Below are 47970 nucleotides of genomic sequence, written 5' to 3' on the forward strand. Positions count from 1 at the left end.
GTGCCACACCGAAAGTCGCTTATTTCACGGACCTGAAACGGGGTACCGCAGAGCAAGTCTTGAACCCGCTGGAAATCCGGATACGTCCAGAAGACAAGATTTCCATACAGGTCAACAGCAAAGACCCCTTATTAATGAACCTTTTCAACCTTCCGATCATATCCCGACAGATTGGTACGACATCAGGTACATCCAATAGTCAGGGAATATCAGGATATACAATAAATAAGGATGGGGATATTGATTTTCCTGTGCTGGGACATATCCATGTGGCAGGAATGACACGCGCGGAGATCGCCTCGTATATAAAAGAGGAATTGGTTTCAAAGAATCTCGTGAAAGACCCCGTTGTTACAGTGGAGTTTATGAACCTGACCGTTTCAGTGTTGGGCGAGGTTGCCACCCCCGGACGTTTCAATATCGAAAAGGACAAGCTGACACTTTTGGAGGCCTTAAGCATGGCCGGGGACCTTACCGTCTATGGGAAACGGGAAAACGTGCTGGTACAACGGGAGGAAAACGGGAAAAAAACCCTGTATCAGGTCAACCTGAATTCGGGATATGACCTTTATGCCTCTCCTGTGTATTATTTGCAGCAGAACGATATCGTTTATGTGGAACCCAACTCAATGAAAGCACGGCAGGCGACCGTCAACGGCAATAACGTCCGCTCAGCCTCTTTCTGGATGTCATTGGCCTCGTTGCTGACGACCATTACCGTGTTGATTGTAAAATAATATAGAATCAGATATGATGACCGTAAATCAAAAGAATATAAAACCGGGGCAGCAGGATGATTTCCTGCGAATACAGGACCTGTTATACCTGTGCCTCGCAAGATGGAAGTGGTTCGTCTTGTCTTTAGCGGTAACGATCGGTGCCGCTACTGCCTATCTGTTACGCACTCCTGCCGTATATACACGTACCGCTTCGGTATTGATCAAAGAGGATTCCAAAGGCAAGTCGGTCTCCTCGGATTTGGAATCCTTCTCGGAGTTCGGGCTGTTTCAATCCGGTACAAATGTGAATAACGAACTCATCACCTTTCGATCACCGTCTTTAATGACCGAAGTGGTTAAACGGTTGCGTCTGGATATGAATTACTTCGTTCGGGGAAAATTCCACCGTCAGGTAGCCTATGGACTGACATTACCGGTGGATGTAACGATAAATGACTTGCCTGAGAATGAATCAGCCGGTTTTACGTTGGAAATACAGCCGGACGGTACGTTATACCTATCCGACTTTATACGTAACGGGACAGATCTTGAAGAAAAGGACGTAAAGGGAAGCTTGCTCGACTCCATCACTACGCCATTGGGAAAAATCATTATCCATACAACACCCAATTACGTGAAAGGCGAGGCATATACATTATATGTAGGCAAATCCAGTCTGTATAACGCCGTCAACTCCTGCTCGTCCAATCTGTCCGTTTCATTGAACAGCGAGAAAGCGTCAGTCATAGACTTGTCATTCAAGGATAACTCCACACAGCGGGCAGAAGATGTATTGAGCATGTTGATTTCCGTTTATAACGAGAATTGGGTGAAGGACAAAAACCAGATCGCTGTCAGCACCTCAATGTTCATCAACGAGCGTCTGGGCGTAATCGAACGGGAACTGGGAAATGTGGACGAGGATATCTCCTCTTACAAGTCAGAACATCTGTTGCCCGACGTGCAGGCGGCATCGAGTATGTATATGGCTCAAAGCAGTGCGGCCAACGCGCAGATCCTGTCCCTGAACAACCAGCTTTATATGACCCGTTACATCCGGAACTATTTAGCCAACGATGCCAACCGTACCCAACTGCTTCCGGCCAACTCCGGCATTGAAAGCGCCAATATTGAATCGCAGATTGCCGAATACAACAAGCAACTGTTGCAGCGCAACAGTCTGGTTGCGAACAGCAGCACGGAAAATCCGCTGGTCGTGGATATGGATCAGGCTCTGGCATCCATGCGTGGGGCGATAATCAGATCTATCGACAATCAGATAGTGACCTTGAATTCGCAGATAAAAAGTTTGCGGCAGACGGAGCAACAGACGACATCACGTATAGCGGCCAACCCAACACAGGCCAAGTACCTGCTTTCGGTGGAGCGCCAACAGAAGGTAAAGGAAGCTCTTTACCTATTCCTGTTGCAAAAGCGTGAAGAGAACGAACTCTCACAGGCGTTCACGGCTTATAATACCCGCATTGTTACCCCGCCACACGGCAGCATGTTGCCGACATCCCCTGTGCATAAAAATATCTTTATGGTCGCATTCGCTCTGGGGCTGCTCATTCCGATAGTCATTATCTTCATGCGCGAGAATATGAATACCCGTGTACGGGGAAGGAAAGACCTGGAAAACCTGACTATACCGTTCATCGGTGAAATTCCGCTGTTCACAAGAAAGAAAAAAGGGATATTAGGAAAGAAACCGCAGGAAGTCAAGGCCGTTATCGTCAAGGAGGGCAACCGTGACATCATCAACGAGGCATTCCGCGTATTGCGTACCAACCTGGAATTTATGACCGGCAAGGACAAGACTTCGAATGTCATCATCATGACCTCATTCAATCCGGGCAGCGGCAAATCGTTTCTGACCATGAACATCGCCGTGAGCCTTGCCATCAAAGGAAAAAAAGTGCTGGTAATCGACGGAGACCTGCGCCACGCCTCTGCATCATCCTATATCGACTCTCCTGACAAGGGATTGAGCGACTATCTGGGAGGTCGTATCGATAATCTGGATGAGATCATCGTACCCGATCCGAAACATAAATCTATGGATATACTACCCGTGGGAACGATTCCTCCTAACCCAACGGAATTATTGTTCGACGAGCGGTTAAAGCAGACAATCGATACTGTAAGGGAGCAATATGACTATGTGCTGATCGACTGTCCGCCCGTTGAACTGGTGGCCGACACGCAAATTATTGAGAAACTGGCCGACCGTACCGTTTTCGTAGTTCGTGCAGGATTACTTGAACGGAGTATGCTTGCTGAATTGGAGAAAATCTACGAGGAGAAAAAATACAAGAACATGTCCCTGATCTTGAACGGGACCGAGGGAAGTGGCGGTCGCTATGGATACCGTTATGGCTATCGATATGGTTATCACTACGGTTACGGCTCAGGATACCACTAAGGTTCCGACGGAAAACAGGGTGGGGATAAATGGATGATTATTAATTAAAAAAAATAAAATGTTTTATATAAAAATACTCGTATCATTGTGTGGCCATTCAGGAAACGTATATCGCTGAAAGATAGCGGTATATTCAAGAATTTTACCGACTGTCACTCGCACATTCTGCCGGGTGTGGACGACGGTGTGCAGACGATGGAAGAAGCATTGGAAATACTGCGCCTGTATGAAGAGTTGGGCATAAAATCCGTATGGCTTACACCGCATATCATGGAAGATATGCCCAACACCACACTGCACCTCCGGGAGCGTTACGCTGAACTTCAAGCCACCTATAGCGGTCCGATAAAACTGCATCTGGCCTCAGAGAACATGCTTGACAACCTCTTCGAGGAACGGTTGGAAAAGAACGATCTGCTGCCCTTGGGTGAAAGCGGTGACCATCTACTGGTGGAAACCTCCTACTTTAACCCTCCGATGGGATTGAACAACATTCTGCTCCGCATCAAGGCTAAAGGCTATTATCCCATTCTTGCCCATCCGGAACGGTATGTTTATATGGGTGAGTCGGATTATCAACAATTAAAAGACATGGGAGTGAAGTTTCAGTTCAATCTTCCGTCAATAGCGGGTATGTATGGCAACCGGATTAAGAAAAAAGCCATGCTGCTATTAAAAGAAAAGGCTATTACTCATATAGGAACGGACATTCACAATTACAATATATTTCAAAAGTTCATTTGTACGAGTATTACAAAAAATATACAAAACTGTTTAATTGATAGTCAGACTGTTATAGTTTAAATAGATTATAATTATCGGTTATTAAGACCTGTAGATTCTGTTTAACTTTTTCTCTCTAGGTGGATTTGCATAAAATACATACAAAAAAATCCAACAGGCTGGAATTCAATGGAAATTGTAACAATCGACTTGGAGCAGATACACACAATCTCTCTTTTATCCAAACCAGTCTTAAAATAAATCATTACACCCCTATCAAGCAATAGGCTTGCAACTTCAACATAAAACAACAATCCATATGTCATTAACAAAAGTTTTAGTTACTGGTGGAGCGGGATTCATCGGCTCCAATTTATGTGAGTATTTATTGGCTCACGACTATGATGTAATCTGTTTGGATAATTTTTCCACAGGTAAACCTGAAAACATTTTTCCATTTCTACAACGATATCCGAATAAGTTTAAACTTATCGTAGGAGATATACGGAATCTGAACGATTGTAAGAAAGCTGTAGAAAATGTAGATTACGTTATGCATGAAGGAGCATTAGGCTCAGTTCCACGTTCTATCAAAGATCCTATAACTACAAATGAAACTAATATATCGGGATTCTTAAATATGCTGACAGCCGCTCGCGATGCCAATGTAAAGCGTTTTATATATGCAGCAAGTTCTTCTACATATGGAGACAGTCAGTCTCTTCCCAAAGTAGAAGATGTGATTGGTAAACCGCTTTCGCCTTATGCCATAACAAAGTATGTAAACGAGCTTTACGCCGATGTGTTTGCCAAAACCTATGGAATGGAATGTATCGGCTTACGATATTTCAATGTTTTCGGTCGTCGTCAAGATCCATTCGGGGCATATGCTGCGGTGATTCCTTTGTTCGTTAAGAAATTCATGGCTCATGAGAGTCCTGTCATTAACGGAGATGGTGAATATAGCCGCGATTTTACTTATATAGACAATGTGATTCAAATGAACATGCTGGCTATGACCACGACAAATCCGAATGCAACCAACCAAGTATACAATACTGCTTTCGGAGAACGCACCACATTAAACCAGTTGGTCGGTTACTTGAAAGAATTTTTGAGTGAATTTGACCCCGAAATTGCCAACGTGAAAATAATTCATGGTCCCAACCGCTTGGGGGATATTCCCCATTCCTTGGCATGTATTGATAAAGCAAAATCCCTTTTAGGTTACAATCCTCAATACAGTATGCGTGACGGTTTGAAAGAGGCTGTCAAATGGTATTGGAAGAATATTTAAAGTAATAATAACAGATGAAATTATGAATGAAACTAAAATTTGCGTAATTGGTCTTGGTTACGTAGGGCTCCCTTTGGCTCGTCTTTTCTCGACAAAGTATAAAACGATAGGTTTTGACATGAACCAAGCTCGTGTGACTGCTTTGATGGCAGGTCATGATGCGACACTCGAAGTGTCAGATGAACTACTCCAATCTGCCCTTGCCAATGGTTTTAAGTGTACTGCCAATATAGAGGAAATCCGTGATTACAATTTTTATGTAGTTGCCGTTCCCACTCCGGTAGACAAAAACAACAATCCGGATTTGACTCCGCTTTACGGTGCCAGCACAACTGTTGGTAAGGTAATCTCCAAAGGGGATATTGTGGTGTATGAATCTACTGTTTATCCAGGTGTTACAGAAGACGAATGTATCCCGGTTGTGGAAAAAGTGTCCGGATTGAAATTTAATGAAGATTTCTTTGCTGGCTATAGCCCTGAACGTATAAATCCGGGAGATAAACTTCATACAGTAGAAAAAATCAAAAAGGTTACTTCCGGTTCTACGCCTGAAATAGGTAAGAAAGTAAATGAGGTATATGCTTCTGTAATTACCGCCGGTACACATCTCGCTCCTACGATGAAAGTAGCGGAAGCAGCCAAAGTAATAGAAAACTCACAGCGTGATATCAATATCGCATTTGTGAATGAGCTATCCAAGATATTTACTAAAATGGGCATTGATACACAGGATGTACTGGAAGCAGCTTCTACCAAATGGAATTTCCTGCCATTTAAGCCTGGGCTGGTTGGAGGCCATTGCATTGGAGTTGATCCGTATTATTTGGCTCAATGTGCACAACGTCACGGTTATAATCCTGAGATAATCTTAGCCGGTCGCCGAATGAACGACGGTATGGGGGAATATGTGGCCAACCAAGTTGCGAAATTGATGCTGAAGAAAGGAATACAGGTGCTCAACTCTCATATCCTCATATTAGGGTTTACTTTTAAAGAAAACTGTCCTGATGTGCGGAACACAAAGGTTATAGATATTTACAATGCTTTGCGAGAGTATAACGTACATATCACCGTATATGATCCTTGGGCCAATCCTGATATAGTTATGCGAGAATATGGAATCTCGGTAACGAACCAACATCCTTTGGATAAGAAATTCGATGCGGCAATTATAGCTGTAGCACACGAACAGTTTATAGGCTTTGATGTAAAAACGTTACTAAATGCTCAACACGTCATATTCGATGTTAAAGCTATCTTTGAAAAAAACGTTGTAGATGGTAGACTCTAATCGGATTGTCTCCTTTGACATATTGAAAGGGGGAGGAATTTTATTGGTCATCCTTGGTCATATACAAATCCCTTACATGTTGAAAACCGTTATTTACAGTTTTCACATGCCCCTTTTCTTTTTTGTGTCAGGCTGTTTCTTTCGTCCAATCAGTTTGAGAGAGTTTTTTGCAAAAAAGACCAGACAATTACTGATTCCTTGGGCCTTTTTTGCCTTTTTGTTGTTCGCATATTTGTTCGTTTTGAAACTTAACGAAACTCATAATTGGGCAAAAGCGATCTCGCTCCCTGTAACGAGTATGTTTGATGGTTTTCTCGGTGATGAAAACTCTTTTATTTTATTTCATGTAATTTGGTTTTTAATTTGTTTGTTCGAGGTTTCATTCGTTTATTTATTGATACATAAAATCACCCCTACAATAAAGCATTAACAATCAGCGCATTATGTATATTATTATATGGAGTAGGATATTGGTTAAATGCTAATAACATTGATTTGCCATATTTTATTGACACAACAATGTCTACCTTGATTTATTACCATCTTGGTTTTTGCTTCATGCGGAACAAATGGTACGGCATGAAGGTTTCACCGATATACTCATTATTCTTGCTTATTATCGCCATTGTTTTCATCGTTCTATTTCCCTCTTACGTTGACTTAAAATCAAACAATTTTCCATTGCATCTATTGTTGCTTTCAATGGTTTTTATTATGAATTTTTATTGGTTTATCAATTCATATTTTAATTCGAGAAAGCTGAAACTTATTCCATTGGATAAAATATTGATTTGGTGTGGAATTAACAGTTTGGCATTATTGGGGCTACATATATTATTTGTAGATACATTCTGGATCGTGCGCAATAAGTTACATCTTGTAAACTACAGTTGGACCATATTGGAATTTGCACTCATTGTTGCAATATGCTATTTTGCGACAACCTTAATAAAAAGATACATTCCGTCTGTATTAGGAAGATCATAAGCTTGCTATGAATAAGACATCGTCCGTAAATAATAAAAAAATATTCAAGAATACAGTGGCACTTTATGCACGTATGTTGCTGTCCATGATTGTATCACTATATACATCACGGATCGTGTTAAATGCACTTGGTGTAGATGATTATGGCATTTATGGACTTGTCGGCGGTATTGTTGTCCTATTTAGCTTTTTGAATGTAACGATGAGTGGAGCGACTTCACGCTTTCTTACAGTCGAACTTGCCAAAAATGACCCTCGACAACTCCAACAAACATTCAATACAGCCTTTATATTACATATAGGAATTGCAATTATAGTCTTGTTTTTGGCTGAAACGGTCGGACTTTGGCTGTTATTCGAAAAATTGAACATTCCAGATGAGAGAATGAGTGCAGCTGTTTGGGTGTATCAATTTTCAATAATTTCCTCAATGGTCAGCATCACTCAAGTTCCATACAATGCGACTCTTATTTCGCACGAAAAAATGGACGTGTATGCTATTGTGGAAATTGTTGGATCACTGTTGAAGTTGCTGATCGCTACACTTCTACTTATTACAGTATGTGATAAGCTCATTTTATATGGAGGACTTATGCTCTTATCTTCATTCTTGATTGCAATGACATATCGCATTTATTGCATTAGGCATTATGACGAATGCCGGATTAATTGGGAATGGAATAAGGTTATCGGCCGTTCTCTGTTTAGCTTTTCAGGATGGAATCTTTATTCCAATATTTGCTTTACTACTCGTCAACAGGGAACAAATATGTTGCTTAATATATTTGGCAGTACAGCTGTTAATGCCGCAGCCGGATTGGCAACAACTGTGCAACTGATGATTGAACAAGTATCAACCAATTTGGTAATGGCTTCGAGGCCGCAAATTATAAAGCAATACGCATTGACCGATTTCAATGCCATGATACAATTACTAAAGCAAACTACTTGTTTGGCAAATGTGTTATATCTGTTGGTTGCTATTCCTTTTATCTCTGAAATACATTATGTAATGAATTTATGGCTCGTGGAAGTTCCTCCATATACAATTGAATTCTGTATTTTATTGATAGTCTCAAGCTTCATATCATTGAATAATAATATTATATATATTGGAATACAAGCTGTCGGACGTTTGAAATTTTATTCATTTATGGCGGGGACAGTATCATTATCAGTCATTCCGATACTTTGGTTATTGTTTAGTAAAGGTATCGGCTTGACTTGGGCTTTTGGATTGCCTATAGTGAGCACATTATTGATTTATATCGTTTGCTCATATACACTCCATCATTATGTTGAAGATTTCAAACCGATACGTTTTTTCTTCACAACGATGGTAGTGAATCTTTTCATAAGTATTCCTTCTTTTACCGCAATCCTACTCATACAACATATCTTGGTTGAGTCCTTTACAAGAGTGATTATCGTGGCTCTTAGTTCTTCAATAATATTGGTTGTTCTGTCCTATTATGTGCTATTAGACAAAGAAAATAAGAAAAAAGTAAAAGCATTGATTTTAAACAAATTAAAACGATGAATAAAAACATACTTATAATTACTCCTTTTTTTCCGCCACAGACTCATGCTGCGGTATTTAGGGCATTTAAACTTGTAAAATATCTTAAACGTACAGGTTGGAATCCGATAGTACTGACGGTTAATCGTAATTATCTATATTTAGAAGATCCTGATTTGTTGGACGAAGTCCAAGACGTGCCTATTTATCAAGCCAATTATATAGAACCGACATTGCGCGGCCTTAGAATGTTGCTTGGAGGAGAAGATACTTCACTCAAAGCCATTACAGCCAAAGCAAAAACTATTGGTGCACAGTCAAAAAGCACGGATACAGTCACCTCTAACAAGCAATCTTTATTCGGTAAGTTTTATAAATATATACTAGACCGATGGATTCAAGTTCCCGACCGCTTTAGATTCTGGGAAAGAAGTGCCGTGAGGATGGGACGAAAAATAATTAAAGAACATGATATATCTATCATATATACCACTTGCCTGCCTTTTACCTCAAATAGAATCGGTATGCGACTTAAACATCTAACCGGAGTAAAATGGGTTGCTGATTTCAGGGATCCTACCACATACGCTAAGCGAATGTATTCTGATTATTTTCCTGTTTTTGCCAAGCAAAAGAAAATTGAACAAGATACTTTTAAATACGCTGATGCTATTACTGGTCTGTCGGGAGCATACCTGAATATATTTAATGATTTATATGAGGGACGATACTCAAATAAATCATATTTTATTCCAACTGGAGTAGATGATGATTATTTGCCTTCTTTTCAAAATAGAGAAAAAGAGAATTATATAATATTCGTGGGTGAATACCTCCATGAATATAAAGATAATTTCTTGAAAATATTTGCCGAAGCTGTCAATTCTAAGGAATTAAAAGGCAAGGGTTGCACCCTTAAAATTGTGGGTAATAAGAATATCAATCAAAAACAAACGGAAGAATTTGTCAATGATTTGGGAATCTGTAACAACGTGGAATATATCAATCATGTACCGCAGCGTAAATTGTATGAATTGATAGTTAATGCAAAAGCAGCAGTACTTATTCCCGGACACACGGCTTTATGGTGGACTAATTTCGCAAAAATGGTCGATTATATCGCATTACAAGTGCCTGTATTAGCAATGGTGCCCATGACTAGCGAAGCACGAACCGAATTGATAAAAGCAGGCATAGGTATTTTTATAGATACTCCTCAGCAAGGTGTTACTGTCATCAAACAAGTATTTAGCGAAAAATTTCCAATGACGGCAAACAAAGAATATTGCCGCCGTTACTTGGCATCGCAACAAACAAAATCTTTCATTGATATTTTCCAAAAAATACAATAGAGATGCATATAGCGTTTTTAACTACAGAATATCCGATATTGGGTATGAAATGTGGCGGAATCGGAATTTTTATCAAACATTTGTCTCATCTTATCGTTAAGAGTGAGACTGGTGTGAAGGTATCAGTTGTGTATTGGGGCAATAAGTTTACAGAAACTGTGTGGGACGATGGTATATCTGTGATACCTATAAACCAGCCTCATAAGTCTCCATTTTCTTCTTTTATCAATAGAAGGTATCTAAATAAAAAGTTAAATCTATTAGTGGCAAAGATTGGCATCGACCTCGTTGAATCTATCGACTGGGAGGGACCTTTGGCTTTTTGTAGTTTATCTGTACCAGTAGTTACAAGATTACATGGTTCAAATGTGTATTTCGATCATTTGTCTGGAAACAAAACTCCATGGAACGTACGGCTTATGGAATATAATGCTTTGCGTAATTCTGATGCCTATATAGGAGTTAGCCGACAGGCTCTCGACCTGACGGATAAATTATTCAGTCTGTCTTCGAATAAGAGAAAATGTGTAATATATAATCCTGTGGATATAAACATGCCCCCTCTTTCATCTAGTGACATGAACAAAAATACAATAACGATACTTTATTGGGGGACAATTGTTGAGAAAAAGGGGGTACTTGATTTGCCTCTTATTTTCAACAGGATATGCGAGCAAAACGACAATGTCAAACTCATTCTCATCGGACAGGATGCAGTAGTGAATGGTTCTTCGACATGGGAAAAATGCAAATCTCTCTTTTCAAAGCAATCGATCGGTTGTGTATCGTATTTAGGTCGCTTACCTTATGACAAGACTATGTCATACGCTAACAGTGCCGATATTTGCATATTTCCAAGCCATGCAGAAACTTTCGGTTTGGTCTTACTGGAGGCAATGTTACTGCGGAAGGCAATTGTTTGTTCCGATATCGATTGTTTTCAAGAGATTATAGGAGACAGTAACTGTGTTTGCAAATGCAGGGTGAAACGTATCGATGAATTTGCAGAGGCTTTGCAACGGCTAATCTCGAATCCCATTTATAGGTGTGAACAAGCCGACAGGGCTTATCTAAATGCAACTGCTAGATTCAACACCAACGAGATAGTGGCACAAAACATCGAATTTTACAATCGAGTTATAAGAGATAGCTCCAAACATCATGTAGAAGAATCCTAACTCAACTGCTTTATTAGAAAATTTAAACGGACTTTTTATTTATAAAATCACATATTCATACGAAGGGGAGTTAAGGCTTTTTTTGTATTGCCATCTTGAAGAAAGTCAAACATTTCAGTACAACTACGTAAAATATAGAAATGCTTCATTATAGTGAAATTTCTGATAGAGTATAATTCCTAAACGAAGTGATTAATTTCTTAACTCTTGATTCATATTATTCATAAACGCCTTATGCAAAAAGGGATAAGCATTATTTTGCCCACACTTAATCGGGCTGATTATCTGGCAAGTACAGTTGATTGCTTAATAGAGCAAGATTTTGGGGAGCCGTATGAAATAATTATTGTAGACCAATCGGCAGCCATTGACAGTACTATGTATAGTCGTGCAAAAGATAGTGATACATTGATTAAGTACTATCATGTGACTGAATTTAGAGGGCTACCTGAAGCTCGTAATTTCGGTGTGCAACACACACAATACGCCTACATCCTATTTCTAGATGATGATATCGAGTGTGACTGCAACCTGCTCAAAGAGCATTACAAGTTCTTGTCACAACCTGATATCGCAGTAGTGGCAGGGGGAATTACAGAAAAATATAAGAATAATCCCAAATCGAAAAATGTAGGCAAGTTCCATTTCTATACGGCAACTCCAGAACGGGGATTCCACATTAATCATAAAGAATATGTAGATCATGGCGGAGGTGGAAATTATAGCATAAAAAAAGACATATTTTTAGAAGTTGGTGGTGTTGATGAATATTTGAATTATGGAGCTGCTCTATATGAAGAAACCGAAATATGTTTACGAGTAAAGGAACTTGGATACAAAGTTTTTTTTAATTATGATGCTCATGTATGGCACTTGGCTGCTGATACAGGCGGTTGCAGGGTTCTGGATATCAATCGCTATATTGCTTCATTAGTACATAACCGGGCTTTATTGATTAGCCGTCATCTCAAATGGTATCATAGGCCGACTGCTTACATCTATTTGTTGCGTCTTGTTGCATCATACGCTTTTACTTACCGCAATCCCGGACTGTTTAGACTTTTTGCAAAAACTTATAAAGAAGGTTATAAAAAAGGAAAACTAACTCCTAAATATACTCATTATGCAAACATCTAACAAACACATTTTTATTGTAACCTATGATTATCCACCAAGTAATGGTGGTATTGCAAGGCTTTGTTTTGAACTGAAAAAATATTTAGAGAAAAAAGGACTGAATGTTACAGTCATTTGTCCCCAAAGTACTTCTACCGATGCAGAGGAGGATAATAATGTGGTGAGATTGCATGGAAGAAGAGGAATATTGGAGTTGCGTACATTGAAGTATTTACGCAAAAAAACTGTTCCCGGTGATATTGTAATTACCGGGAATTATCATCCAGAGGGAATGCTGTCTCTATTGTCAAACAGAGAAACCTATATATTGGCACATGGAGCCGAATATCTTGCCGGAAAGAGTTTTTTCCGACGCTGTATTTGGCCTACTTATCGACGTTTTATACTAAGAAACGCCTCTTGCGTGATTGCTAACAGTCATTATACAGAGACATTAGTAAAACATTGTTCTCCAAATGCTAAAACAATCGCTATTCCGTTAGCGGTTGATGCAATTCATTTTCGCCCTACTTGTGAAAAATATAAGGATGGCTTGCTACACCTCTGTTCTATTTCTCGATTGGAAAAATTTAAAGGACATGATTTTATTATCCGGACGATAGCTTCTTTACCGGCAAAGTATAAGCAACAAGTGCGATTGCATCTCGGAGGTAAAGGAAAATATAAGAGTGCACTTGAGCGGATGGTTACCGATTTAGGATTGTCAGATATTGTATCATTTGAAGGTTTCATTGATGATAATAAACTTTGCGATTTCTATTCAGCCTCGCATATATTCATTCTCTGTACACGTGAAGAAGCGGATAATAGGAATGTAGAAGGATACGGGCTTGTTTTTGCCGAAGCGCAAGCTTGTGGAACCGCCGTTATAGGTACTCGTACAGGTGGCATTCCCGATGCTGTCGAGGAGAATAATGGCGGTTGGTTGATACATCAGGACGCCCACGAAGAATTGGAGAATTTACTCATTAAGTTAATCGACGATAAATCTCTTGCTATAAATGAAGGTCGTAATGCACGTCGGCGCATAGAAGCTAAAATTACGTGGGAACATTATGTGGACCAAATTTGTGATGTCATTTTATGAGTATTAGTCTATATATAGCCTTATATTACAACTTGTTGCTGCTATTAGTTGTTTACATCGCTATTCAACCGGTCAGGGCAGAAACAGTAAGACAGCCTTATATCAACAACCAGATATTTAGCCTTGCTTTACTCTTGATTGTATATGTTCATGTAACTTTCCGACCGACCGATTATCACTACTTTGGAGATACTTCAGCTTATGCCATGGCTTTCCAAAAGAAAGCCTTCTATGGTACGGTTGCTATAAGAGATAGAGATATTGGTTTTGAGTATCTTACCTATTGGCTTTCACAACTCGTCAATTTAAAAGGGTATTGGTTTGTTCTTTGCTCATTATATATATTGCCTGTTTTCTTTGCTTTAAAGAAACGATTCAAACAACAATATGCTGTAGCACTAGTGTTGTTCGTTTGTTCTTTGAGTTTTTGGGGATACGGAGTAAATGGACTGCGTAACGGAATAGCTACATCGTTAGTTATCTTCTCTTTTCTTGTTCCAAACAACGATATTAAACGAATTCCTGTTTGGATTATAGCATGTCTTTTCCATCAATCCGTCATGTTGCCAATTGGCTGTTTCTTGCTGACCCGACTTTCAAATAATCCCAAACACTACTTATACTTATGGGGAACGTTTTTCCTGCTTATGCTTGTTGCACGTGATTCTTTCTCCACTTTGTTGACAAACATTCCTTGGTTTGAACAGGATAAAAGGATGTCTGAATATTTGAATATGTCTTATAAAGGCATGGAGCAAATGTTCTCTAATATTGGATTTCGCTGGGACTTCATTATTTATAGTTTGATACCCATTATCGCAGGAGTGAAATATATCTATACATATTGCTACGAAGACAAATTGTTTATCCGTTTATTTAATACTTATATAGCAAGTAATGCGTTCTGGCTATTGACCATTCATGTACCGTATAATAACAGATTTGCTTATCTATCTTGGTTTCTTTATCCTATAGTATTGATATATCCCTTGCTAAAAGATAACTTAATAAATAACCAGGGAGAACGAATAAAATGGATTATTCTATGTTATTATATGTTCACTTATGTAATGTGGATAAAATAAAATACAAAACAATAGAAAAAGATTTTTATGAAAGATTTAGTTACTGTATTTACACCGGTATATAATAGGAAGAATTTAATTGGAAATCTATATCAGAGTTTGTTGTCTCAAACCTATAAAAATTTTGAATGGATTATTGTTGACGATGGGAGCACTGATGATATTGATGAAATTATAAAATCTTATCAAAATGAAGATCGTATATTAATTCGTTTCATCAAACAAGAGAATGGTGGAAAACATAGAGCAATCAACAATGGCGTATTACATGCAAAAGGAGAATTATTTTATATTGTAGATAGTGATGACTATTTAACAAAAGACTCTATAGAACGAATAGTTTTTCATTATCAATATATAAAGAATAATGATAAATTTGCTGGAGTTTGTGGTATGAAATGCTTTCCAGATGGTTCTCGTATAGGGAAAGAGGTTACATGGAAAATTTTAAAAGATTCTTGGATTAACTATTGGATTATAAAAAATATAAAAGGGGATGTTGCGTTTGTTTTTAAAACATCAGTCCTGAGAAATTATTTATTTGACGATATACCCGGAGAAAAATTTTGTGCAGAAAGTTTGGTTCTAAACCGTATTGGAAAAAATTACCTTATGTTATTTTTTAATGAAAAAATATACATCGCAGAGTATTTATCAGACGGTTTATCTGTTTCATCAATCAAAAACAGAATGAATTCACCTAATTATGCCATGAGAATTTATTCAGAAATGGCATCACTAGATATTCCATATTTAAAAAAAATAAAAGCTCATATAAATTACTGGCGTTTTGCTCCTTGCTCTAAATTGAAAATGAAAAATAAAATAAAACAAATAGGAATTTCTAGTTATATTATTTTTATGCCTATTGGCTATTTGTTTCATATGAAAGATAAAAAAAACAATTATATAGATATTAGACATGTCGGATCTAAGCGGTAGAACTTTATTTAAACGGATTAAACCATTAATTAAGGTATTCGTTATAGTAGATTCATATCTTCCTAGGAAACTTAATAATTTTTTATTTGTAAGTTTAAGAGGTATTGGAGGAAAAGTTGGTATTGTGATTAGATACATATTGGTGAAAAATCTAGCAAAAAAATGCGGTGATAATGTTGTAATTAAAGAAAATGTATATATATCTAACATAGAGAAACTAGAACTGGGAGATAATATCAGTATTCATCCGATGTGTTATTTTGAATGTAGCGGAGGATTGATGATCGGAAATAATGTGTCTATTGCCCATTCAAGTTCAATACTAACAAGTACTCACACTTATTCTGATTTTAATTTACCTATTAAATATAATGAAATCCTAAAAAAAACGGTAGTTATCCATGATGATGTATGGATTGGTTGTGGAGTGAGGATTTTATGTGGAGTTCACATTGATACAAGATGTATAATAGGCGCAAATAGTTTGGTTAATAAAAGTGTTGACTCATTCTCTATTTATGGGGGAGTTCCTGCAAAAAAAATAAAATCTTTTCAATGAAAAAAAAGAAATTATTCAAAATAACAAATTCAGCTTATTTTCAAGTCCGGCAACTTCAAGGTCAATTGAATTATTTTTCCGCATATTTCGATGTCATTGCCGTTGCCCCTAAAGGAGAAGGTTGGGAGGAATTACAGAAGCAACAGGCACGTTGTATTCCGGTAAAAATGTCAAGAGCCATAAATCCGATTTTCGATTTAATAACTCTTTTCCAATTGGTAAAACTTTTTATCAAAGAGAAGCCGACTATTGTTCACTCGCACACCCCCAAAGCTGGTCTTTTGGGTATGTTAGCAGCATGGATAGCACGTGTGCCGATCCGTATGCACACGGTAACAGGCTTCCCATTGACGACGGCTACGGGCATAAAAAAACAAATTCTTCGTTTTACGGAACGGTTAACTTACGCTTGTGCCACAAATGTATATCCCAATTCACAAAAGATGTGTGATATTATTTGTTCAATGGGGATCGGCAATCCTAAAAAAATGCTTGTTATCGGTAATGGTGGTTCAAATGGAATTGATACGGCATTCTATTCGCGAAATGCTACACAAGATATTAAGATTTCAACTTTCGATTTCACGTTTGGTTTTGTAGGTCGTATATTTTATGAGAAAGGAATCAATGAATTAGTAGCTTCTTTTATTCGATTACAGAAAGATTATCCTAACATAGGATTACGTTTAATCGGCTTTATGGAAGAAAACCTTTATCCGGTTGATGATTGGGTAAAACAAGAGATTAGCACAAATTCTCACATTGAGTTTGTCGGCTTTCAACAAGATGTTCGTCCCTATCTAATGGGGTGTGAGGCTTTTGTTTTTCCCTCCTATCGTGAAGGTTTCCCTAATGTTGTCATGCAAGCTGGGGCCTTGGAATTACCACAAATCGTTACAGATATCAATGGTTGTAATGAAATAATTGTTCAAAACAAAAATGGAATAATTGTTCCACCACAAGACGAACACGCATTGTATAAAGCCATGAAATATTTTTTGGATAATCCTAATGAGGTAAAAAGAATGGCAAAGAATGCAAGGGCAATGATTACATCACGTTACGAACGCAATAAATTTTGGAAATTGATGCTTGAAGAATACTATCGGCAAATTAAAAATCGAATTAAATAACATCTATGCAAATCATACTGTTATCCGGCGGTTCTGGTAAACGCCTATGGCCGCTTTCCAATAATACACGGTCAAAACAATTTATCAAACTGTTGACTGCGCCCGATGGCTCGAAAGAGTCGATGGTGCAGCGGGTGGTACGGCAATTACGAGAAACCGGCATCTGTGATTCGATTACTGTGGCAACAAGCCAGTCACAACGGGATATCATCATCAACCAGCTTGGAGAAGAGATTCCTGTAGTTACGGAACCGGAGCGTCGCGATACATTCCCGGCTATCGCTCTCGCAAGCTCGTATTTGGCCTACAAACGAAAATGTTCCACCGATGAGATTATAATCGTCATGCCTTGCGACCCTTATACCGAAACAGGTTATTTTGAAACGATTCGCAGGATAGCGGATGCAGTGAAAAACAATGTAGCCGAACTAGTATTGATGGGAATTAACCCCACATATCCGTCAGCAAAATACGGATATGTAGTGCCAGTCAATGATGTACAGAACAAAGGAATATTTCAAGTATCACGCTTTACGGAAAAGCCAGATATGATAACTGCCGAGAAACTTATTTCAGAGGGTGCTTTCTGGAACGGAGGCGTATTCGCTTTTCGGTTGGGGTATATGACAGATATTGTAACCCGACACATCAAAACCGACACTTTTTCAGAAATTCGTTCTCGCTATGGGGAATTTCCGAAAATCAGTTTTGACTACGAAGTCGCTGAAAAAGCGCAGTCGGTAGCCGTCGTACCTTTTGCCGGAGAGTGGAAAGACCTTGGTACATGGAATACGTTGACTGATGAACTATCGGAACACACCATGGGCAATGTTGTCATGGATGAAGAATCCGAAAATACCCACGTCATCAACGAACTTGGACTGCCAATCATGTGCATTGGCACACGGAATCTAGTTATCGCAGCATCAAATGATGGAATCCTAATTTCGGACAAAGATAAAAGCGAGAACATCAAAACTTACGCTGACTGCCTACAACATCGGCCAATGTTCGAAGAACGTCGCTGGGGTGAATACAAAGTTGTCGATACCGCCGAGTTTTCCGACGGTTACAAATCACTTACCAAGCAACTGAAAATCAAATCCGGTAAGAGTATCAGCTATCAGGTACACCGCCATCGCGATGAAGTCTGGACGTTTATCGACGGCGAGGGAGAACTGGTACTCGATGATATCAGGTCGGTTATCAGCAGAGGCGATACGATTACAATCAAGAAAGGTGTTAAACATGCAGTCAGGGCTATCTCTGAATTGACGTTCATCGAGGTGCAGTCCGGAAATCTACTTGCAGAAGAAGACATTGAACAATTTGACTATAAATGGTAAAATCCTTCGTTAAAACCTCTGACAAAAGAATGAAGTTGGTTTACAAGAAAGTTATCGAACCTCAATTAGGCAACCTGATATCCATATTGAAAAAGAAATGATAATCTATAGCATTGATTATTATCAACAAGATCAAGATTGTACTCAATGTGGAAAACATTCGGAATGTATTTGCCGGTAAAATGATAAAATATCACTATCCATATGTAAGTAAGTATATATACCGGACACAGGATCTTGCGAAAGTAGCTTCGTTTTCAGATTCTAAACCGCAGAAACAGCATTACGCAAAAATTAATGGGTTGGAAAAACTTATTATAAATACTGGTAATGAACCTTTTCATTGATTTTTCTAATGAAAAAGACCATCCTTCAATACATGACCGATATCTATCAGGAAGATATTCCCAAACATATCCTTCAAGAAAACAAGATACGCCTGAATTCTTTTTTCCTGGAACAGGAATCCGTACAGAAGAAAGGGACTCAGTTTATATTCAGATATGCATTCTACTCCGTTGAGAAACCCCGAAAGATCACGAAGCAGCATCTATTGAAAGAATATGCAGGGGTGCCTTTGGAAAAAAGGAGCGTACAACCGGAACAAATACCCGATATGAAGCAATATAGTGATATAATACTGTATGGAGATGCCAGCTCTCCTGAAGCACAGCAACAGCTGGCGGAATACCTCCAACAACATAATTCATTAAAAGTCCAGTTGTCTTTTTTTGACAAGAGAAATGATTCCACTAGCAAGGATGAACAAGCCATCGCATATGCGGAACTACAGAAGGCGCTATTTTTTTGCCAAAGAAAAAAGATACCTCTCCTGTTCGTTTCCTTAAAAGGGATGATAGACGACATCCGTTTTCTCAATCTGCTGGAGGAGAGCCATGTCGATTTCAGATGTATCGATTTTCCATGGTTCTGCAAGGAGAATCTGCCTCTGATAAAGGCAGTTGTGCTATATGAAAAGTTGGAAATAAGAATAAATGTATAAGATATCAAGCTTACAGATTGGACTTCAATGTTGCAGCATTGAGGTTTATGAGAAACAATTCTAAATATATTTCTGTTTGGCGAAATCTTATTCTAAAAGGAACTCTAAATAAAAGAATCCACCTTCAGATATCTTTCTTCACTTATCCTCAAAGTATATAATCCAAACATAAATATCAGACCTATTTTCCCTATAACTGAGTAATAAAAAGATTATTCCCCAACACCGTAAACAAAGAAATAACAGAAGCACTTTAAAATGGTGTATCTAACTCACTTTTTTAAGGATAATATCCCTGTTACAGTTATCTGTAGCAGGTGATCCTTTCAAATTGGGCATTAGATGCACCCTTTTCCTTATTCCAACAAATGCGCCTCTTGTAACCTCACCAATTCCCAATACATCTTCAAAAACATCTCCAGATACACCTTCAGACTCGGGAAATAGACGAAAGACTTCCAGCAAAAGAAAGGCACATGAATGGCCGTTCATTCGGAACCTCCATTTCTGGATAGCGTTTCTTTGTCCATCCAAAATAATCTCTATCGGGACAGAACAATAAACAAAAGCATAAATATCAGGCAAAATTGTCCCGATAAAAGAATTATAACATGACTATTGAAGATGAAATCCTCCAATACCTGCACTATCATCCTCTATCAAACAGGGTTGAGATAACGCTTGGGATAACCAATCCTCCCAGTGGCAGGATTGTAAAAAGACTACTGGCCGATGCCGTAACCAAAGGAATGATAGAAGTACTCTAACAATAGTAGTGCCACTATTTTATAAGCAGCACTGCAATTGTTCCTTACCCCAGCAAATGCACCTCCTGTAACCTCACCAACCCCAAATACATCTTCAAGAACACCTCCTGATACACCTTCAGATCCGGGAAATAGACGAAAGACTTCCGGGCAAAAGAGAGGCACGTGAATGGCCGTTCATTCGGAACCTCCATTTCCGGATAGCGTTTCTTCGCCTGGTCAACCGCCATCTTGTTCAGTGAAGCCACGAAGTTAGCCTGGCGTATCGGATTCCATTTCGGGGTTTCAAGAATCACCATCCCATCTTTCCGCTCAGGAATAACCAAATATTCATCCTGCACGTTACGGACGTAATAGCACACAAAAGACAAGGCCTCATAGACATTATCCCCTACATGAATACCGATAACCCGTTCTTCAACCGGTGTACCGGCAAAGCATTCCGCAATCTGTTTCATGGCATACCCATGCAACAAGGCAGCATCAGAAGCCAACAGATAAGCCGGTGCGGTACGCTCTCCTCCCTTATCGATGGCAGCAAAGACAGAAGGACTCCAACAGAGATGGATGAGCTTTCCTTTTTCTTTCTCACGAAGGGAAGCGACACATAAACGGTTATCAAAGACCAAACGGGCTTCTTTCGTTTCCGGATGGAACTGGAACACGTTCCGTACCCTGTCCGGCTTATGGATATCCATCATCAGATAGCCCTGCCAACCGGACACGTGCTTTGTCTTCAAGACGGTTTCGCTTTCCTCCACATCGAAAAGATAAGACAAGAGCTTTTCTCGCTTACAACATACGAAGAGAGAAAGCTCGTCCTGTTCTTTCATCTGCTGCATATCCAAGGAAAGAACAAAAGCCAATTGCCAAGGAGTAAGCTCGGAAAAGCCATGTAATTCAATACAAGACAACGCATCCTTCTCCGGTGAGTAAACGACATATCCCCGGCCACCTATCTCATATCTCAACATGAAATCCCCCTGTTCAGTGGGATGATAATTCTGTAAAACGGTCTGATAATTCATAAAGCAAATATATTAAGTTAGTATTCATCATAATGAGAAATCGGGACCACTCTTGCGTTTCCGTTTCTTTTTGGACGGTATGAGATCATCCTCTTGCGACTTCTTCCCGCTGCCGGTAATGTCAAGTTCCGGAATGGCCATAACTCCCCCACCCTGCATATAGAAAGCCTCACGATCCACCCGCTCACGGAACTCCCCTACCCTATCGATATGTGGCGAGAGACCGACAGCCACACCATCGAAATGCTTCTGGATATTCTGATAAGTGAGCTTACGGGAAAGATCCGCACCTTTAAAGACATGAGCATTTTCCACGTTTTCCATATAAAAGGAAATCCCGTATGCGCCTTTGCTGTTTACATGTTCCGTCACACGGATCGATTCTTCCGCCAACCTTTTCTTAAAATCCTCATAGCCTAAAGAAGCGTTCAATGCCTTAAACACATGGTCATAGAGATAATGCTTCTGTTCATCGGCGCTCATGCCCCGGCCATCAAAACGAATATTACCAAAACGATATTTCTGAGGAAGTGAAACGTCCTTCAGGTAAAAGCCTGAATCCTTGATGCCATAGACATAATAGGATTTGTCCTTCTTGGTGACCAGACGCATATACAATCCTTCTTGTTCCAGGTTCCTTCGGAAATCGGATGTACTTTCGGAAAAAGAGTAGATGCGGTCAAGCTGTTGTAACAGTTCATCCTTGAACAAGGGGTTGAAAAAACCTCCTTTTTCCAGCAATGCGAAAAGGTTGTCATAGCTTTCATCCCCCAATAGGACACGCCATTCTTCATTGGCCAATTTTATTTCTTGCAAGGGTTTATTCAAAGACCGGTATGTATCGGATTGTTCCAGGACAGCCGATACCTTATCCTTGTAATTATAACTACGCATGGCTTTCTTCAAGGCCGCATCGAAATAATAGTTACGGTATTGCGCCTCTCCCAACGTGGTTCTCTTGCCTCCTTCCCTTTCCAAAGGCAACAGACCGTACTTCTGCTCCAGTTCCCTTGAGATCTTTTCGGAACGGCTGTAATTATTTCCGGAAGGAATGCTTTTGCCTTCTTCATCAATTGTGGTCAGCAGCACATGCACATGGCTGTGTGCCTTGTCGGTATTTAGGACAACGGCATAACAGGACTTTCCGTACCCCATCCTCTCGATATATTCCCCGGCAAGAGAAAGCCACTGTTCATCGGAAAGGCTTTCTCCCGGATAGAGGCTCAGAATAAATTCCGCATAAGGTAGTTTCACCCGGTCATTCAACTGGGAGATAAGTTTCATGTAGGCTGGCATGGCGGCCAGTTCGTCACCAGTGGAGGTGTAAAGCACTTTTCCGTTTCCTTCCTTGACCTTGGAAAGCTGGTATTCAATTTTCCGGCTCATGGACAGGTGGGATGAGAAAGAAGGTTGTATCTCGGCTATCATAACAATTTCCGGTTAATGGTTTCTACATCCGAAAGGTATTGGTTAATCCGATCCAATGAATACAATATATTTTCATCGGACGGAAGCGTATTGATATGTTTGGCAAGCTGGTTGATATTGGCTCCTATTTTACGAAGTTCATATATCATTTGCACATCGGTTTTCGATATGCTTCTGCCTTTCAAGGCAGACTCTCTGATAAAGGAAGAAAGGGATTTTCCCTCTTCCTTTGAACGTTGAAGAAGCTGTTCTTTCTCGGCTTCCGTCAAGCGGATCTTTATACTTATATCTCGATTCTCTTTCATATATACAGAGTATGTGAGTGTAACGAACATTGGTCGGCAGCTCGGCTGTCGCAAGGTTTTTTGTACCCACAAAAACATACCTTGCATTAGCAAAGATATACAATAATACTCAGCTGTGAAACAAAACCAGACAAAAGTCTTGATTTCTTAATCCAGATTAACCGCTCACTTTGTTACAAAGTAACTACGCACATTGTAACAGGCGAACGGAAAGCCATTAGTTACAAAATACATAATTACTAATTATATTATTACAAAGTATGAATATACATACTTAATTATAAGATTAAGTATGTACATATTTATATTTATATTTATATATGTAATTACTTATACAATTAAGTAAAAAAGTGTATAATAAATTAATTATAAAAGTATGCAATTATTTAATTTATTATTTATATATTTGCGCACATACTTAAAAACGTACATTATGGGACAAATATTACCAGGAGTAGTCGTAGCTTTTGAGAATCCCAAGGGCGGGGTAGGGAAGTCTACGCTGACAGCTTTGTTTGCAGGTTATATTCATTCGCAGTCAAACGAAGAGGGGGGCTTATCCATTGCCGTGGTGGATATCGACGACATGCAGAACACTATCGGAAAATTACGTGAGGACGAAGCCGAGGACGGAATCATGAAAAAGGAAGAAGAATATGAGGTTATCAATATCTCTTCCTCAGAGTTCATCAACCAACTGGATTTCCTTCAGGACAATTACGACATTATACTTGTCGATTTTCCGGGTAACCTGAAACAAAACGGTGTAGTTGAAACGCTGCACTTCGTTGACGTGATCATCATTCCCTTCGAACCGAACCAGACCGATTTAAGACCTACATTGACCTTTTACTATAACATCTATGAAGGGATTATCGAAAGCCGTCGAAAGATTGGTAAAAAGACTACCGTGCGTGGTGTTATGAACCGTGTTCTTCCGAATGTGCTGGAGTTCAAAGAAATTTTGAAAAATAAAAAAACCTTGCCTTTCGAGTTGATGCAAAACTACATCAAGGATTCAAGGGTTGACTATCAACGCAATTTAAGTACGCTGAGTAAAGCGTACCATCATCCCTGTGATGCTTTCTGTGAAGAGGTATTGGAATTAATCTGTAACCATATAGGAGAATAAAGCTATGGCAACCAACAAAGAAAGGACATCATCAGCCGCCATGAGAAAACTCTTGCTGCAAAGCGCCAGTAAGAAAGAGCAGGAAATCCAGCAGATCGGAAGTGTTGCGGAAAGCACTATCCCCCAACCTGCGATTGAGCACCCCATCCATGAAGAGGTGAAAGAATCGGCTCCAGTCAAAGAAACCGTCCAAGAACCTCAGCCGGAACAAATGGAAAAGCCGGAATCCAAACCTTCCGTGCAGTCTTCTCCAAAAACAGAAGAAAGCAAAGTCTGCGGAAAAAAATTCTCGGAATATCTGGAAGAGCGAAAATTAAAGAACACCGAAGTAATCCGGATATCCAGCGAAACCCACAGAAAGCTGAAGCAGATTGCTATGGCCACTGGATTAGGAATGCACAACATCGCAAACAACATTCTTGAAGACATATTGACCAGCCATAACAAGGAGATTCAAGCGATACTGAAGAAGTATATGAGCATCTGATTCTACTTTCGGAAAAATATATACGCCTGTTCGACTGCATCCGTCGGGCAGGCGTTATTTTTGCACACCGTTTTAGTGAAGGCCGGCATTGAACCGGGACACTTTTACACAACTGCGGAAAAATCCCTTTGCCTATTATCCTGGACAATATGTTAAAGAATTCAAACCTCTACTTGTTTCCACCTCAAAATTTTTTCCGAAAGTAAGAATACGGTAACAAAATCATTTCTTCGTTTTATTTAGGTTTTTAGGGATTTAAGTATTTGTGGGACACTTTTACACAACTAATAAGGGAGGTTTTCCGTATAATCAACTATATTATTGCAAGTTAGCACTTACTGGCATCTTCTCGTAACCGGGACACTTCTGCACAACTAACCGACTATTCGGGACACTTCTGCACAACTGAACAGGAAAGTCGGGATACTTTTACACAACTAGAATCTGCATTCGGGACACTTTTACACAACTAAATCAGGAATCCGGGACACTTCTGCACAACTAAACCGGCCATTCGGGACACTTTTACACAACTGGGGGATCGGAAACAGCCGTAGTCGGGACACTTTTACACAACTAAATCAAGAAACAGCACGAAAAAAATGCTTTGGAATCTTCATTTATAGGGAGTTAGATTCACTATCTCCGTAAAAAAACGTATCTTTGCATCAGTAAACAACAAGTGTCCGCCTATGAAGGAAAGTAATACACAAAAAGAGTTGAGCAGAGTCCCCAGGACTCTCAGCGAGTCTTCCAACACGAAAGTATTGGAAGTTCTATTTGATGCAGGCGGCACTGTCATGTCTGACATTATCATTTACGTGGCATCTTCACAAATGAAAGATCTGTTCGGCGACTGCTGGTTCTCCATCAACGATTTTTGTGAGGTCATGGGGTATGAACGAACCAAGTTGCAACGAAAACTGACCGAGAAGCAGCTTGATTTCCTGTTCAGCAACCAACGTCCGGTATATATCACCGAACAGAACGGCCAAAAGATAGAGCATCCGATAGAGAACACCTTTGAAGCGGCGTTATACCGTTTAGGGACATCCAACCTCAGTGTAGCATACGCCATGAACGGCAAGACGCAATATAAGTTCATTCAAATACTGGACCGCTTTGAGATAAAGGATAACTTCGGCACGAAAAAGCGCACCAAGCGGAATTACAACGTGCATCTGAGCAAAGATCTGATGAATACTTTGCTTACCGAATACAATCTGCTGGAACTGAAAGACTACCGTAACCTGCCCAACCGCAAAGGCTACCGCAAGTTTTATCTGAACCTGGCGAAAATGATTTACCTGATCAAGTATAAGATTGACCAAGGACAAGCACCTTATTTCACCGTTACGGTTGACCAACTTGCCAAGGAATTTGATGTAACGGTAAAGGACAACCATGACCGGAAGAAGAAGGTGACCAGCATCTTAAACGGTATCAACAAAAAGCTGGAGAGAACCAAATTCCAATACCAGTACATCAAAGGAAAAGGGGAGAAGTGGCCCTACACCGTACAGTTTTTCTTTGACCAGGAAACATTGGAATATTTCGACGAAAAGATAAAGGCGATACTGACCTCGCAATATCACGATGCGCTTAAATCATGCTTCTTGTTAAACAAGAAAGGCATTCCCGTGAGCAGACATTATCAATATAAGGATTTCTTTAAATTGGGAACCGGCGAATATTATCATGAATTTACCGCATGGCTTTATTCTGAAGAGGACAAGGAGATTAAGGAGAACATCTACCGGGATATCTATATAAAGGTAGTAGGCATTCGTCCAGAAGACCTTGCCGTCAACTTAAATCCCTAAAAGTTGGAACAAAAACCATAAAATAGTATCTTTGCAGCGGATTGTCAGAAAATTGGCAGCCCGCTTTTTACATACGTCCGTCTGTCTAACAAAAGAGTGGCATCTATCGTTAAGGAATTAACAACAACAGGCGCATGCCTGTACCAGTATGAAACTGGTACGGGGCGTGCCTTTGTTGTTGGAACGCCACGTCCATGTTAGAGGGTACGTTTCCGTACCCTTATATAAACATAAAACAAATTCAATGGTTCAAACAATTGCCACCCTGACAGATGAGACGCTCATGGTAATGGGCGCCCATCTTCACGTGCGGATGACAGACGAAGAAAAGGCGTATCTTGATGCTCATTTCGAGCTTATCCATATCAAAAAGGGAGAACACCTCGTCACCAGGGGCGAGGAAGTATGCTACCTCTATTATCTGGAATCCGGCATCGTCCGGTTATGGTTTCCGGACAAAGAGAATAGAGAGATTTCAGCACGGTTTATCCAAGCCAAAGAGTTCATCAATTTTTTCCTTTCACATGAAGAACACCATGCCCACTACAATATCAAGGCATTGGAGCCATGCAAGATCTGGAGATTGCCCAAAAAAGATCTTCATCAGCTATATGAGTTATCCATCAATTTCAACAAGCTGGCCAGAATACATTTGGTAAGATCCATCAACCGCAAAATAATAAGGGAAGAGGAGTTTTACACACTGGATGCCGAAGCGCGTTACAAAGCGCTTTTGGCCAATGAAAAATGGCTGTTACGTTCAATACCCTTAAAAGACATAGCAAGTTATATCGGCATCACGCCACAAGCATTGAGCAACATCCGAAAGCGCATATAAACCAAACCCTATAAGCCGGGCAGGACAGTTTTACACAACTAATCCTATCCGGCTTTTTTCTGTAGAATTATTCCACACCTGCCGGTTTACGGCACATGTATTTTTTAATGCACATTAAATAAACACGAAAGGCCCTTTAAAAGCCCTTCATAAAATTTGTCCTCCCGTATATAATCTATATGTTTGGAGCGAAAACAACGCGATAAGCACCTTGATTCGGTTCTGCCGACAGGAATCCGCGTAAATTGGAAACACCGTATGAGACAAATAGAAAAATATATAACATTAATAACCTAAAGAGTAATTCCCATGGAACACATCAGACTGACTGCTATCAGCCTTAGCCTGCTGTTATGCACCGTAAGCGCTTTTGCGCAACGCCATTATGAGAACATCCCGGCACTTGAATTGAACTACGGCACTAACCTGTTCGGCAATGCAGGCAACTATTACAACCTGTCCTTTTCCAGATACATCAACCGGACAAGCTATTGGAAAGCCGGGTTTAGCTATTTTGAGAAACCTTACGAATATACAGCCAACCTACCGCAAGTCTCTACCTTGAACCCGGAAGAAACGATTCCCGAAACGATACATGACAAGGGTAAGGACTTTTTTGTGGACGGCGGTTATTACAGAACCCTGGCCTGCAACCTGAAATCCGTTTACTGGGGCATCGGCCTGGGAGGATTCATCGGTACAGAATACGTCCGCCACCCCGATAAGGAATACAACTTCATCATCGGCCCGAAACTGGAAACGGAACTGGAAGTATTCATCCTGCCCCGAACGGCATTGCTTGCCCGCATACAACAACATTGGAATCCCCTATCCATTGACAAGTGGAACACTGTCTGGAACGTAGGAATAAAGATACTGCTCTACTAACCGACAAATCATATCACCATGCTTATTATCATATTGTTAGCCGATACAAATGTATCCGGCCTGATCTCCTTATACCGTGAAATAGGCGCCATGCTGATAGGGGTAGGCTTTCTATGTGCCGGACTAGCGGTACTTAAAAAGCTGATAAGCAACCACGAGCGCACCAAAGAGGCCATCATCACCTATATCACGGCATTGGTCACTTGGCTCATTATCTGGCAACTCTTATGAACGTAGTGGATTTGATACTGGTTGCCATACTCGCCTGTGTCACGCTTCACTTTTACTTTCGGAAAAAGAAGAAAGCACTTTCTTCCGGAAAGGAGAAAGAGAAGCCGATAAGGGAGGCGGTGCGCAAGGAAGGGCAGGAGAGAGCCTGTCCGGTCATCTGCGTGGTATTTCAGCCTGAGCTGGAAGAAGAGGAATTGGCTGCCGAGATAGCCGATATGTACCTGCATGGAAGAGCCTACTACTACTCAGGCAAACCACTGCCGGAACAGCCGAAAGAAGAGCCCATATCCATCAAGTATAAGGATGTGCAATGGGAGAGACTGAAAACGATTCATGTTTAATTAAAAAATAGGAACAAAATGAAAGCAATCGAAAATGTAAGAGAAAAAGCGAACCAAGTCATTAACCGCTATGGAAAGGTTATCTTCACCTTTCTCATATTCTTCACGCTGTTGGGAACGGCACAAGTGGCGGAGGCACAAAGCGGCCTGAAGATTAACAGCCTATCCGAAGTGACAGACAAAGCCAAAGAGGGTGCGGACACCATTCTGGACGTAGCCAAATACATTTTGGCGGCGGTACTCGGCATCGCTCTGGTCTTTGTCATCTATTCGCTTGCCACGAACAATCCCCATGCCAAGGAATACCTGCTCGGCTGGATCATCGCCGTGGTAGTCATCATGGTAGCCTTCCTGATTATCTAAAAACGAAGAGCCATGAGAACCATGCGTAAAATCAACAAGCCGATCAAGTTCTTCGGTCTGTCATCGGGACAGTTCGCCATCTTCATGCTGCTGACGGCCATCATCATCATCGTGAGCATATTCAAGCAGCTGCACCCGATACTCATCATCGGAATCATTTCCGCCATTCTGTTTCTATCCGGTCTGCTGTTCCAAACCTTGAAAAAGGAACACAAGGCCGGTAACCCGGACTACCTGACCGGCCTCCGGATCAAGAACGCCACCCCCCGGCAGATAACGGACAAACGGCAGATTTTCAAATTCATCCTAAAACAGCAACCATGATAGGAATCATCATACTCATATCCCTGCTAATCTGTGCGCTGTGCCTGCTGATTGCTCTGCTGTATATCCGGCAGACAGAGATAGAGGTGAAGGACAAATCCGTGGATCTGGAAAGTGTCTTGCCTATCCAGACCATCACGGAGAACGCCGTCATCAACGGGAACGGTGACATCACCGTCGGCTACCGGCTGCTTCTGCCCGAAGTGTTCACCTTGTCGGAAAGCGAGGCGCAATACATCCATGAGCGGTTGGAGGCTCTTTTGAAGCTGCTTCCGGCAGGCACGGTCATCCATCAGCAGAATTTCTACTATACGGGGCGATACCATCATGCAGAATACTCTTCCAATGCCCTGATAGCGGAGAACAACCGTCATTTCAACGGCAAGGAGATACTGAACAGTTACACCAACCTGTATGTGACGTTCACGAACGGCAGCCGAAACGGTAAGATACGCAAAAGCGCATCGGGCACCTCGCTGATGCGAAAGCTGCACTACCCGTTCAAGCAACCTTATAAGGAATATCAGCAACGGCTGACAGAAATGGAAGCCTTTCTGATGAACTTTGAGAACGGTTTGTCGTCCATCCAGCAGTTTGAGATACGCAAGATGGATGATACGGAACTGAACAACGCCATCTACGACTACGTCAACCTCTCTTACGAGACACCGGAAAACGATGCCACGCAGAAGAGCGTCAACCCTATGGCTGTCAGTGAAAGCGGAAGCATGAAAATAGGGCAGCAGCACGTTTCCATCCTTTCGCTGACCAACGAAGGCGAGCATCTTCAGGAACTGGCCGTGCCGCACACCGGCAAGTCGAAGGCATACGGGGGAAACATAGAGATACCGGACAGCATACGGAGCAAATGCTCGATGCTGTACCCCGTAGGACTTGGCCTGCCGTTCAACCACATCGTAAACATCGTGATAGAGATAACCGATCCAGATGCCACCGTAACGGCCATCGGTGCGGAGAAAGACGCGCTGAACTACATCACCAACTTCTACCCTCCGGCGGCAGAGAAGCAACGCGAGCAGGCAGCCTTCTGCGATGAGATTACCCAGTTCGACTACCAGACCGCCTATACCGCCTTCAATGTCGTGCTGAACGATACAGACCGCACCTCGCTCATGCGGAAAACCGCACTGGTACAGCAAGGCTTCAGCTTTATGAACCAAAGTTCGTGCTATGTGGAGAACGCCGAGCTGTGCAACCTGTTCTTCTGCAACATACCCGGCAATGCCAGGGCCAATTACCGGGGCTTCGTCAACACGACCAAGCAGGCCATCTGCTATCTGCAAAAAGAGGGGATGTACCTTTCGGACGAGAAAGGGCATATCTACCATGACCGTTTCGGTACTCCCGCCAAGATAAACCTCTGGGATTATCCGGCGCTGAACAACAAGAACCGCATCGTTATCGGCCCGTCCGGTTCCGGTAAATCTTTCTGGCTGAACAATTACATCCTGCAAAGCTATGAGCTGGGCCGGGATGTGATGATCATTGACATCGGCGGCTCTTACCGCTCGATGATAGCCTTGAACCGGGGCAAATACTTCGACTCTACCGAGCAGAAGAAATTTGCGTTCAACCCCTTCTTGTGTGACCGTGACAAGAACGGCAAATACCTGTACATCGACACCACGGATGCCGAGTCTGCCGATGACCAGATAAAGACCATCGTCGCCATTATCAGCTACATTTGGAAGGTACGTGAACCCATGCTGCCTGCCGAAAACGCCATTCTCAGGAAATCCGTCATCGGATTTTACGACTATGTGAACAATTCTTCAATAGGAGAGAAGCATGAGCGTATCTTCCCGACGCTGATAACTTACCGGGCTTATCTGAAGGAAGTGTTCAGCAAACGGATGACCGAGTTTGAGAAACAGAAATTCGAGATAGAGGAGCTGTTGCTTTTACTGGAACCCTATACGGACGGAGAGCTGTCATTCCTGCTGAACGCTACCGAGAACGTGGATATCGTGCATGACCGGCTGATAGCCTTCGATATGGAAGATGCCTCTAAGAAAGAGTACTTTCCACTCGTTGCCATCATCACCCTGCAAATGATCGTGGATAAAATCAAGAAACGCCAGGGGTTTGCCAAAGAGCTAATCATCGACGAAGCACTCGACTTCCTGCAAGACGAGAAATTCGGAGACTTCATCGCCTACCTGTACCGAACCTTCCGTAAAAAGGAGGGAAGCATCACGCTGGCCGCACAGAACATCCTGTTTTTGAAAAACATGCCGTCCAGTATCAAGGACTCCATCATCATCAACTGCGCGACCAAGATTATCCTCGACCATTCAGAACACCGGCAGAACCTGCCGGAAGTGAAAGCCGTGCTTTCCATCACGGACGAAGAGGCCTATATGATCGAGTCGTTGCAGCGCACGGAACGCTGGAGAGAGTTTTTCATCAAGATGTCGAACGATGCCTTCATCTTCCGCAACGAGGTGTCCGACTTCGCCGCCGTAGCCTTCGATTCGCGCCAGGCGACAGTAGTACGACTGAAGCAGTTGTTCAACGAAAGCGGCTCGACCTATACGGCCATCAACCGCTATCTGGAGGAAAGGAGGAAAAAGTATGGATGACGCCACCCAAGGGCTGACCGCCCTTCTAGGCTGGTCAACCGACTTCAACGGCAGCGCATACAATCTTGCCGGAAGCATTGCCGCCGCACTTTTGGGCGTTGCGCTCATTTTCGTGGTATGGGCACTCGCCACGAAAAAGGAAAATGCCAAGAGCTATCTGACAGCCTGGCTGGTATGTGTCATATTCACCCTATTATTCATCACCAACAAATAACCGTCATGAAAAGAATCATTCTCATACTCGGACTTGCCGCCTCGATAGGGCTGATGGGAACCGGCAGTGTTCATGCCCAGTTCGTCGTGCATGATCCCGGCCACACCCTGCTGAACTCAACGGAATGGATCGCCAATGTCAAGAAATGGGTTACACAAATCAATGAAATGATCGATGCCCAGGAACTGCGGCTCGGCCTGCAAAAGATCGACCAGTTGAAGGAACTCAAATCATTGAAAGAGCTTGCCGACCTGCTGGACGACGTAGCCTGCCTGAGCAGCGACTACAGCTTTTACCTGAACGTAGGATCGAATTACCACTGCCTGAAATTTCTCAACTTTCAGCGTGTGACCGTCAATCTGAGCCTGAGTACCGACCTGCTGTTCAAGGTGGCCACCGTGACCAGTTACTTCTCGATGAACTCGGAAGGGCGCATGTCCTTTATCGAGCAGGTGAAGGAATCGGTGGAAAAAGCCGCCGAAGAGATGCGTGAGTTTAACGAATCCGTGCGTTCCACGGTCATTTACAAATCCATGAAGGGGCATAACCGGAAGACCTATTACCAGGGACGGTTGGCCGCTTTCACACGACACACCAATTAAAGCGTTATGAATCAAGATAATTTTCTCTGGGGACTTCAGATCACGGACGGTCTGACGATGGAACTCGTTTCGCAAATGACAGTCATCGCCTTCGGTGTTGGTGTCATCTGCTTTATCTGCAACCTAGCATACAACTATCTCTATCACGGAGCCAGCCAGCTGTTAAGCCCGAATGAGGACAAATTTCCCGACATGATGGAAATCGCCCGTTGCCTGGTACTGTTCTTCTGCCTAAGCATATACACCCCCATCGCCCAAACCATCGTAGGCACGATGGAAGTAATCAACGAAGCCACCTCGCTGACCTCCGAGCGTGCGCAGGAATTTGCCCAGTTCATGGCACAATCAGCCATCGAACAAGGAGAGATGATTGCCGAATACGACAAACACAGCCTCCAGTCGGAGGTAGCAGCCGGAGAAGACAGCACCGGCGCCATGCAGCACGAACTGGATAAAAAGATGGAAGAGGACGAAATGACCGGTGTACGCTCCAGCGTGGAGAAGATTGTGCAGCTGCTCAACCCCGCCAACCTCGCCACCCTTGTGCTTCATGGCATTTCCGCCCTATTGGTAGGAATCATACAAGTAGTCATCTTGGGTATCGGCGTGGTCATTGTCAAGCTACTGGTCATTCTCGGCCCGTTTGTCTTTGCCGTAAGCATGTTGCCGGTCTTTCAGAAACAGTTGAGTATCTGGTTCGGTACGCTCTGCCCCGCCTGTATGGTATTCACCGTCATCAATATTCTGAACCAAATCATATGGCAGACCTTCAAGGCCATCTATACGGAAAGTGCCGACATGGTGGACGCAGCTACGCAGCAGATACAATATTTAGGAATGGATCTCGCCCTGATTGGTGCTTATTGCAGCTGTTTCTGGCTATCCTCCAAAATCGTAGGACACAGCGATGCCGGGAAAATCATTTCGAAAACCGTGTCAATCGTCACCACGGCGGCCACCATCGCCCTGATGGGAGGCGCAGCGGCAGGCGGCAAGCTGACCAACGTAGGCGGTGCCGCCTCTATCGGGGCAAGTTTCATAAACGACAACAATAAAAAATAGAACTATGAATCTGATGAAATTCAAAGGAGCAGATGATGCGGTCAAGCTGACTATCCGGCTTTCAGCCGGGTACTGCATCATTCTGACTATCGCTTTTGCCAGCAGTATCATCTTCCTTATCAACAAAATAGAAAAAGCATACGGCCAGGCTCTCGTCATCGACAGGCAGGGAGAAGTCTATGAGGCAAGCAGCCTGTCTGCCAGCGATATGCGGCAATACGAATACATGAACCATGTAAAGACCTTCGTAACCCACTGGTATGCCTTTGACGAGAGCAGCTACGAGAAGAACATTTCGCTTGCGCTCAACCTCATAGGCAACAAGGGGAAGGAGCTGTTGAACGAGTACAACGATGTGAATATGCTGAACTCACTCATACAAAAGAATATCCGTTACGGGGTACGCATCAAGGATGTAGAGATTAACACACAAACGATACCCGTTTCCGGAAAGATAATCTTCACGCAGACCGGGTACCGGGCACGGGGAAGCATCTCACGTAATATCGAAGCGGAGTTCACCATCTATGATATGCTGTCCCGCAGCGAGGAAAATGCGCACGGAGCCAAGATAGAAGATTGGATTGTCCGCTATTCCGAACCCGTGGAAAGCAACGGCACCAACACATCGCAGGCAGCTTCTCCGGGCAAGAATGAAAACCAGTCAGAAACCTCTAAACCAACCGACCATGGAACCGAATAAACTTATCAAAGACAAGAACAAGCTGTTGATGGCCATCCCGGTAATCCTGGGCATCCTCTTCCTTTATGTATTCTTCATCCGTGAGGACGGGAACGTGCCGTCAGGGAGTGACAGACAGGCCGCCTCGCAAGCCTTTTTGGAACCACAGTCGGAAATGGCCGACAAGGTGAACGACAAGATGGAAGCCTATAAGCAGGACAAACTGGAAGAGCAGGAGAAGGCACGCATCCTGAAAGAGTCTCAGGTCAAAGGATCTGATTTTTACTTCGAGCTGCAAAACCAGCAGGAGCGGTATGACCGTGCCACACTGGAGCGCATCCGCCGTATGCAGAACGATCCGTACAGCGAAGTCATGGCAGAATACGGAGGTGGCCGGAACGGACGCTTCTCTCATCAGCTGGAAAGCCAACTGGACGGACTGGAGGACGAGCAGGCGCTCAACGAGATTATCCGGGAAGCCAAGAAGAACTCACGCATCCGCAAGGAACTGGAAGAATCCGACAAATACCGCAAGCGCATGTATGAACGGATTGTCAATTATGACCAAGAGGGAAAAACGGAGAAAGCCGCTGCCAACCCTTCCGGCCATCCATCCGCCGACAGCCTGATGCAAAAAGGCCCGATCTACCATGCCGAAAACGGCAAGCGGGTACGCCGCCAACCGACCTCCGCACCGGGAAACAGCAACCTCTTCAGGGCTTGCATCCACGGCGACCAGACCGTAGTCACGGGCAGTACGGTACGGATGCGGTTGCTTCAGGACGTAACCCTATCCGGCATGAAGATACCGGCCAACACGCTGTTTTACGGTATCGCCACTTTGGGAGCCAACCGCCTCGATGTGGTAGTCAGCAACCTGAAGGTAGGAGACAACCTCAATCCCGTATCGGTGGTTGTCTTCGACAATGATGCCATGGAAGGTTTGAACCTGCCCAATAACCTGAAAGCCAGTGCAGCCAAGCGTATGGAACAAGGTCTTGTACAGAACATTGACATGCCGCTCTCTTCCATCGGCACGATGGCCAGCGAAGTGACCAGCGTAGTCAACGCCACCACCCAGGTAGCCAAGCAAATCTTGAACATGAGCCTCTCACAAGTGAAGGTACATCTCAAGTCCAACTACGAAATGTATATCCAAGAAGAGAGTCAGGAATCGAAGTTGCGTAGGCAAGCCGTGCAAGCGGAGTTACAGAAGCTCTATGAGCAAATGGAACAAGAGAAAACGAACAAGAAAAATCATCCCCTTCAAACATTGATAGACAAATTATGATAGACATTCTCAATTACCTGCTTGCGCTGTCAGCGGTCTTTTTCGGCTATCGGATCTACGTATCACGCCGGAACGGACGAGCCTTTAAAGAAATCCGTCCGCTGACCGTTTCTTTCGGCATTACCCTGCTTCTTCTATGGGGCATTACCGTATTCACCGCCTTTTTTTCAAGAACCGTTTAACATATCGACAACATGAAGAAATATATTTATCTACTGTTTTACTGCTTTGTGTGCAGTCTGCCGCTCTTCGCTCAGGAAAACGGCACTCCCCGGAAACAAGCCATCAGCCAAAAAGACATCTTTATCTCTTTCGACTGTGTGAAACACCTGGTATTTCCTGTGCAAGTATCTGATATCGCCATCGGCGAACAGGAGCTTGTCATGGCCAGCCGGGTAGAAGAGGCGCCCCATATCGTCAGGCTCTCGGCGCAAGCGGAAGGATTCACCGAAGAGACCAACCTGACCGTAGTCTGCATCGACGGAAGCGTTTACACCTATCACATCCGCTACCTTCCCGAAGGCGGCACGGATTCGTACCCGAACATTTACGAGGACAACGGGAAATGGCAGCACCATGACTATCAGGCAGAAGTCAGCGACCTCCATCTGGCCGAGTTCTTCTTTCCGGAGGACATCGCTTACGGAACGCCCGGCAACGAGGTGTCCTTCACTCTGGCCGCCTACAACAACCAGTTGAAAGTATCAACCGCCAAAGATGCCGTGGCATATTCCAACCTGTTTGTGGTGGATAAGGCCATGAACACTTACCACATCACCATCAAACGGGGCAATACCTCCGTATTCACCTACAATTTTGATGACCAGCGCAAATATACCGCCCATGTGGATGTGAACAGCGAGGAAATGGAAAGATGCATCCAAGAGCTGCGCACCAAGAAGCGCAACATCTACAGCCTGGGGGTCATCGAGAACAAGTTTGAGTTGTCAATGGCCAATCTGTATGTGCATGAGGACTTCATGTTTTTCATCTTTGACCTGAAAAACAAATCATACATCGACTACGACATCGAGTTTGTCAAATGTTTCCAGCGTGACCAAAAGAAGAGCAAGAACGCCATCCAGCAAGAAACGACCATCGAACCTATCTATCAGAAAGATTTTGATACGAAAATCAAGGGCAAGAGCCGGAACCGGCTGATACTTGGTTTCGACAAATTCACGATACCCGATGATAAGGTATTCGAGATCGAGATTTACGAGCGAAACGGCGGGCGGCACATCAAGCTGGCCGTGTTGAACGAATACATCCTTTCCGCAGAACCCTTATACAAGCCACAGCCATGAAACTGAGAGAAGCATTAGACACCTATATGTTCGACAACGTGGGACAGTTCGGCGGCATCGCCGAATCACTGGGCTATCAGACCGAATACCGGGACGGATATTTCCGGTTCCGCAAAGACGGGGAAGAGCTGAGCATGAGCGTAAGCGAAATCAGGGAAAAAGCCGGAGCAAAGTACGATGAAAGCCTTCGTGACCAATCAAAAGAACGTGTATCCGCCCTTTTTGACAAGGAACGTGCCAATGATCCTAAATATGTCGCCGAGCTGGAGAAGGATGGCATCAGCATCAAGCGGTGGGAGAACCTGAAGGGACATGACAAGGACGGCTTTACCGTCATCGACCATCGCCTGAAGGTATGCTACACCGGACAGTCGCTCTATGAATACGCCTACAAGCAAGGGAACATCCTCGACGGGAAAGGCACCAAGCTGGAAAAGGGTGTCATGTCTGATTTGATGGAGATACACGGCAAACCGGGGAAGCTCCGTTTCAACGATGACGGAATCTCCGTATTCTACCGCAAAGAGGCGTTGGTTATCCCGGACAAGGTGCTGGGAAAGAAGTTGGGCAAGAAAGAGAAAGAACAGCTGCTTGCCGGTGACATCGTACCCATCACCGTAAATAAGAAGGACATCCTGCTGCAAGTTGACCGGGATCTGAACTCCGTCATCCTGCGCACCAACCAGGAAATCAAGATTCCCGACATCATCGGGCAGACCAGCGAATATGGCGGCTACAAGTTAACCAAAGCCGACAAATACCTGCTCGCCAACGGCCATGCACTGGAGAACAAGCTGCTGCACAGTCCGGAAGGCTACTTCATTGCCGACATCCAACTGACGGATGACAGGAAAGGAGTCATGATACAGAACATACAGAGTATCACTCCCGGCAAGGCACAAGAGCTGATCAAGGCCATGACCCCCAAACTGGAAGCCCATGCGGCCAACATAGAAGCTGCAAAAGAGCAAAAACACGAAGAGGGGCGCAATATGGAAGCCGAGTTTAAGGAAGCGGTGGGCAAACATGACTTTGAAAAAATCGGGAAGCTCAAAGAGGAAGGATATAAACCCAGTGAAGAGTTTATCAAAGGAATCGGTAAGGAACACGGTCTGGATGAAAGGCAAACCCATGAAGTCATCCAGCTGTTCGGCACCAAGCCGGAAGAACAGGGCGAACATGAAAGGCAGGCCGCACGTCTGTTGGATGCCGCACAGACCGACAACTTTCATGTCATCCAAGAGATACAGAAAGAAGGGTACCGGCTCACTCAAGAAGACCTTACCCGGATGCGTGAAACGGGTGTGCAAGCCAACACACTGATAGCCGTACAAAAGATTTTCGGGATGGAAGGCAGCACAAAGACACTGGGAGATGTCAAACTGGCCAGCACACCCAAACCCGACAACAGCAAGGAAATGGCCCGTCCGATAGCCAGCACCATCAACCGGGCTTTCAATGACTTATAACCTAAAAAATCAGGAATTATGGATTACGATGAATTAGTACAGAAAAACATTGCAGGAGAAATCAGTGACTTAGAGTTTCTACTTGCACAGGAAGAGCTTGCACAAGCCTATCAAGAAGAGATGGCTGCCAAGCAGCAAGAGACAAACAACCAAACGGCCAGAGAATGGCTGCTTGATTACGAGAACAGAAATCTATACCAATAAATCATGGATACAGCAAGTGATAAAGCATTACAGCGTTTCGCCGAACTGATGATCGAAAAGATAAAGCAGGTGGAAGACAACTGGCAAAAGCCTTGGTTCGGGATAAAGGGTGGGGGACTTCCGCAAAATATCGAGGGAAGAACCTACAACGGAGTAAATTCCTTCATGTTGTTTCTACTTTCGGAAAAAGAGCAGTACAGCCTGCCGGTCTATATGACCTTCATGCAAGCCAAAGACAACGGCCTTAACATACTGAAAGGAGAAAAGTCATTCCCAGTCATTTACTGGAATTTCTCAGTAAGAGACAAGAACGGAAAGAAAATACCTTTCGACGTATATAAGAACCTGGATAAAAACGAGCAGCAGGAATATAAGGTCACGCCGTTTCTGAAGACATACAATGTGTTCAACGTACAGCAGACCAATCTTCAGGAAACGAAACCGGAGAAATGGGAAGCATTGAAGGAGCAATTCAAGATACCGGCCATCAAGGACGAGCAAGGGATGCTCACCGTGCCTCTGATTGATGCGATGGTACGGGAACAGCAATGGATCTGCCCCATTTATTCCAAGGAAGGAAATAGTGCTTACCATGCAAGGGGAGAAGATAACCATATCGTCGTACCCCTGAAGGGGCAGTTTAAGGACGGAGAGAATTTCTACTCCACACTACTGCATGAGATGGCGCACTCGACTGGAGAACCTGAGCATCTGAACCGGGAAAAAGGCGTGATTTTCGGAGACAAGCAATATGCCAAAGAGGAACTGGTTGCCGAACTCACCTCCGCTACCGTCGGGCAAAGCCTGGGAATATCCACCCATATCCGGGAAGAAAATGCCATGTATCTAAAAAACTGGCTGGGAGCCTTGAAAGAAGATCCCAAATTCATCTACAACATCCTTGCCGATGTAGGAAAAGCCAGCAATATGATTCAGGAACATACCGCACGGATGGAACAGTACCTCACACCGGAGGAACGGTTCACGCAGGCCGTCCTGCAAGACAACCGTCCGGTATTGGAGCAGATGAAAAACGAAGGTTTTACCCCTTCATCACGGTTATTGGAAAGTGTTGCGGCAAACCATCCTACAGCCGACAACCTTGAAACGCTACACAGCACTTTCGGCATTTCGCTGCCTTCCATGGAAGCGGAGCCAGCCATGAAAAATATGAATGAGCCACAGCTCGGATTATAAACTTTTAAAAACCATCATTATGTTTACAGGACAAATTATCGGTTATGTCGGTGCGGATGCCCGGCAGAACAAGAACGGAAAAGGATTCAACTTCCATGTATCCACCAAGTACAAGAACGTGAACAACGAGGAACAGACCCTATGGGTATGCTGTTTCGTGAATTACGAGAGTAAAGTCTTTGAGTATCTGAAAAAAGGGACACAGGTATATGTCTGCGGCGATGTGTATGCCGATGTATTCCAGAAGGATGACGGTAGCCACATCCCATCCGTCAGCCTGACCGTCTCACGCATTGAGTTACTGGGAAAGGCAGAGAAAAAAGAGAGCGGTGACGGAACGGCATCCGGACAACCCCAATAACAGCAACGGCCATGGAAAGAGAGAAGAAAGACCTGTCATTCATCCTGATCCTGCTATCCACGCTCATCGGGACAGCCGTACTGTTTCAGTGGGCTATCGTTACGGGATTATACGCTCCACTACGTAATCCGGCCATGTGGGAAAGGCTGATGGAGAAGGATATCCTATTCCGGTTTCTCTACGTTATCCTGATCGGAGGCCTCGCTTTTCTCTTTCCGGTTGGCAAAGTGAAAGACGAAAACAAGAAATGGGTTTACACCAGTATGACACTGGTTACGGCATCCATGCTGGTTGTCGGATTCAGCCGGTTATCAGCGTGGTATAACCTATTTGTATTTCCCATTCTATTCGTAGCGTACACGCTGCTTGTCATCAAGACTCTGCCTTATTTCATCCGGCGTCATGCCCAATCCGATGATAGCATTTTCGGGTTAAGCCGGGAAGAATCGGCTTTCTACTTCCGCTTTGAAACCGCCTCCGGGCCGCTGGTCATCCATAAGCCGCAGCAGAATGTCTATATCGACGGCGGTCCGGGAAGCGGTAAATCAGAGAGCTGGATCAAGGGAATCATCTACCAGTGCGCCGAGCGCAACTATGCCGGATTCGTGTACGATTGGGAGGGTGATCCCACCAAGGACAAGTCACCCATCCTCTCACGTATCGCATACGGAAGCATCGAACATTTCCGGAACAAGGGGATGGAAACACCCCGTTTCGCCTATATCAACTTTGTGGATATGTCACGCACGGTCAGGGTGAACGTACTTTCTCCGCAATACATGTCAAAGGGAAACGAATCGCTATTCATCCGCAATATCATCATGACACTGATGAAGAATCTGGAAGCAAGCTGGAAGGAAAAGACCGACTTTTGGGCCAACAATGCCATCAACTACGTCTATTCAATCGCCTATAAATGTTTCAAGGAAAGGAAGCTTGGTATCTGTACGCTGCCCCATGTGATAGCCCTTGCCCTTTCTGACAGCAACCTAGTATTCCACTGGCTGTCGGAAGATCCTGAAATCGCATTGAACATGTCCTCCATGCTGACCGCCTGGAAACTGGGTGCACAACAGCAGACAGCCGGAGCCGTATCATCCGCACAGACTCCGTTGGTACTCCTGAACAACAAATACATCTTCTGGGTGTTGTCGCCACTTCCCGAAGAAGAGTTCTCTTTGGATATAACCAACAAGGAACACCCAACGCTGTTATGCGTAGGCAATGCGCCCACCATCAAGGAAGCCGTTTCCCCTGCTATTTCCTGCATCGGCAGCGTCTTGATGTCACAGATGAACAATCCCGGCAAAGCGACCAGCATATTCATGGTAGATGAATTTCCGACCATCCTGTTGCAAGGCATTGACACTTTCATCGGAACCGCCCGGAAGCACAATGTCGCTACCATTCTCGCCGTTCAGGACTTCAACCAAGCGGTCAGGGACTATGGAGAGAAAAGTGCCAACATCCTGAAAGCCTCCTGCGGAACGCAGGCTTACGGTATGACCGGAAATGAGAAGACCGCCAAAGACATCGAGAACTTGCTTGGGGAGAAGAAAGAAGCGCAAGAATCTTATTCACACCAAGCCGGTGGCAATAACAGTGTCACGGAGAGCCTGCAAAAAGAAAAAGTCTTAAAGGCAAGGGACATTGCCGGACAAGCAGCCGGACACTTCATTGGCAAGATTGCCGGAGGCAAGCCGCCATTCTTCAGCGTGCAGATGGATATGTGCCGTTTTGAAGAGAAGGAGATACCCCGTTTCTCCTTACCGGTCAAACTGGGCAACGGCAAAGAAGAGATGGAACTGGAAATCCTGGAAGAGATTATCCAGCAGAACTACATCAAAATCATTGAAGATGTCAACGCCATCCTCAAAAAGATAGAGGACAAATTAAAAGAAAAGTCAGCAGTTCCGCCAACCGGGACACACAAGACAGAACAAAAAATCATCCGATAACATTCAACAAAAGAATCCTACCATGAGAAAAATTCATTCATTATTAGCGGCAGCCTGCTTATTGGCCGCTTCATGCAACAAAGAGGAAATCCAATCGGAAACAGACAAAGCCGGCATGTATCACATCACCGTAGCCGTAACCGGTTCCTCACCCAAAGGCAGTGTGCATATATATAATCTTGACGGCGTGAGATTCAGGAACGAACGCACCGGTACCTCCGCAGCTTCCGTAGATGAGAGTTTCACCGATAAAGCGGAATACAGCACGGAAAAGCCTGTCAGCCAAATTACCGTGCAAGGCATTCTCTATTCAAAAGAGAGTGCTATCATCACCATGCAGATAAAAAAAGACGGGGAAAGCGTATTCAACCAGAGCAAACAGTTGGAGGCCGTTCCCGGTATAGACACTACTGTTGATTTGGTTTACAGTACCTTGAAATAAAAATGCAGACGAATCAAAAAACATATACTTTCTCTTCCATATTTAGATGATATTTCTTATCTTTATGAAAGATAATCTTTCTCATTTATAATCTAAGCTCAGATAAAATGAGATTCAACTAATCCAGTCAACGTTATGAAAGTCGATTTCAATCAGATAAAAACAACCATTTCTCTGCCCGATTTCCTGCTGGAACTAGGATGGAAAATCGTGGAAGGCTCTTCCAACTCCTGTCCCAAAATGAGCAACGGAACGCATACCATCGTCATCAAGCGGAACTCGCAGAACCAATACACCTATTGGGACGTGCATAGTGACAGCGTGCGTGGCCGCAGTATCATGGATCTGATGCAGGAACATCTATTTGAAACAACCGGAAAAATGCCGTCCTTGCGCGAGGTGGGGGAGATCCTTCAGAACTACATCAACACCAACCGCATCACGACACCCGAAAAAAGCCGGTATGAAGTAGGTAACACAAGCATGAGAGCGGACGAACTTCAATTCTACTTGAGCCAGCTACAACCCTACAAGGGCAATTATCTCCAGAAAAGAGGTATCCTGAAAGAAAGCATTGAAAGCCGGTTCTTCAAAGACACTTTCTTTATCCGTGAGGTAAAGAACAAAGGGAGTGTTTACCGCAACGTGTGCATCAAGATGTACAATGAAAACGGTGTGCAAGCCATTTCTCAACGAAATGAAACATTCAAAGGGATTATCGGTGGCAAGTTCGACTGTCTGGCGACCAGCAACCATGACAAAAGCCGCCCGATAGACATTCTCTACATTGGGGAGTCATTTATAGACTGTATCTCCCACTATCAATTACGCCATTCCGGAAACGACCTCAATCTTGTATATGTATCTACGGAAGGGACATTCACGGAAGGACAAATGAGGCTATTACGCCTGATTCTTGACAAGAACCAGGTAAAGGAGCTCCGGAGCATCTTTGACAACGACAAACAAGGGCACAAGTACACTCTATGGCTGCATCGTTACTTTCATGGCGATACGACTGATGTCGAGAGCCTGAGTAACGATGAACTCCGCAACAAGGTACGGAAACTGAAGAACGTCGAACTTTCGGAAAACAAGGATTGGAACGATGATCTGAAAATCTCGTGTGGCATCTGTTCCTCCACGGAGGACGGCCAGTAACCTCATAGATTTGCTCCATCACATAATACGACAACCTATAAAATCAGATCAATATGAATATCAAGCATTTATTTTTTTGTATGCTGCTCATTGCCTTTTCCTCATGCAGCAAACCCGGCTATGAGAAGGCCATTGCGGAATGGGTTCAGACAGATTCTCACGGCACCTGGACGGATTTAAAGTTCGAACTACTGGAAGTGTTGGAAACAGAAGACGTCACCGTATCGGACAGCCTGTGCTACCTGAACAACAAAAGCGCACAATTATCCGCTGTCATACAGAAAGCGGAAAGTCCCCGTGCCTTATTCAAACCGTCCTTTTCCGCCTATATGGAAGCCGAAAAAAGCCTGAAAGCAACGGATGCCATGAAAGCCATGTACCTGCACCGTGACAGTACGGAAGTTATCGGCAAGATATTAAAATGCAGGTATGCCATCGTCCAGCCACACTCAGGGGTGCAGCAGAAAAAGACGGCTTCTTTCCTATTGTCCCCCGACATGGAAAAATGTATCGGCAAACTAAAGCCGACAAGCAAATAATCCGAGCGTAACGATGTGTAGCGACAACGTTTTTTGGGGTTCTTTTTTGGGCGTCTTCCAAAAAAGAACTCCCACACATTTAGATGTGTGGGCTATTCATTACACTACCATCCTTTCCCTTATCAACGGTATATTATCCCGTACCAAATTCAGAATCCGGTCATGATAGGCTGATAATTGGTTAGACTTTCCACGACACTGGCACACCTCCATCCTGCTAAGTGAAAACTCCACCGTTTCCATGCGCCTTCCATCCACCGTTGCCGACATTATCAACGAATCTTCTCTCTTATAATAGGCGTTGCTGAATACACAATGATGCAGCAACTTTCCCTCTTTGTAAAAGTCCGAAAGGCTTTCCAATACCCGAACCATAATATTTCCATCCGCAAACGAAAGATTAAAGAAACGTGATTTGGCAGCAATATAGTCTTTTTCATCCTTTTCAGAATATTTTTTCTTACATTTCCCCATCACCCAATCATGCGCTTCTTCTACATTCAACGGACACAAATAATGAGGATTTCTCGCATCCAATTTATTTTCTATCAGCATATCCACATAGTCCAGCCACAAGTCCGCATCATGTATCACATAGTCATGTCTTAAACAGATTTTTACATACGTCCAATACTTATCTATACCGTATTTTCTCTCTAAAAATCTCAAGAACAAATTCATTTGCCCTGCCTTATATAATATCTCCATCCGATTATCAGTTAATAATGTCATAAAGAAGGAACTCGGACAAATATCATAAAAGGCACCCTTAAATCCATTCCTCGTAAGTTCGGGTATCACTTTCATTCTCGGATAGATAACTGCCGGGCAAATATCATAAATACGGTCATGATGCACATTCCGCTTACGCAATTCCAAAGAACTTCCATATATCCATGCATCGTAATAAAATATAGACATGCCCCGCAGCAAAGACAGCGTTTCTGTCTTGCCCTCTTTATTCATCCAACACTGTACCGCCTCAATTATAAAGTAATTAGCCGGAGACCCTTTTTTCAGCCGGCAGTCCACCATAAAAAAACGGATAACTTGATATTGCTTGTATGTAGTAATCACACAAAAATATTCTTTATATACAGCCGTCCTTTTCCTGCTATTCTCCAATTTCAGGTTCATACCGCAATGAGGACATTTACAGTTTTTCTTATCTTCCTTATCCCGCCATGTATGCCCACAATCCAAACAAAAGCAATTCCCCTTTGCATCACGCTTGAAATAATGCACAAAGCAATGTTTATAGGCATAACGCTTTTGAGCCTCTGAAACGGGAGCTAACTTCCTGCTCCCATTCACGATTTCCATTTGTAATTTTGTCTTGGGTTTCATATCAAAAAAGAGTTAACTGGGTTTGTACTTCGGTGTTGTTCTCACGTTTAGCTTGTTGACGCTTCTTCAACTTTGCCAATTCTTCCTCCTGCAATTTTTTGATAGCAGCCTCACGAGCCGCTTTCTTTTCTTCCTCTGACAATTCAACATGATGATTTACGACTACATTACATTTCAATGGGCTACCCACCTCAATATTATCTTCCTGATAATAGTGCAACGCCATACCAAAAATTTCATCATCACTAAAACCACAGCAACCGCTTTTCTTCACTTGGTTTAAAATATAGGTAATGCAATTATCTATATTCTTTGTAGGTTTTTGATAGACTGGAGCAAACAGACTATCCACCGCTGCCATATTATCAAGGTATGCCTTGATGGTACTTTTAAATTGTTCTGACACTTTCATAGTATATCATTTTTAGATTTCATTTCACAATAAGCCAATTTCACGAGAAACAAGGAGAATAGGCAAATAAGAGCCAACAACGTAACCGACACAACCTTTATCGGACTTGGCGTTATTACCGCTCCGACAAACATAGCCACTGCACAAAGAGCGATGATGACCGAAAAAACAAATTGAATGATTTGCATATACTTCTGCTACTTAGTTTGTTAAACTTCTAATTTTATGCTTCAGCTAGATTTAAAGACCTTTTTTTAAAACCCCTTTCCGGGATGGCCTTTTCTTTCTGCCGACTTTTTTTTTGAGCTTTCATGCCCCATCTGAGTTTATGAGCCTTTTTTTTACGGCACACAACAATAAGGAAGGAGGGATTAAGAAAAGTTTTGGACGACAAAAAATGTTGGGGACAGCGAAGCCGTCCGGCGTTATTTTTTTCGGGACAAAGGGCGAAGACCGGAACTCTTTCGTATCCATCCACCGAAATAAATTTGCCGTTCAAAAACAAAGGATCTCAGATGGAGCTATGAAAAAAGCACATTAGGGGAGGCAGAAAACAAGGAAAAGGGCAGTACGGAAAGTAAAACAAACCATACGGTTTTGCTTGCAAAACCGTATTCCTATCTCCCTGCCACAAGTGACAGGGGGGAACGGGTTAGCAACGGACTGCCGGGACAAACGGTAAAAGGAAGGAACTGCAATACGGAAGAAGGAGGTTGTTTCGGCAATGCCGAAGCTCCGGATGATGACCATTGCAATCCCGCCCACGTTTGGAACTTCTCTTTTCTGGTTTGCCCATAATCAGCCGCATAGCGGATGACTACGGGCAAACCGGGAATGAGAACAGTCATTCCGATGAAGGGGAGGGTGGGGAAGAATACTGCGTGAACGCAAAAACACTCTCGGATATGTAGCAAAAAAAAGCGGCACTAGGCCGCTTCAATCATTTGCTTGCTTTTTTCTTTTTAGAGACAGCCTTCTGTTTAGGCTGATCCGGTTTTTCTTCTTCTTTTTCCGGAGCCGGATAAAACTTGGTGGCTACCATCACAATGCGGTTACGCTTCTCCCCACTTTTAGAATCCGTCCATTCTTCCGGCTTAAAGTAGCCTTCAACGGTTATCAGCTCACCTTTTTTCAATACATCGAAGGAATCCAGTGCTTCATTCTTTCTCCAGGCTTCAATCCCCATGAAAGCGGAAACATAAGAGGTTTCTTCACCTGTCTTGTCTGCACGGCTGACCGCGATAGAAAAGCGTGCTACGCTTGCTGTTTCAAAACTACGGATTTCTGCATCCTTACCGATAAAACCTGTTACTGCGAATGAATTTTCAATCTTTTTCATATCTCTGATTTTTTAGAAGTTAATTAATCAATTTTACAGTGC

Annotated in this window: 50 protein-coding genes; 44 read left to right on the forward strand and 6 right to left on the reverse strand. The window is 43.1% G+C overall.

Translation table 11 applies throughout. The features are described from left to right. From AB5903_RS12810 to AB5903_RS12895, 18 genes are all read left to right on the forward strand, one after another. Nucleotides 1-737 (forward strand): polysaccharide biosynthesis/export family protein (locus AB5903_RS12810; RefSeq protein WP_368117902.1); only part of this gene is annotated, 737 nt, incomplete at its 5' end. Nucleotides 738-753: 16 nt separating this feature from the next. Further along, nucleotides 754-3144, forward strand: a complete 2391-nt coding sequence (locus tag AB5903_RS12815; protein ID WP_008782414.1) for a polysaccharide biosynthesis tyrosine autokinase — start codon at nucleotides 754-756, stop codon at nucleotides 3142-3144. An 87-nt stretch (nucleotides 3145-3231) separates the two neighbouring features. After that, complete coding sequence (locus AB5903_RS12820) at nucleotides 3232-3948, forward strand: tyrosine-protein phosphatase (protein ID WP_005868841.1); 717 nt, start codon at nucleotides 3232-3234, stop codon at nucleotides 3946-3948. A 238-nt stretch (nucleotides 3949-4186) separates the two neighbouring features. Further along, complete coding sequence (locus tag AB5903_RS12825) at nucleotides 4187-5164, forward strand: SDR family oxidoreductase (protein WP_005868843.1); 978 nt, start codon at nucleotides 4187-4189, stop codon at nucleotides 5162-5164. Between the two features lie 22 nt (nucleotides 5165-5186). Further along, nucleotides 5187-6455 carry a nucleotide sugar dehydrogenase gene (locus AB5903_RS12830; RefSeq protein WP_005868845.1) on the forward strand — a complete coding sequence of 423 codons (1269 nt, stop codon included), beginning with the start codon at nucleotides 5187-5189 and terminating at the stop codon, nucleotides 6453-6455. Continuing rightward, the gene (locus tag AB5903_RS12835) at nucleotides 6442-6885 is read left to right on the forward strand and encodes an acyltransferase family protein (RefSeq protein ID WP_005868848.1); all 444 of its coding nucleotides are present in this window, start codon (nucleotides 6442-6444) and stop codon (nucleotides 6883-6885) included. The genes AB5903_RS12830 and AB5903_RS12835 overlap by 14 nt, the downstream gene beginning before the upstream one ends. A 564-nt stretch (nucleotides 6886-7449) precedes the next feature. Continuing rightward, nucleotides 7450-8982 (forward strand): lipopolysaccharide biosynthesis protein, encoded by a 1533-nt coding sequence (locus AB5903_RS12840; RefSeq protein WP_005868853.1) that lies wholly within the window; start codon nucleotides 7450-7452, stop codon nucleotides 8980-8982. Next, nucleotides 8979-10313: a glycosyltransferase gene (locus tag AB5903_RS12845; protein ID WP_005868855.1), complete on the forward strand. Its 1335-nt coding sequence runs from the start codon at nucleotides 8979-8981 to the stop codon at nucleotides 10311-10313. Before AB5903_RS12840 ends, AB5903_RS12845 begins: the two co-directional genes overlap by 4 nt. Nucleotides 10314-10315: 2 nt before the next feature. Continuing rightward, nucleotides 10316-11491 (forward strand): glycosyltransferase family 4 protein, encoded by a 1176-nt coding sequence (locus AB5903_RS12850; protein ID WP_005868857.1) that lies wholly within the window; start codon nucleotides 10316-10318, stop codon nucleotides 11489-11491. Nucleotides 11492-11725: 234 nt separating this feature from the next. Further along, nucleotides 11726-12628, forward strand: coding sequence for a glycosyltransferase family 2 protein (locus AB5903_RS12855; RefSeq protein WP_005868858.1), 903 nt, complete (start codon nucleotides 11726-11728; stop codon nucleotides 12626-12628). Beyond that, nucleotides 12615-13715: a glycosyltransferase family 4 protein gene (locus AB5903_RS12860; RefSeq protein ID WP_005868860.1), complete on the forward strand. Its 1101-nt coding sequence runs from the start codon at nucleotides 12615-12617 to the stop codon at nucleotides 13713-13715. Before AB5903_RS12855 ends, AB5903_RS12860 begins: the two co-directional genes overlap by 14 nt. Further along, nucleotides 13712-14800: an EpsG family protein gene (locus tag AB5903_RS12865; RefSeq protein WP_005868861.1), complete on the forward strand. Its 1089-nt coding sequence runs from the start codon at nucleotides 13712-13714 to the stop codon at nucleotides 14798-14800. Before AB5903_RS12860 ends, AB5903_RS12865 begins: the two co-directional genes overlap by 4 nt. Before the next feature lie 27 nt (nucleotides 14801-14827). After that, nucleotides 14828-15742 carry a glycosyltransferase family 2 protein gene (locus tag AB5903_RS12870; RefSeq protein WP_005868862.1) on the forward strand — a complete coding sequence of 305 codons (915 nt, stop codon included), beginning with the start codon at nucleotides 14828-14830 and terminating at the stop codon, nucleotides 15740-15742. Then, on the forward strand, nucleotides 15723-16301 hold the full coding sequence (locus tag AB5903_RS12875; protein ID WP_005868863.1) for an acyltransferase: 579 nt from the start codon (nucleotides 15723-15725) through the stop codon (nucleotides 16299-16301). Before AB5903_RS12870 ends, AB5903_RS12875 begins: the two co-directional genes overlap by 20 nt. Next, entirely contained in the window at nucleotides 16298-17434 is a 1137-nt protein-coding gene (locus AB5903_RS12880) for a glycosyltransferase family 4 protein (protein WP_005868864.1), read from the forward strand. Before AB5903_RS12875 ends, AB5903_RS12880 begins: the two co-directional genes overlap by 4 nt. A gap of 5 nt (nucleotides 17435-17439) precedes the next feature. Beyond that, on the forward strand, nucleotides 17440-18780 hold the full coding sequence (locus AB5903_RS12885; protein WP_005868865.1) for a sugar phosphate nucleotidyltransferase: 1341 nt from the start codon (nucleotides 17440-17442) through the stop codon (nucleotides 18778-18780). A gap of 355 nt (nucleotides 18781-19135) precedes the next feature. Next, nucleotides 19136-19783 (forward strand): hypothetical protein, encoded by a 648-nt coding sequence (locus AB5903_RS12890; RefSeq protein ID WP_005868866.1) that lies wholly within the window; start codon nucleotides 19136-19138, stop codon nucleotides 19781-19783. A gap of 611 nt (nucleotides 19784-20394) precedes the next feature. Continuing rightward, a complete protein-coding gene (locus AB5903_RS12895) occupies nucleotides 20395-20550 on the forward strand; it encodes a hypothetical protein (protein ID WP_005868867.1) in 156 nt (51 codons plus the stop codon). A gap of 44 nt (nucleotides 20551-20594) precedes the next feature. Here AB5903_RS12895 and AB5903_RS12900 read toward each other — a convergent pair whose 3' ends face one another. Genes AB5903_RS12900 through mobC form a run of 3 tightly spaced genes read right to left on the reverse strand, consistent with a single transcriptional unit; the run spans nucleotide 20595 to nucleotide 23341 of the window. Further along, nucleotides 20595-21578: a hypothetical protein gene (locus AB5903_RS12900; protein WP_005868869.1), complete on the reverse strand. Its 984-nt coding sequence runs from the start codon at nucleotides 21576-21578 to the stop codon at nucleotides 20595-20597. 27 nt (nucleotides 21579-21605) lie between these two features. Further along, nucleotides 21606-23006: a relaxase/mobilization nuclease domain-containing protein gene (locus AB5903_RS12905; protein WP_005868870.1), complete on the reverse strand. Its 1401-nt coding sequence runs from the start codon at nucleotides 23004-23006 to the stop codon at nucleotides 21606-21608. Further along, a complete protein-coding gene (gene mobC / locus AB5903_RS12910; protein WP_008770294.1) occupies nucleotides 23003-23341 on the reverse strand; it encodes a plasmid mobilization relaxosome protein MobC in 339 nt (112 codons plus the stop codon). Before mobC ends, AB5903_RS12905 begins: the two co-directional genes overlap by 4 nt. Nucleotides 23342-23744: 403 nt before the next feature. Between mobC and AB5903_RS12915 the strand changes: the two genes are divergently transcribed. The 25 genes from AB5903_RS12915 (at nucleotide 23745) to AB5903_RS13035 (ending at nucleotide 44830) form a co-directional block, all read left to right on the forward strand. After that, nucleotides 23745-24443 (forward strand): ParA family protein, encoded by a 699-nt coding sequence (locus AB5903_RS12915; RefSeq protein ID WP_005868872.1) that lies wholly within the window; start codon nucleotides 23745-23747, stop codon nucleotides 24441-24443. 4 nt (nucleotides 24444-24447) lie between these two features. Continuing rightward, the gene (locus AB5903_RS12920) at nucleotides 24448-24930 is read left to right on the forward strand and encodes a DUF3408 domain-containing protein (protein WP_005868873.1); all 483 of its coding nucleotides are present in this window, start codon (nucleotides 24448-24450) and stop codon (nucleotides 24928-24930) included. A gap of 692 nt (nucleotides 24931-25622) precedes the next feature. Beyond that, nucleotides 25623-26753: a hypothetical protein gene (locus tag AB5903_RS12925; RefSeq protein ID WP_005868874.1), complete on the forward strand. Its 1131-nt coding sequence runs from the start codon at nucleotides 25623-25625 to the stop codon at nucleotides 26751-26753. Nucleotides 26754-26997: 244 nt separating this feature from the next. Continuing rightward, nucleotides 26998-27591, forward strand: coding sequence for a Crp/Fnr family transcriptional regulator (locus AB5903_RS12930; RefSeq protein ID WP_368117903.1), 594 nt, complete (start codon nucleotides 26998-27000; stop codon nucleotides 27589-27591). Nucleotides 27592-27900: 309 nt separating this feature from the next. Further along, nucleotides 27901-28479: a conjugal transfer protein TraO gene (locus AB5903_RS12935; RefSeq protein ID WP_005868877.1), complete on the forward strand. Its 579-nt coding sequence runs from the start codon at nucleotides 27901-27903 to the stop codon at nucleotides 28477-28479. A gap of 18 nt (nucleotides 28480-28497) precedes the next feature. Then, a complete protein-coding gene (locus AB5903_RS12940) occupies nucleotides 28498-28710 on the forward strand; it encodes a hypothetical protein (protein WP_005868879.1) in 213 nt (70 codons plus the stop codon). Further along, the gene (locus tag AB5903_RS12945) at nucleotides 28707-29051 is read left to right on the forward strand and encodes a hypothetical protein (protein ID WP_005868881.1); all 345 of its coding nucleotides are present in this window, start codon (nucleotides 28707-28709) and stop codon (nucleotides 29049-29051) included. The genes AB5903_RS12940 and AB5903_RS12945 overlap by 4 nt, the downstream gene beginning before the upstream one ends. A gap of 18 nt (nucleotides 29052-29069) precedes the next feature. Further along, nucleotides 29070-29414, forward strand: coding sequence for a hypothetical protein (locus AB5903_RS12950; protein ID WP_005868883.1), 345 nt, complete (start codon nucleotides 29070-29072; stop codon nucleotides 29412-29414). 12 nt (nucleotides 29415-29426) lie between these two features. Beyond that, nucleotides 29427-29738, forward strand: coding sequence for a hypothetical protein (locus tag AB5903_RS12955; RefSeq protein ID WP_005868885.1), 312 nt, complete (start codon nucleotides 29427-29429; stop codon nucleotides 29736-29738). Next, entirely contained in the window at nucleotides 29735-32341 is a 2607-nt protein-coding gene (locus tag AB5903_RS12960) for a TraG family conjugative transposon ATPase (protein ID WP_005868887.1), read from the forward strand. Before AB5903_RS12955 ends, AB5903_RS12960 begins: the two co-directional genes overlap by 4 nt. Beyond that, nucleotides 32334-32555: a hypothetical protein gene (locus AB5903_RS12965; protein ID WP_005868888.1), complete on the forward strand. Its 222-nt coding sequence runs from the start codon at nucleotides 32334-32336 to the stop codon at nucleotides 32553-32555. Before AB5903_RS12960 ends, AB5903_RS12965 begins: the two co-directional genes overlap by 8 nt. Before the next feature lie 5 nt (nucleotides 32556-32560). Beyond that, the gene (locus AB5903_RS12970) at nucleotides 32561-33157 is read left to right on the forward strand and encodes a hypothetical protein (protein ID WP_005868889.1); all 597 of its coding nucleotides are present in this window, start codon (nucleotides 32561-32563) and stop codon (nucleotides 33155-33157) included. 6 nt (nucleotides 33158-33163) lie between these two features. Beyond that, entirely contained in the window at nucleotides 33164-34219 is a 1056-nt protein-coding gene (locus AB5903_RS12975) for a hypothetical protein (protein ID WP_368117904.1), read from the forward strand. 4 nt (nucleotides 34220-34223) lie between these two features. Next, on the forward strand, nucleotides 34224-34922 hold the full coding sequence (locus tag AB5903_RS12980; protein WP_005868891.1) for a hypothetical protein: 699 nt from the start codon (nucleotides 34224-34226) through the stop codon (nucleotides 34920-34922). Continuing rightward, a complete protein-coding gene (traM, locus tag AB5903_RS12985; RefSeq protein ID WP_005868892.1) occupies nucleotides 34909-36192 on the forward strand; it encodes a conjugative transposon protein TraM in 1284 nt (427 codons plus the stop codon). The genes AB5903_RS12980 and traM overlap by 14 nt, the downstream gene beginning before the upstream one ends. After that, entirely contained in the window at nucleotides 36189-36374 is a 186-nt protein-coding gene (locus tag AB5903_RS12990; RefSeq protein ID WP_007564699.1) for a hypothetical protein, read from the forward strand. The genes traM and AB5903_RS12990 overlap by 4 nt, the downstream gene beginning before the upstream one ends. A gap of 12 nt (nucleotides 36375-36386) precedes the next feature. Continuing rightward, nucleotides 36387-37499, forward strand: coding sequence for a DUF4138 domain-containing protein (locus tag AB5903_RS12995; RefSeq protein WP_005868893.1), 1113 nt, complete (start codon nucleotides 36387-36389; stop codon nucleotides 37497-37499). Further along, the gene (locus AB5903_RS13000; RefSeq protein ID WP_005868895.1) at nucleotides 37496-38968 is read left to right on the forward strand and encodes a DUF3945 domain-containing protein; all 1473 of its coding nucleotides are present in this window, start codon (nucleotides 37496-37498) and stop codon (nucleotides 38966-38968) included. The genes AB5903_RS12995 and AB5903_RS13000 overlap by 4 nt, the downstream gene beginning before the upstream one ends. A gap of 18 nt (nucleotides 38969-38986) precedes the next feature. Continuing rightward, nucleotides 38987-39172: a hypothetical protein gene (locus tag AB5903_RS13005; protein WP_005868897.1), complete on the forward strand. Its 186-nt coding sequence runs from the start codon at nucleotides 38987-38989 to the stop codon at nucleotides 39170-39172. A gap of 3 nt (nucleotides 39173-39175) precedes the next feature. Beyond that, nucleotides 39176-40369, forward strand: coding sequence for an ArdC family protein (locus tag AB5903_RS13010; RefSeq protein WP_005868899.1), 1194 nt, complete (start codon nucleotides 39176-39178; stop codon nucleotides 40367-40369). Then, complete coding sequence (locus AB5903_RS13015; RefSeq protein WP_007564694.1) at nucleotides 40347-40730, forward strand: single-stranded DNA-binding protein; 384 nt, start codon at nucleotides 40347-40349, stop codon at nucleotides 40728-40730. The genes AB5903_RS13010 and AB5903_RS13015 overlap by 23 nt, the downstream gene beginning before the upstream one ends. A gap of 11 nt (nucleotides 40731-40741) precedes the next feature. Then, nucleotides 40742-42688, forward strand: a complete 1947-nt coding sequence (locus AB5903_RS13020) for a type IV secretory system conjugative DNA transfer family protein (RefSeq protein ID WP_005868904.1) — start codon at nucleotides 40742-40744, stop codon at nucleotides 42686-42688. A 22-nt stretch (nucleotides 42689-42710) separates the two neighbouring features. Next, the gene (locus AB5903_RS13025; protein WP_005868906.1) at nucleotides 42711-43130 is read left to right on the forward strand and encodes a hypothetical protein; all 420 of its coding nucleotides are present in this window, start codon (nucleotides 42711-42713) and stop codon (nucleotides 43128-43130) included. A 135-nt stretch (nucleotides 43131-43265) separates the two neighbouring features. Beyond that, entirely contained in the window at nucleotides 43266-44291 is a 1026-nt protein-coding gene (locus AB5903_RS13030; protein WP_005868908.1) for a toprim domain-containing protein, read from the forward strand. A gap of 53 nt (nucleotides 44292-44344) precedes the next feature. Next, nucleotides 44345-44830 (forward strand): hypothetical protein, encoded by a 486-nt coding sequence (locus AB5903_RS13035; RefSeq protein WP_005868909.1) that lies wholly within the window; start codon nucleotides 44345-44347, stop codon nucleotides 44828-44830. A 99-nt stretch (nucleotides 44831-44929) separates the two neighbouring features. Here AB5903_RS13035 and AB5903_RS13040 read toward each other — a convergent pair whose 3' ends face one another. After that, nucleotides 44930-46177 (reverse strand): PcfJ domain-containing protein, encoded by a 1248-nt coding sequence (locus AB5903_RS13040; protein ID WP_005868910.1) that lies wholly within the window; start codon nucleotides 46175-46177, stop codon nucleotides 44930-44932. 1 nt (nucleotide 46178) lies between these two features. Beyond that, nucleotides 46179-46589, reverse strand: coding sequence for a PcfK-like family protein (locus tag AB5903_RS13045; RefSeq protein WP_005868911.1), 411 nt, complete (start codon nucleotides 46587-46589; stop codon nucleotides 46179-46181). Between the two features lie 597 nt (nucleotides 46590-47186). Here AB5903_RS13045 and AB5903_RS13050 point away from each other — a divergent pair. Beyond that, nucleotides 47187-47387 carry a hypothetical protein gene (locus AB5903_RS13050; RefSeq protein WP_202192709.1) on the forward strand — a complete coding sequence of 67 codons (201 nt, stop codon included), beginning with the start codon at nucleotides 47187-47189 and terminating at the stop codon, nucleotides 47385-47387. 142 nt (nucleotides 47388-47529) lie between these two features. Here the strand turns inward: AB5903_RS13050 and AB5903_RS13055 are convergent, their stop codons facing one another. Continuing rightward, nucleotides 47530-47928, reverse strand: a complete 399-nt coding sequence (locus AB5903_RS13055) for a single-stranded DNA-binding protein (protein ID WP_005868746.1) — start codon at nucleotides 47926-47928, stop codon at nucleotides 47530-47532. Between the last annotated feature and the right edge of the window lie 42 nt (nucleotides 47929-47970).

Source organism: Bacteroides sp. 2201st1_D9_2201SCRN_220225, assembly GCF_040928965.1.
Classification (GTDB): Bacteria; Bacteroidota; Bacteroidia; order Bacteroidales; family Bacteroidaceae; genus Bacteroides; species Bacteroides stercoris.

What these genes read in the sequence shown, in the direction of transcription:
- AB5903_RS12990 (WP_007564699.1), top strand. Translation starts at nt 36,189, where the DNA reads ATGATAGACATTCTCAATTACCTGCTTGCGCTGTCAGCGGTCTTTTTC.
- AB5903_RS12945 (WP_005868881.1), top strand. Translation starts at nt 28,707, where the DNA reads ATGAACGTAGTGGATTTGATACTGGTTGCCATACTCGCCTGTGTCACG.
- AB5903_RS13025 (WP_005868906.1), top strand. Translation starts at nt 42,711, where the DNA reads ATGAGAAAAATTCATTCATTATTAGCGGCAGCCTGCTTATTGGCCGCT.
- AB5903_RS12815 (WP_008782414.1), top strand. Translation starts at nt 754, where the DNA reads ATGACCGTAAATCAAAAGAATATAAAACCGGGGCAGCAGGATGATTTC.
- AB5903_RS12930 (WP_368117903.1), top strand. Translation starts at nt 26,998, where the DNA reads ATGGTTCAAACAATTGCCACCCTGACAGATGAGACGCTCATGGTAATG.
- AB5903_RS12875 (WP_005868863.1), top strand. Translation starts at nt 15,723, where the DNA reads ATGTCGGATCTAAGCGGTAGAACTTTATTTAAACGGATTAAACCATTA.
- AB5903_RS13035 (WP_005868909.1), top strand. Translation starts at nt 44,345, where the DNA reads ATGAATATCAAGCATTTATTTTTTTGTATGCTGCTCATTGCCTTTTCC.
- AB5903_RS13000 (WP_005868895.1), top strand. Translation starts at nt 37,496, where the DNA reads ATGAAACTGAGAGAAGCATTAGACACCTATATGTTCGACAACGTGGGA.
- AB5903_RS12980 (WP_005868891.1), top strand. Translation starts at nt 34,224, where the DNA reads ATGAATCTGATGAAATTCAAAGGAGCAGATGATGCGGTCAAGCTGACT.
- traM (WP_005868892.1), top strand. Translation starts at nt 34,909, where the DNA reads ATGGAACCGAATAAACTTATCAAAGACAAGAACAAGCTGTTGATGGCC.
- AB5903_RS12850 (WP_005868857.1), top strand. Translation starts at nt 10,316, where the DNA reads ATGCATATAGCGTTTTTAACTACAGAATATCCGATATTGGGTATGAAA.
- AB5903_RS13045 (WP_005868911.1), bottom strand. Translation starts at nt 46,589, where the DNA reads ATGAAAGTGTCAGAACAATTTAAAAGTACCATCAAGGCATACCTTGAT.
- AB5903_RS12840 (WP_005868853.1), top strand. Translation starts at nt 7,450, where the DNA reads ATGAATAAGACATCGTCCGTAAATAATAAAAAAATATTCAAGAATACA.
- AB5903_RS12865 (WP_005868861.1), top strand. Translation starts at nt 13,712, where the DNA reads ATGAGTATTAGTCTATATATAGCCTTATATTACAACTTGTTGCTGCTA.
- AB5903_RS12955 (WP_005868885.1), top strand. Translation starts at nt 29,427, where the DNA reads ATGAGAACCATGCGTAAAATCAACAAGCCGATCAAGTTCTTCGGTCTG.
- AB5903_RS13005 (WP_005868897.1), top strand. Translation starts at nt 38,987, where the DNA reads ATGGATTACGATGAATTAGTACAGAAAAACATTGCAGGAGAAATCAGT.
- AB5903_RS12855 (WP_005868858.1), top strand. Translation starts at nt 11,726, where the DNA reads ATGCAAAAAGGGATAAGCATTATTTTGCCCACACTTAATCGGGCTGAT.
- AB5903_RS12870 (WP_005868862.1), top strand. Translation starts at nt 14,828, where the DNA reads ATGAAAGATTTAGTTACTGTATTTACACCGGTATATAATAGGAAGAAT.
- AB5903_RS12925 (WP_005868874.1), top strand. Translation starts at nt 25,623, where the DNA reads ATGAAGGAAAGTAATACACAAAAAGAGTTGAGCAGAGTCCCCAGGACT.
- AB5903_RS12940 (WP_005868879.1), top strand. Translation starts at nt 28,498, where the DNA reads ATGCTTATTATCATATTGTTAGCCGATACAAATGTATCCGGCCTGATC.
- AB5903_RS13010 (WP_005868899.1), top strand. Translation starts at nt 39,176, where the DNA reads ATGGATACAGCAAGTGATAAAGCATTACAGCGTTTCGCCGAACTGATG.
- AB5903_RS12860 (WP_005868860.1), top strand. Translation starts at nt 12,615, where the DNA reads ATGCAAACATCTAACAAACACATTTTTATTGTAACCTATGATTATCCA.
- AB5903_RS13020 (WP_005868904.1), top strand. Translation starts at nt 40,742, where the DNA reads ATGGAAAGAGAGAAGAAAGACCTGTCATTCATCCTGATCCTGCTATCC.
- AB5903_RS12935 (WP_005868877.1), top strand. Translation starts at nt 27,901, where the DNA reads ATGGAACACATCAGACTGACTGCTATCAGCCTTAGCCTGCTGTTATGC.
- AB5903_RS12900 (WP_005868869.1), bottom strand. Translation starts at nt 21,578, where the DNA reads ATGAATTATCAGACCGTTTTACAGAATTATCATCCCACTGAACAGGGG.
- AB5903_RS12950 (WP_005868883.1), top strand. Translation starts at nt 29,070, where the DNA reads ATGAAAGCAATCGAAAATGTAAGAGAAAAAGCGAACCAAGTCATTAAC.
- AB5903_RS12920 (WP_005868873.1), top strand. Translation starts at nt 24,448, where the DNA reads ATGGCAACCAACAAAGAAAGGACATCATCAGCCGCCATGAGAAAACTC.
- AB5903_RS12825 (WP_005868843.1), top strand. Translation starts at nt 4,187, where the DNA reads ATGTCATTAACAAAAGTTTTAGTTACTGGTGGAGCGGGATTCATCGGC.
- AB5903_RS13015 (WP_007564694.1), top strand. Translation starts at nt 40,347, where the DNA reads ATGAGCCACAGCTCGGATTATAAACTTTTAAAAACCATCATTATGTTT.
- mobC (WP_008770294.1), bottom strand. Translation starts at nt 23,341, where the DNA reads ATGTTCGTTACACTCACATACTCTGTATATATGAAAGAGAATCGAGAT.
- AB5903_RS13055 (WP_005868746.1), bottom strand. Translation starts at nt 47,928, where the DNA reads ATGAAAAAGATTGAAAATTCATTCGCAGTAACAGGTTTTATCGGTAAG.
- AB5903_RS12845 (WP_005868855.1), top strand. Translation starts at nt 8,979, where the DNA reads ATGAATAAAAACATACTTATAATTACTCCTTTTTTTCCGCCACAGACT.
- AB5903_RS12970 (WP_005868889.1), top strand. Translation starts at nt 32,561, where the DNA reads ATGAAAAGAATCATTCTCATACTCGGACTTGCCGCCTCGATAGGGCTG.
- AB5903_RS12895 (WP_005868867.1), top strand. Translation starts at nt 20,395, where the DNA reads ATGACTATTGAAGATGAAATCCTCCAATACCTGCACTATCATCCTCTA.
- AB5903_RS12960 (WP_005868887.1), top strand. Translation starts at nt 29,735, where the DNA reads ATGATAGGAATCATCATACTCATATCCCTGCTAATCTGTGCGCTGTGC.
- AB5903_RS12885 (WP_005868865.1), top strand. Translation starts at nt 17,440, where the DNA reads ATGCAAATCATACTGTTATCCGGCGGTTCTGGTAAACGCCTATGGCCG.
- AB5903_RS12915 (WP_005868872.1), top strand. Translation starts at nt 23,745, where the DNA reads ATGGGACAAATATTACCAGGAGTAGTCGTAGCTTTTGAGAATCCCAAG.
- AB5903_RS12830 (WP_005868845.1), top strand. Translation starts at nt 5,187, where the DNA reads ATGAATGAAACTAAAATTTGCGTAATTGGTCTTGGTTACGTAGGGCTC.
- AB5903_RS13030 (WP_005868908.1), top strand. Translation starts at nt 43,266, where the DNA reads ATGAAAGTCGATTTCAATCAGATAAAAACAACCATTTCTCTGCCCGAT.
- AB5903_RS12880 (WP_005868864.1), top strand. Translation starts at nt 16,298, where the DNA reads ATGAAAAAAAAGAAATTATTCAAAATAACAAATTCAGCTTATTTTCAA.
- AB5903_RS12995 (WP_005868893.1), top strand. Translation starts at nt 36,387, where the DNA reads ATGAAGAAATATATTTATCTACTGTTTTACTGCTTTGTGTGCAGTCTG.
- AB5903_RS12835 (WP_005868848.1), top strand. Translation starts at nt 6,442, where the DNA reads ATGGTAGACTCTAATCGGATTGTCTCCTTTGACATATTGAAAGGGGGA.
- AB5903_RS12890 (WP_005868866.1), top strand. Translation starts at nt 19,136, where the DNA reads ATGAAAAAGACCATCCTTCAATACATGACCGATATCTATCAGGAAGAT.
- AB5903_RS12965 (WP_005868888.1), top strand. Translation starts at nt 32,334, where the DNA reads ATGGATGACGCCACCCAAGGGCTGACCGCCCTTCTAGGCTGGTCAACC.
- AB5903_RS12975 (WP_368117904.1), top strand. Translation starts at nt 33,164, where the DNA reads ATGAATCAAGATAATTTTCTCTGGGGACTTCAGATCACGGACGGTCTG.
- AB5903_RS12905 (WP_005868870.1), bottom strand. Translation starts at nt 23,006, where the DNA reads ATGATAGCCGAGATACAACCTTCTTTCTCATCCCACCTGTCCATGAGC.
- AB5903_RS13040 (WP_005868910.1), bottom strand. Translation starts at nt 46,177, where the DNA reads ATGAAACCCAAGACAAAATTACAAATGGAAATCGTGAATGGGAGCAGG.